Source organism: Flagellimonas hymeniacidonis (assembly GCF_008040165.1).
Taxonomy (GTDB): Bacteria; Bacteroidota; Bacteroidia; order Flavobacteriales; family Flavobacteriaceae; genus Flagellimonas; species Flagellimonas hymeniacidonis.
In genome coordinates, this window is the sequence record NZ_VRUR01000001.1 from 438,129 (window position 1) to 495,799 (window position 57,671).

General features: G+C 38.4%; 53 protein-coding genes and 2 tRNA genes (2 of these 55 cut by a window edge). 22 read left to right on the forward strand and 33 right to left on the reverse strand.

The genetic code is table 11. The features are described from left to right. On the reverse strand, positions 1 to 554 hold the 5' end (the start) of the coding sequence (locus FVB32_RS01985) for a TAT-variant-translocated molybdopterin oxidoreductase (protein ID WP_147740915.1). Its footprint begins 2,581 nt before the window's first position; only the first 554 of its 3,135 coding nucleotides appear in the window; its start codon is at positions 552 to 554; the stop codon falls past the left edge of the window. 32 nt (positions 555 to 586) lie between these two features. Continuing rightward, the gene (locus FVB32_RS01990) at positions 587 to 1,948 is read right to left on the reverse strand and encodes a c-type cytochrome (RefSeq protein WP_147740916.1); all 1,362 of its coding nucleotides are present in this window, start codon (positions 1,946 to 1,948) and stop codon (positions 587 to 589) included. 235 nt (positions 1,949 to 2,183) lie between these two features. Between FVB32_RS01990 and FVB32_RS01995 the strand changes: the two genes are divergently transcribed. Then, on the forward strand, positions 2,184 to 2,555 hold the full coding sequence (locus FVB32_RS01995) for an SPOR domain-containing protein (RefSeq protein WP_147740917.1): 372 nt from the start codon (positions 2,184 to 2,186) through the stop codon (positions 2,553 to 2,555). Positions 2,556 to 2,607: 52 nt separating this feature from the next. On the opposite strand, the gene infB is transcribed toward FVB32_RS01995, so the two are convergent. The 5 genes from infB to FVB32_RS02020 form a co-directional block, all read right to left on the reverse strand. After that, on the reverse strand, positions 2,608 to 5,358 hold the full coding sequence (infB, locus tag FVB32_RS02000) for a translation initiation factor IF-2 (protein WP_147740918.1): 2,751 nt from the start codon (positions 5,356 to 5,358) through the stop codon (positions 2,608 to 2,610). Between the two features lie 44 nt (positions 5,359 to 5,402). Next, complete coding sequence (gene nusA, locus FVB32_RS02005) at positions 5,403 to 6,635, reverse strand: transcription termination factor NusA (RefSeq protein WP_147740919.1); 1,233 nt, start codon at positions 6,633 to 6,635, stop codon at positions 5,403 to 5,405. 13 nt (positions 6,636 to 6,648) lie between these two features. Then, entirely contained in the window at positions 6,649 to 7,110 is a 462-nt protein-coding gene (gene rimP / locus FVB32_RS02010; protein WP_147740920.1) for a ribosome assembly cofactor RimP, read from the reverse strand. 130 nt (positions 7,111 to 7,240) lie between these two features. Further along, complete coding sequence (locus FVB32_RS02015) at positions 7,241 to 7,915, reverse strand: hypothetical protein (RefSeq protein WP_147740921.1); 675 nt, start codon at positions 7,913 to 7,915, stop codon at positions 7,241 to 7,243. Positions 7,916 to 8,049: 134 nt separating this feature from the next. Continuing rightward, positions 8,050 to 8,121 (reverse strand) — tRNA-Gln (locus FVB32_RS02020). A gap of 170 nt (positions 8,122 to 8,291) precedes the next feature. Here FVB32_RS02020 and FVB32_RS02025 point away from each other — a divergent pair. After that, positions 8,292 to 11,630, forward strand: coding sequence for a glycosyltransferase family 117 protein (locus FVB32_RS02025; RefSeq protein WP_147740922.1), 3,339 nt, complete (start codon positions 8,292 to 8,294; stop codon positions 11,628 to 11,630). Positions 11,631 to 11,652: 22 nt separating this feature from the next. On the opposite strand, the gene FVB32_RS02030 is transcribed toward FVB32_RS02025, so the two are convergent. The 3 genes from FVB32_RS02030 to FVB32_RS02040 form a co-directional block, all read right to left on the reverse strand. After that, positions 11,653 to 11,949 (reverse strand): thioredoxin family protein, encoded by a 297-nt coding sequence (locus FVB32_RS02030; RefSeq protein ID WP_097046517.1) that lies wholly within the window; start codon positions 11,947 to 11,949, stop codon positions 11,653 to 11,655. Positions 11,950 to 12,039: 90 nt separating this feature from the next. Then, positions 12,040 to 13,275, reverse strand: coding sequence for a metallophosphoesterase (locus FVB32_RS02035; RefSeq protein ID WP_147740923.1), 1,236 nt, complete (start codon positions 13,273 to 13,275; stop codon positions 12,040 to 12,042). Positions 13,276 to 13,329: 54 nt separating this feature from the next. Beyond that, positions 13,330 to 14,052, reverse strand: coding sequence for a copper homeostasis protein CutC (locus tag FVB32_RS02040; RefSeq protein ID WP_147740924.1), 723 nt, complete (start codon positions 14,050 to 14,052; stop codon positions 13,330 to 13,332). Between the two features lie 39 nt (positions 14,053 to 14,091). On the opposite strand from FVB32_RS02040, the gene FVB32_RS02045 reads away from it, so the two are divergent. The 3 genes from FVB32_RS02045 to FVB32_RS02055 all read left to right on the forward strand — a co-directional run bounded on the left by FVB32_RS02045 (position 14,092) and on the right by FVB32_RS02055 (position 18,858). Beyond that, positions 14,092 to 15,090 (forward strand): isoaspartyl peptidase/L-asparaginase family protein, encoded by a 999-nt coding sequence (locus FVB32_RS02045; protein WP_147740925.1) that lies wholly within the window; start codon positions 14,092 to 14,094, stop codon positions 15,088 to 15,090. Positions 15,091 to 15,173: 83 nt separating this feature from the next. After that, on the forward strand, positions 15,174 to 18,008 hold the full coding sequence (gene polA / locus FVB32_RS02050; protein WP_147740926.1) for a DNA polymerase I: 2,835 nt from the start codon (positions 15,174 to 15,176) through the stop codon (positions 18,006 to 18,008). Positions 18,009 to 18,138: 130 nt separating this feature from the next. Next, the gene (locus tag FVB32_RS02055) at positions 18,139 to 18,858 is read left to right on the forward strand and encodes an alpha/beta hydrolase (protein ID WP_246139813.1); all 720 of its coding nucleotides are present in this window, start codon (positions 18,139 to 18,141) and stop codon (positions 18,856 to 18,858) included. Between the two features lie 83 nt (positions 18,859 to 18,941). Here FVB32_RS02055 and FVB32_RS17660 read toward each other — a convergent pair whose 3' ends face one another. Together FVB32_RS17660 and FVB32_RS02060 are read right to left on the reverse strand one after the other, a co-directional pair. Continuing rightward, positions 18,942 to 19,112 (reverse strand): hypothetical protein, encoded by a 171-nt coding sequence (locus FVB32_RS17660; protein ID WP_187269476.1) that lies wholly within the window; start codon positions 19,110 to 19,112, stop codon positions 18,942 to 18,944. 166 nt (positions 19,113 to 19,278) lie between these two features. Next, positions 19,279 to 19,728 (reverse strand): MarR family winged helix-turn-helix transcriptional regulator, encoded by a 450-nt coding sequence (locus tag FVB32_RS02060; RefSeq protein WP_147740928.1) that lies wholly within the window; start codon positions 19,726 to 19,728, stop codon positions 19,279 to 19,281. Between the two features lie 152 nt (positions 19,729 to 19,880). On the opposite strand from FVB32_RS02060, the gene hppD reads away from it, so the two are divergent. The 5 genes from hppD to hisC all read left to right on the forward strand — a co-directional run bounded on the left by hppD (position 19,881) and on the right by hisC (position 25,709). Continuing rightward, positions 19,881 to 21,014 (forward strand): 4-hydroxyphenylpyruvate dioxygenase, encoded by a 1,134-nt coding sequence (gene hppD, locus FVB32_RS02065; RefSeq protein WP_147740929.1) that lies wholly within the window; start codon positions 19,881 to 19,883, stop codon positions 21,012 to 21,014. Positions 21,015 to 21,183: 169 nt separating this feature from the next. Then, on the forward strand, positions 21,184 to 22,341 hold the full coding sequence (locus FVB32_RS02070) for a homogentisate 1,2-dioxygenase (RefSeq protein ID WP_147740930.1): 1,158 nt from the start codon (positions 21,184 to 21,186) through the stop codon (positions 22,339 to 22,341). A gap of 96 nt (positions 22,342 to 22,437) precedes the next feature. Beyond that, positions 22,438 to 23,658: a fumarylacetoacetase gene (gene fahA, locus FVB32_RS02075; RefSeq protein ID WP_147740931.1), complete on the forward strand. Its 1,221-nt coding sequence runs from the start codon at positions 22,438 to 22,440 to the stop codon at positions 23,656 to 23,658. Between the two features lie 33 nt (positions 23,659 to 23,691). Further along, a complete protein-coding gene (locus FVB32_RS02080; RefSeq protein WP_147740932.1) occupies positions 23,692 to 24,603 on the forward strand; it encodes a flavin reductase family protein in 912 nt (303 codons plus the stop codon). Continuing rightward, complete coding sequence (hisC, locus tag FVB32_RS02085) at positions 24,603 to 25,709, forward strand: histidinol-phosphate transaminase (RefSeq protein WP_147740933.1); 1,107 nt, start codon at positions 24,603 to 24,605, stop codon at positions 25,707 to 25,709. The genes FVB32_RS02080 and hisC overlap by 1 nt, the downstream gene beginning before the upstream one ends. Positions 25,710 to 25,741: 32 nt before the next feature. Here hisC and FVB32_RS02090 read toward each other — a convergent pair whose 3' ends face one another. Continuing rightward, entirely contained in the window at positions 25,742 to 26,248 is a 507-nt protein-coding gene (locus FVB32_RS02090) for a lipocalin family protein (RefSeq protein ID WP_147740934.1), read from the reverse strand. A gap of 73 nt (positions 26,249 to 26,321) precedes the next feature. After that, positions 26,322 to 28,973: a DUF5916 domain-containing protein gene (locus FVB32_RS02095; RefSeq protein WP_222707940.1), complete on the reverse strand. Its 2,652-nt coding sequence runs from the start codon at positions 28,971 to 28,973 to the stop codon at positions 26,322 to 26,324. A 248-nt stretch (positions 28,974 to 29,221) separates the two neighbouring features. Between FVB32_RS02095 and rplM the strand changes: the two genes are divergently transcribed. The 4 genes from rplM to tsf all read left to right on the forward strand — a co-directional run bounded on the left by rplM (position 29,222) and on the right by tsf (position 32,320). After that, positions 29,222 to 29,677 (forward strand): 50S ribosomal protein L13, encoded by a 456-nt coding sequence (gene rplM / locus FVB32_RS02100; protein ID WP_147740935.1) that lies wholly within the window; start codon positions 29,222 to 29,224, stop codon positions 29,675 to 29,677. Continuing rightward, positions 29,677 to 30,063, forward strand: coding sequence for a 30S ribosomal protein S9 (rpsI, locus tag FVB32_RS02105; RefSeq protein ID WP_147740936.1), 387 nt, complete (start codon positions 29,677 to 29,679; stop codon positions 30,061 to 30,063). Before rplM ends, rpsI begins: the two co-directional genes overlap by 1 nt. Before the next feature lie 211 nt (positions 30,064 to 30,274). Further along, positions 30,275 to 31,417, forward strand: coding sequence for a 30S ribosomal protein S2 (rpsB, locus tag FVB32_RS02110; RefSeq protein WP_147740937.1), 1,143 nt, complete (start codon positions 30,275 to 30,277; stop codon positions 31,415 to 31,417). A 78-nt stretch (positions 31,418 to 31,495) separates the two neighbouring features. After that, the gene (gene tsf / locus FVB32_RS02115; RefSeq protein ID WP_147740938.1) at positions 31,496 to 32,320 is read left to right on the forward strand and encodes a translation elongation factor Ts; all 825 of its coding nucleotides are present in this window, start codon (positions 31,496 to 31,498) and stop codon (positions 32,318 to 32,320) included. Between the two features lie 74 nt (positions 32,321 to 32,394). On the opposite strand, the gene FVB32_RS02120 is transcribed toward tsf, so the two are convergent. From FVB32_RS02120 to FVB32_RS02135, 4 genes are read right to left on the reverse strand one after another with little or no spacing between them, the layout of a single operon-like run. Continuing rightward, the gene (locus FVB32_RS02120) at positions 32,395 to 33,210 is read right to left on the reverse strand and encodes a DUF4097 family beta strand repeat-containing protein (RefSeq protein ID WP_187269477.1); all 816 of its coding nucleotides are present in this window, start codon (positions 33,208 to 33,210) and stop codon (positions 32,395 to 32,397) included. Between the two features lie 4 nt (positions 33,211 to 33,214). Further along, a complete protein-coding gene (locus tag FVB32_RS02125; RefSeq protein ID WP_147740940.1) occupies positions 33,215 to 34,078 on the reverse strand; it encodes a DUF4097 family beta strand repeat-containing protein in 864 nt (287 codons plus the stop codon). Between the two features lie 59 nt (positions 34,079 to 34,137). Further along, positions 34,138 to 34,932 carry a HEAT repeat domain-containing protein gene (locus FVB32_RS02130; RefSeq protein WP_147740941.1) on the reverse strand — a complete coding sequence of 265 codons (795 nt, stop codon included), beginning with the start codon at positions 34,930 to 34,932 and terminating at the stop codon, positions 34,138 to 34,140. A gap of 4 nt (positions 34,933 to 34,936) precedes the next feature. Further along, a complete protein-coding gene (locus tag FVB32_RS02135) occupies positions 34,937 to 35,464 on the reverse strand; it encodes an RNA polymerase sigma factor (protein WP_222707941.1) in 528 nt (175 codons plus the stop codon). Between the two features lie 191 nt (positions 35,465 to 35,655). On the opposite strand from FVB32_RS02135, the gene pyrH reads away from it, so the two are divergent. The 6 genes from pyrH to FVB32_RS02165 all read left to right on the forward strand — a co-directional run bounded on the left by pyrH (position 35,656) and on the right by FVB32_RS02165 (position 43,059). Next, the gene (gene pyrH / locus FVB32_RS02140) at positions 35,656 to 36,363 is read left to right on the forward strand and encodes a UMP kinase (RefSeq protein WP_147740943.1); all 708 of its coding nucleotides are present in this window, start codon (positions 35,656 to 35,658) and stop codon (positions 36,361 to 36,363) included. A gap of 41 nt (positions 36,364 to 36,404) precedes the next feature. After that, positions 36,405 to 36,959 carry a ribosome recycling factor gene (frr, locus tag FVB32_RS02145; protein WP_147740944.1) on the forward strand — a complete coding sequence of 185 codons (555 nt, stop codon included), beginning with the start codon at positions 36,405 to 36,407 and terminating at the stop codon, positions 36,957 to 36,959. Positions 36,960 to 37,035: 76 nt separating this feature from the next. After that, positions 37,036 to 39,432, forward strand: coding sequence for an efflux RND transporter permease subunit (locus FVB32_RS02150; RefSeq protein WP_147740945.1), 2,397 nt, complete (start codon positions 37,036 to 37,038; stop codon positions 39,430 to 39,432). A 90-nt stretch (positions 39,433 to 39,522) separates the two neighbouring features. Then, the gene (gene asnS, locus FVB32_RS02155) at positions 39,523 to 40,956 is read left to right on the forward strand and encodes an asparagine--tRNA ligase (RefSeq protein ID WP_147740946.1); all 1,434 of its coding nucleotides are present in this window, start codon (positions 39,523 to 39,525) and stop codon (positions 40,954 to 40,956) included. 43 nt (positions 40,957 to 40,999) lie between these two features. Beyond that, on the forward strand, positions 41,000 to 42,454 hold the full coding sequence (gene rpoN, locus FVB32_RS02160; RefSeq protein WP_147740947.1) for an RNA polymerase factor sigma-54: 1,455 nt from the start codon (positions 41,000 to 41,002) through the stop codon (positions 42,452 to 42,454). Then, positions 42,454 to 43,059: a hypothetical protein gene (locus FVB32_RS02165; RefSeq protein WP_147740948.1), complete on the forward strand. Its 606-nt coding sequence runs from the start codon at positions 42,454 to 42,456 to the stop codon at positions 43,057 to 43,059. Before rpoN ends, FVB32_RS02165 begins: the two co-directional genes overlap by 1 nt. Here FVB32_RS02165 and FVB32_RS02170 read toward each other — a convergent pair. The 8 genes from FVB32_RS02170 to FVB32_RS02205 form a co-directional block, all read right to left on the reverse strand. Next, complete coding sequence (locus FVB32_RS02170) at positions 43,054 to 43,758, reverse strand: porin family protein (protein WP_147740949.1); 705 nt, start codon at positions 43,756 to 43,758, stop codon at positions 43,054 to 43,056. The genes FVB32_RS02165 and FVB32_RS02170 overlap by 6 nt on opposite strands. A gap of 73 nt (positions 43,759 to 43,831) precedes the next feature. After that, positions 43,832 to 44,314, reverse strand: a complete 483-nt coding sequence (locus FVB32_RS02175) for an ExbD/TolR family protein (RefSeq protein WP_147740950.1) — start codon at positions 44,312 to 44,314, stop codon at positions 43,832 to 43,834. Between the two features lie 11 nt (positions 44,315 to 44,325). After that, positions 44,326 to 44,931 carry an ExbD/TolR family protein gene (locus FVB32_RS02180; RefSeq protein WP_147740951.1) on the reverse strand — a complete coding sequence of 202 codons (606 nt, stop codon included), beginning with the start codon at positions 44,929 to 44,931 and terminating at the stop codon, positions 44,326 to 44,328. A gap of 12 nt (positions 44,932 to 44,943) precedes the next feature. Then, the gene (locus FVB32_RS02185; RefSeq protein ID WP_147740952.1) at positions 44,944 to 45,381 is read right to left on the reverse strand and encodes a hypothetical protein; all 438 of its coding nucleotides are present in this window, start codon (positions 45,379 to 45,381) and stop codon (positions 44,944 to 44,946) included. Between the two features lie 26 nt (positions 45,382 to 45,407). Next, positions 45,408 to 46,142 carry a MotA/TolQ/ExbB proton channel family protein gene (locus FVB32_RS02190; protein ID WP_147743385.1) on the reverse strand — a complete coding sequence of 245 codons (735 nt, stop codon included), beginning with the start codon at positions 46,140 to 46,142 and terminating at the stop codon, positions 45,408 to 45,410. Between the two features lie 78 nt (positions 46,143 to 46,220). Continuing rightward, positions 46,221 to 46,308: transfer RNA gene (locus FVB32_RS02195), tRNA-Ser, on the reverse strand. A 67-nt stretch (positions 46,309 to 46,375) separates the two neighbouring features. Beyond that, the gene (locus tag FVB32_RS02200; protein ID WP_147740953.1) at positions 46,376 to 47,407 is read right to left on the reverse strand and encodes an asparaginase; all 1,032 of its coding nucleotides are present in this window, start codon (positions 47,405 to 47,407) and stop codon (positions 46,376 to 46,378) included. Between the two features lie 7 nt (positions 47,408 to 47,414). Beyond that, positions 47,415 to 48,182, reverse strand: a complete 768-nt coding sequence (locus FVB32_RS02205) for a TatD family hydrolase (protein WP_147740954.1) — start codon at positions 48,180 to 48,182, stop codon at positions 47,415 to 47,417. Between the two features lie 37 nt (positions 48,183 to 48,219). Here FVB32_RS02205 and FVB32_RS02210 point away from each other — a divergent pair, with 37 nt between their 5' ends. After that, on the forward strand, positions 48,220 to 48,660 hold the full coding sequence (locus FVB32_RS02210) for a retropepsin-like aspartic protease (RefSeq protein WP_147740955.1): 441 nt from the start codon (positions 48,220 to 48,222) through the stop codon (positions 48,658 to 48,660). 83 nt (positions 48,661 to 48,743) lie between these two features. Here FVB32_RS02210 and FVB32_RS02215 read toward each other — a convergent pair whose 3' ends face one another. The 7 genes from FVB32_RS02215 to FVB32_RS02245 all read right to left on the reverse strand — a co-directional run bounded on the left by FVB32_RS02215 (position 48,744) and on the right by FVB32_RS02245 (position 57,073). After that, a complete protein-coding gene (locus FVB32_RS02215) occupies positions 48,744 to 48,974 on the reverse strand; it encodes a hypothetical protein (RefSeq protein ID WP_147740956.1) in 231 nt (76 codons plus the stop codon). Positions 48,975 to 48,988: 14 nt separating this feature from the next. Continuing rightward, on the reverse strand, positions 48,989 to 50,206 hold the full coding sequence (gene odhB / locus FVB32_RS02220; RefSeq protein ID WP_147740957.1) for a 2-oxoglutarate dehydrogenase complex dihydrolipoyllysine-residue succinyltransferase: 1,218 nt from the start codon (positions 50,204 to 50,206) through the stop codon (positions 48,989 to 48,991). A gap of 27 nt (positions 50,207 to 50,233) precedes the next feature. Next, positions 50,234 to 53,029, reverse strand: a complete 2,796-nt coding sequence (locus FVB32_RS02225) for a 2-oxoglutarate dehydrogenase E1 component (protein ID WP_147740958.1) — start codon at positions 53,027 to 53,029, stop codon at positions 50,234 to 50,236. 98 nt (positions 53,030 to 53,127) lie between these two features. Beyond that, positions 53,128 to 53,484, reverse strand: a complete 357-nt coding sequence (locus FVB32_RS02230) for a hypothetical protein (protein ID WP_147740959.1) — start codon at positions 53,482 to 53,484, stop codon at positions 53,128 to 53,130. 32 nt (positions 53,485 to 53,516) lie between these two features. Continuing rightward, positions 53,517 to 54,794 carry a metal-dependent hydrolase family protein gene (locus FVB32_RS02235; protein WP_147740960.1) on the reverse strand — a complete coding sequence of 426 codons (1,278 nt, stop codon included), beginning with the start codon at positions 54,792 to 54,794 and terminating at the stop codon, positions 53,517 to 53,519. Between the two features lie 105 nt (positions 54,795 to 54,899). After that, positions 54,900 to 55,916, reverse strand: a complete 1,017-nt coding sequence (galE, locus tag FVB32_RS02240; RefSeq protein ID WP_147740961.1) for a UDP-glucose 4-epimerase GalE — start codon at positions 55,914 to 55,916, stop codon at positions 54,900 to 54,902. A 2-nt stretch (positions 55,917 to 55,918) separates the two neighbouring features. Continuing rightward, on the reverse strand, positions 55,919 to 57,073 hold the full coding sequence (locus FVB32_RS02245) for a DegT/DnrJ/EryC1/StrS family aminotransferase (RefSeq protein ID WP_147740962.1): 1,155 nt from the start codon (positions 57,071 to 57,073) through the stop codon (positions 55,919 to 55,921). Between the two features lie 79 nt (positions 57,074 to 57,152). Between FVB32_RS02245 and FVB32_RS02250 the strand changes: the two genes are divergently transcribed. Continuing rightward, positions 57,153 to 57,671, forward strand: partial view of a 3-deoxy-D-manno-octulosonic acid transferase gene (locus tag FVB32_RS02250; RefSeq protein WP_147740963.1) — the 5' portion only. Its footprint extends 726 nt past the window's final position; only the first 519 of its 1,245 coding nucleotides appear in the window; its start codon is at positions 57,153 to 57,155; its stop codon lies beyond the right edge, outside the window.

Below are 57,671 nucleotides of genomic sequence, written 5' to 3' on the forward strand. Positions count from 1 at the left end.
AATGCAATCTGCCTATTTGAACCTTTAAGACTTCCTAATTTAGCTCTAACGGTAGCATCAAGTACCTTCCAATCAACAGGCTCTCCATTTGCAGATGGCCCTTGAACCCTAGTGCTATCATATAAGGATAATACGGAAGCTTGAACACGTGCATTTGCACCTCCGTTCACCTTGGCATCTGTATTGTTTTCAATCTTAATCGGTCTTCCTTCTCTAGTTTTCACCAAAATACTGGCAAAGTCATATCCATCAGCTATTGTGGTGGCATAGTAGTTGGCAACTCCAGGAACGATACTGTCCGGTTGCACTACATAAGGAATAGATTTACGAACAGGGCCTTCACAGGCAGCAACAGTTGCTGCAGCTGTACTAAAGCCGACATATTTTAAGAAGTCCCTTCTATTGGTGTTAGAGGCAGACAAATTTTCCTTGTCGCCTAAAAACTCATCAACGGGAATCTGTTCTGTAAATTCGTTTTGTCTTAGCGCCTCAACAATGGAATCGTTCGGATTTAACTCCGCTTCGCTTTTCCAATATTTTTTGTTTGATGCCATACGATATATCTGAGATTATCTTCTTTTAATTCTTAATAGTGACACTTACCACATTCCAAACCACCCATCATAGCTGCCGTTAACTTCTCAACTCCATATTTCTTGGAAAGTTCTTCGTGAATGGATGCATAGTACTCATTACCCTCGACATTCACATTTGTTTCTCTGTGACAGTTGATACACCAACCCATAGTTAATGGAGCAAATTGATACATCACTTCCATTTCTTCAACGGGACCGTGACATGTTTGACATTCAATTCCGGCTACAGAAACGTGCTGCGAGTGATTGAAATAGGCAAAGTCTGGAAGGTTATGGATTCTAACCCACTCTACAGGCTGACTTTCTCCTGTATATCTTTGATTTTCTTCATCCCATCCAACGGCCTTATATAATTTCTTGATCTCTCCAGTATAGAACTCGTTGGTGTGTCCGTTTGCAATATCCTCTGCGCTTGGTCCTTCTGGATTTCCTTTGTACTCATAAATGGATTTATGACAATTCATACAAACATTTAAAGCTGGTATTCCTGAAGTTTTGGAAACTCTTGCAGATGAGTGACAATATTTACATTCAATCTTATTGTCTCCTGCATGTATTTTGTGTGAATAATGAATGGGCTGTACCGGAGCATATCCCTGATCAATACCTACTTGCATCATCCAACCATAAGCAAAATAAGCACTGGCCAATAACAAGAAGATAGCGCTTACCAAAACCAAAAATTGGTTCTGAACAAAAGCTTTCCAAATCGGCGTACGCTTTTCGGCTTTTTCTTTTTCCAATAGTACACCATTGGCCTCGGCAATGCGTCTTAGGGTACTGTTCACCAAAATCAACATAATTACCAACAGCCCAAAAACAAGTGCTAAAGCTCCTAGAATAATCTCGTTTGATATACCTCCCCCAGAACCTGCATTACCTCCTTCAGATGCAGCAACCGCAGTTGCAACAGGTGCAGGTGGTGGAGCTGCCGTGTAGGCCAATATATCATCAATGTCTGCATTTGACAGGGTAGGAAAGGCAGTCATAGCCGCTTGATTATACTCCGCATAAATTTTATTGGCGTATGCATCTCCTGACTTAATCATCCCTGGACTATTCTTTATCCAAGCATAAAGCCATTCCTTATCCAAGCCTTCATCCTCAGCTAACCTGGTTTCCACATTTGCCAATGCAGGACCTGTCATCTTTCGGTCTAAGGAGTGACACGCAGCACAGTTTTGGTTGAATAACTGTTTCCCTTTTGCAACATCTCCCCCAGCAGCAGCTGTTTCTTCAGCCACAACCTCGGTAGGCGCAGCTTCTTCTTGTGCATAAAATGAAGTCGAAAAAAGTAGGAAAGAGAAACCTAAAACTTTAGAAAATAGATGGCGGTATAAAACCTTTTTCATATTAACGAAATTTCTATCGAAATCTTTGGCACGATTGTTACTATTGATATTGAGAACAATAGCTTTTTGTCGCACTAAAATCGGTGACAAAAATACAACATAGACTTATTTCTTAAAATGTTAAGGTATTGATAATATCTAATTTATAAACGTTCTAAATAAAAGAGCCCTGAGTTGTTTAAATCATAAAAAATTACATTTGTATATAGACAAAAAGAAAAAACATCAATATACCATGAAAACCCCTCTTTTTATAGCATTTCTGATAGGTTCACTATTTCAGATTTCCGCACAGGAAGGTAGTATTACTATTGATCAAGACCCGAGAATTGATGAACTGGTAACGCTATATGCTTCCGTTAATTCCAAGGCCGATTTTTATCAAATTCAAGTAGGTTTTGGTAGCTATCAGAAGGCACAAAACTTAAAGACAAAAGTAGATATCGATTTCCCAGGATGGTATTCCAAAATCGAATTTGAATCTCCTACATATCGTGTAAGATTAGGTAAGTTCAAAACAAAATTGGAAGCGGAACGCAAGTATATTGAAGTGCGCAAGAAATATCCAGATGCGATGCTTCTAAAACCGGAAAACTCTTCCAGATAAAAAATAAAAAATCCCGCTTAAGCGGGATTTTTTATTTTAGAATTATTTGTTGTTATAGCTTTTTCTTAACAGCTACTTCCTGGAAGGCTTCTACAATATCTCCTTCTCTAATATCATTGTAGTTTTTAACCTGCAGACCACAATCATATCCTTTGGATACTTCTTTCACATCATCCTTGAATCGTTTCAGCGATGCCAATTCACCGGTGTAAATTACAACACCATCACGAATCAAACGAATCTGGGAATTTCTAAAGACTTTACCACTAGTAACCATACATCCTGCAATGGTTCCAATTTTTGAAATCTTGAAGGTCTCTCTTATCTCAGCATTACCCGTAATCTCTTCCTTCATTTCTGGAGAAAGCATACCTTCCATGGCATCCTTCAAATCATTAATGGCATCATAGATAATAGAGTACATTCTAATATCGATTTCCTCCTTGTCAGCCACCATTCTGGCATTACCCATTGGCCTCACATTAAATCCAATAATGATCGCATCAGAAGCACTGGCCAACAGCACATCAGATTCCGTGATGGCTCCTACTCCTTTATGAATAATATTTACCTGAATTTCATCCGTAGATAATTTCTGGAACGAATCTGTCAATGCTTCTACTGAACCATCCACATCACCTTTTAGAATGATGTTTAATTCCTGGAAGTCACCTAACGCAATTCGTCTACCAATTTCATCTAAAGTGATATGACGCTGTGTTCTTACAGATTGCTCACGTTGTAATTGTGAACGTTTAGTTGCAATTTGTTTTGCTTCGCGCTCATCTTCCAACACATTAAATTTATCTCCAGCTTGTGGTGCTCCATCCAATCCTAAAATTGAAATTGGCGTAGCAGGTCCTGCTTTCTTAATATCTTTTCCACGTTCATCCTGCATGGCTTTTACCTTACCGCTGCAAGTTCCCGCTAACACATAGTCTCCTATTTCCAAGGTTCCCGTTTGTACCAAAATGGTAGAAACATACCCTCGACCTTTATCTAAGAAGGCTTCTACAACAGTTCCCGTGGCCAATCGGTCAGGGTTCGCAGTCAACTCCAATAATTCAGCCTCCAACAGTACCTTTTCCAATAGTTCTTTAATCCCTTCACCTGTTTTAGCAGAAATATCATGGGACTGAATCTTACCTCCCCAATCTTCTACCAATAGATTCATGGATGCAAGACCTTCCTTAATTTTATCAGGATTGGCAGTTGGCCTATCTATTTTGTTAATCGCAAAAACAATTGGAACTCCAGCTGCCTGCGCATGACTTATTGCTTCTTTGGTTTGCGGCATAATATCATCATCCGCAGCCACAACAATAATGGCAATATCGGTTACTTGAGCACCACGAGCACGCATAGCGGTAAAGGCTTCGTGACCTGGTGTATCCAAGAATGTTATTTTTTGTCCATCTTCCAAGGTGACGCCATAAGCACCGATATGCTGGGTAATTCCCCCACTTTCACCTGCGATAACATTTTCCTCTCTAATATAATCCAGCAATGACGTTTTACCATGATCGACATGACCCATAACGGTAACAATAGGTGCTCTGGGTTTTAAATCTTCCGGAGCATCTACTTCTTCCTCAATAGATTCTTCAATTTCTGCAGTAACAAACTCAACTTCATACCCAAATTCTTCTGTTACAATAGAGAGTGTTTCTGCATCTAAGCGTTGGTTCATGGTTACCATGATACCCAAAGACATACATGCCGAAATAATCTGTGTTGTGGAAACGTCCATCATGGTAGCAACCTCATTTACCGTAACAAACTCGGTTACTTTAATGATTTTGCTTTCCAACTCCTGTTGTTCAAGATCTTTCTCCGTTTGTTGACGGTGCTGATCTCTTTTCTCTCTACGGTATTTGGCTCCTTTACCCTTGCTGGATTTACCCTGAAGTTTTTCAAGGGTCTCCCTAACTTGTTTTTGTACTTCTTCTTCGGTAGGCTCAACCTTTGGTGCAGAAGAACGTTGGCTCCCTCTTCTTCCGGGTCCAGATCCACTGTTAGCACCTCTGTTACCAGGACGATTGCCCCCTTGTTGCGAAGGATTTTTGCTGATAATGCGCTTTCTACGTTTCCTTCTATCAGCACTGCTTTCGGAAGTAGCCCCTTCTGTCTTTTTAGGCTCTTCTTTCTTTTTCTTGGGTTTATTGAATTTGGTAAGGTCTATTTTATCCCCAGTAATCTTAGGCCCACTAAGTTTTTTGTATTGTGTTTGAATAGCTTCTGGCTCTCTAACCTCTTCAGTTTCTTCTTCTTTTTTGGTCTCAACCGGTTGTGGTTTTTCTGCTGGCTTGTCTTCTTTTTTAACCTCGACTTTTGGCTCGGCAACCACTGGTTTTTTCTCCTCCTTTGCTTTCTCCTCAACCTTAGGTTCCTCTACAATGGTTTCCTTTGGTTCTTCTTTTGCTTTTGGCGGTTCTGGCTTTTTATCCAAATCTATTTTACCAACAGTTTTAGGACCTGAAAGCTCCGCCTTGGCCTTAATCACTTGCTCAGCATTTCTTCGCTCCCTAGCAAGTCTTCGTTCTTCCTGTTCTTGTTCAATTTGAATTCTGAGCGCCTCCTTCTCTTTTCGCTTTTCCTCTCCAACTTCTTTGGAAGCTACTTTTTTGCTCTTATCCGTTTGAAACTCATCCAACAGCACTTGATACACTTCACCGGTAATTTTTGTGGTAGGTCTAGCCTCCACCTCATGCCCTACGGAAGAGAGGTGGTCTATAGCCCTATCCAGTGAAATGTTCAATTCTCTGAGAACTTTATTAAGTCTTATCGTTGGGTCTCCTGCCATAAATTGTATTTCCTAGCCCTAAAATTCGCTGCTAATATAATAGTTTAATCTTCAAACTCCTCTTTAAGGATACGTACCACATCTTTAACGGTTTCCTCTTCTAAATCCGTACGTTTAATTAGATCATTGACATCTTGCTCCAGAACACTTCTTGCAGTATCCAGACCAATCTTTTTAAACTCTTCAATGACCCATGCTTCTATTTCATCTGAGAATTCGGTCAATTCTACATCCTCCTCAACACCTTCTCTAAATACATCAATCTCATAACCAGTTAATTGGCCCGCCAAACGAATGTTATGGCCGCCTCTACCAATAGCCTTGGAAACTTCCTCTGGCTTTAGATATACTTGAGCCGTTTTCTTCTCGTCATTCAGCTTTACGGATGATACCCTTGCCGGACTCAAAGCACGTGTTACCATCAATTGGGAATTGTTGGTCCAATTGATCACGTCAATATTTTCATTGCCCAATTCTCTAACGATGCCATGAATACGGGATCCTTTCATCCCCACACAAGCTCCTACCGGATCAATTCTATCATCATATGAGTCTACTGCAACCTTTGCTTTTTCACCTGGAATACGAACTGCTTTTTTAATCGTAATCAATCCATCGAAAACTTCTGGAATTTCTTGGAAGAACAATTGCTCCAAGAAAGTTGGAGAAGTCCTGGACATGATAATCGCAGGCTTGTTTCCTTTCAATTCCACACTTTCAATTACACCTCTTACATTATCCCCTTTTCTAAAAAAGTCAGATGGAATCTGCTTCTCTTTTGGCAATATGATCTCATTTCCTTCATCATCCAACAAAATAATCGCTTTATGACGAATATGATGCACCTCAGCCGTATAAATTTCCCCTTCTAGGTCTTTAAACTGCTTATATATTGTAGTGTTATCGTGCTCATGAATTTTTGAAATAAGGTTTTGACGTAATGCCAAAATAGCCCTACGACCCAAATCCATTAATTTTACTTCTTCAGATACATCCTCACCTACTTCAAAATCTGGTTCAATCTTTCTAGCTTCCGAAAGTGAGATTTCCTCATTGGGTTCTTCCACTTCTCCATCTTCAACCACTATACGGTTTCTCCAAATCTCTAAATCCCCCTTATCTGGGTTGATAATGATGTCAAAATTTTCATCAGAACCAAATTTCTTTTTTAGCGCATTTCGGAACACATCTTCCAAAATTGCCATAAGGGTTACCCTATCTATAAACTTATCGTCCTTAAATTCCGAAAAGGATTCGATGAGCGCTAGGTTTTCCATTTTTGAACTACAATTAAAATTTTAAAATAACTTTTGCTTCCTGAATTTCAGAAAAAGGAATGTCCTGTTTTTTCTGAACCGTAATTTTTCCTTTACCAACGGGCTTGGGCTCTCGCGCCTTCCACTCTAAGGTAATATTATCTTCCGTGGCTTCAACCAGGTTTCCTTCCAATTCTCCTTCTCCCGTTCTAACCTTTAGTTTTCTACCTACGTTTTTTTTGTACTGACGTGGCAATTGCAAAGGAGATGCAGCTCCAGCTGAAGTCACTTCCAAGGCAAAATCTTCTTCCTCACGATCTAAATTATGCTCAATGGCCCGGCTTATGTTCATGCAATCCTGAAGATCAACACCTTCATCACCGTCCAAAACCACACGAATGGCATTATCTCCACCTACCATAAAGTCAATCAAAAACAGGGATGGATACTCTTCCAAAGCCTTGTTTAATAATGATGATACTTTCTCCTTAAACATAAAACCAAGTAATAAAAGAGGGGACTAGAAGTCCCCTCATGAATAACCTTTTATCCGTTCAGTGGTGCAAATATATAATATTTCATTTGTTTTAGCAATGGATTACCACAATGAAATCTTCAGAAAACCATTAGGATTTAGTGCAGGTATCATTATAGTACATGACCGCCTCCTTAATATTTGCTTTTTTGTATTTATGTTTTTTAAATTTTTCCACCAATTCTGGGCAATCCCGAAAGTAGTATATAGCAGCTTCCTTGAAGCTATTGGAAAAAGTAGGGTTTTTTGAAAGTAATGTTGCCATTTCTTCATTTTCTCTTTTAACACAAAGATATTTAGACTTGCTTCTGCCAAGAGGAAGATTTTCTGGAGCAGCGGGATCCATTCTCCTAGATGGGTCTGAAACAAATGGCCTTGGGCCAGATATTCCTTTTGTCTCATACTCGTAAAGGCTCATATTCCCTTTTTCCAAAAGTTTTAACACCTTGATCTCGCCTTCTCCAATGACTTTGAAGAATTCATATGTCGCCACTCTATGTTTTTCAATGATTCTTAATTTCTTCAACTTTTCAAGGCGGTAAAAAGTTGGACGCGCTTTCTTACTTTTTCTAAACTTAATGGCACCTACACTTGAAATTTTACCACCCGATGAGTTAGATTCCACTTCTATTGTTGCATACCCTTTTAAAATGGCTCCATTATTAAGATATAACTCAGCCTTGGAGTTTTGAGCCTCGCAGATTACAAATGAAAATATACATGCAACTAGAGTGAAGTATACCGGTTTTATCAAATTTCTCTTCATTTAGTTGTTAAATCAAACAATTGTTCATCGAATATATTCCTTTCAATATTGAAAAAGAAAGGTTTGGAAAAAAATGGAATTCCTAAATGAAAAATCCCAACCCTGAAAAGGAGTTGGGATTTTATCAAATTTTGTTGGCCTACAAGGACTCGAACCTTGAACGACTGGACCAAAACCAGCTGTGTTACCAATTACACCATAGGCCAGTACCACAATTGAGGGTGCAAATTTATAACAAACTTTTGTTTCGGCAAACAATTTCAAAAGATTCGCATCTATTTTTTCCTTTATACTACCTGTTAAAGCTTTTCCAAAATTCAATAGTCGTCTCTACTATATTTACTAAATTCGCCCCAACTTGGTAAACGCCATCTTTATGTTTGCAAAAGACTTCAAAAAATGGGATACCATCTTAGGATGGATTTCCTTTGCCATTGCATTTATTGTCTATGCTCTAACTGTAGAACCTACAGGGAGTTTTTGGGATGCAGGTGAATATATTACCACTTCAGCAAAACTGCAGGTAGGTCATCCTCCAGGAGCACCGCTCCTACAAATGATTGGTGCATTCTTTTCGTTGTTTGCCTTTGGGGACACTTCAAAAATTGCTCTAATGGTCAATGCGGTATCCGTAGTATCAAGTGCTTTTGCAGTGCTCTTTACATTTTGGACCATTACCAATTTAACCCGTAAAATGGTTCAAAAAAAGAAGCCTATCACCAATAGTAAGGCCATTGCCATTTTTGGAAGCGGTATGGTTGGCGCATTGGCTTTTACCTTTTCAGACAGTTTTTGGTTTAACGCAGTTGAAACAGAGGTATATGCCATGGCAAGTTTTATGATGGCACTTTTGCTTTGGTTAGGCCTAAAATGGACGGATAACCTAGAGGATCCTAGGGGTAATAGATGGCTAATACTAATCTGTTTCTTAATAGGACTGACCTTTGGAATTCAGTTTATGGGTTTCTTGGCTATCCCATCAATAGGGTTATTGTATTATTTTAAAAAGTATAAAGAGACCAACATAAAAAACTTCTTGCTGGCCAACATTATAGTAGTCGCAATCTTAATGTTAGTATATAAATTCTCGTTGACCTATGTGCTAAAATTATTTGGTTGGAGTGAAGTATTCTTTATTAACAATATCGGCTTACCATTCAATTCGGGTACCATTATCATGGGACTCCTTTTTATTGCTGCTTTCTATTTTACCTTGCGATATACCAGAAAAAATAATTTTTATAGCGGAAACCTCATTGTGTTATGTTTGATGTTTTTAATCTTAGGATTCTCATCATGGCTCATGCTTCCTATTCGTGCCAATGCAAAAACGGTAGTGAATGAAAACGACCCTTCAGATGCACGTTCCTTGTTGGCCTATTATAACAGAGAGCAATATCCTGGGGTAGAAAGCCCATTTTATGGCGCCTATTATTCAGACAGATTTGCACCTGCCGGCGATGATAAGGATGATCGACCCAAATATGAAAAAGACACAAAACTGTGCAAATACATTATTGTAAATAATTACAAAAATGCCATACAAGGACCCAATGAAAAACATGTTGGTGTGCTACCTAGGTTATGGAGTGATCAACATGCAGAAAACTATATGCGCTATTTTGGCGTATTGGAGTTTCGCATTAAATCGGAATACATCTCCAACAATGACCTTAGAGAGGCAGTTGGCCAATTTAAAAGTGCTTATGCTCAAGGAGAATTGGATTCTGAGCAGTACATGCGGTTTTTAAGTGAGTTTGGGGAATATATTGAAGTAGAACCCCCGACCTTGGGACAAAACATTCGCTATCTAGTTGAATTCCAATTTGGCTATATGTACATGCGCTATTTTATGTGGAATTTTGTTGGAAGACAAAATGATCTTCAAGGCAGATATGATGAGAATGGAAATTGGCTAAGCGGAATAGGGTTTATCGATAGTCTTCGCTTGGGCAGTCAAGATAATCTCCCTAGCGATTGGGAAAACAACAAAGGCCGCAATACCTATTTCTTTTTACCTCTATTGCTGGGTATTATTGGTTTGGTGTTTCAAATTTCAAAAAATCCAAAACACTTTTGGGTGCTCTTTGTCTTTTTTATGTTTACAGGCTTGGCCATTCAATTCTATACCAATCCTTATATTTTTCAACCCCGGGAACGAGATTATTCATTGGTCGGCTCCTTCTATATTTTTTGTATCTGGATTGGCATTGGAGTATATGGTCTTTTTGACGAATTCAGAAAATTTCTCTCTCCTAAAATTGCGGCACCACTAATTACAACTCTATGCCTTTTAGCAGTTCCTTTGTTGATGGCCTTCCAAAACTGGGATGACCATGATCGTTCCAATAGATATACAGCAAACTCCACGGCAAAAGCTTATTTGGATTCCTGTAAGGAAGACGCTGGGGCCATATTATTCACTATTGGAGATAACGACACCTTCCCATTGTGGTATGCACAAGAGATTGAAGGCTACAGAACAGATGTACGGATTGTAAATACCAGTCTTTTTGCTACAGATTGGTACATTGATCAAATGAAACGTCAAGCGTACGAAAGTGAACCCATTCCTTCGCAATTAACACATGATAAATACCGCTATGGCTCTAGAGATGCGGTTTATTTTCAAGGCATAACAGAAAGCCGTTGGAACATTAAAGATTTTGTAAATTGGGTAGGTAGTGACAAACCTCAAACCAAGTACAAATACCTACTAGAAAAACAAGGTGGCGATATAAGTGACGTTCCTCAAAGCACTTTGGATATTGTATACTATCCCACCAACAAAATTAGAATCCCCGTAAACAAACAGAATGTTCTGGAAAGTGGATTGGTAAAAGAAGAAGATGCCGATTTGATTGAGGACTACATTGATATTGACCTGCCACAGAGTGCTTTACCTAAAAATAGGATTTTAATGTTGGATTTAATCGCCAACAATGATTGGAAAAGACCGATCTATTTTTCAGGTGGAAGTTTTGATAGTGCCGAATACATTTGGATGAAAGATTACCTTCAACTGGATGGTCTCATCTATAAATTGGTTCCCATTAAAACCAAAAATCAAAGTTCTTTTGAAATGGGCCGTATAGACAGTGACTTAATGTACGACATTGTAAAAAAATGGGATTGGGGAAATTCTGGAAGTGATGATATTTATCACGATCCACAAACTCGCTCTCAGGGACTGTCTTTTAGAAGCAATTTAGCTCGTCTTACGGAAACCTTGGTAGCAGAAAATAAAATTGAAAAGGCCAAGGAAATCATTAATATAGCAATGACGAATGTTCCATTTGAACATTTTGGTTTTTATGCCTTTGTTGAGCCTTTTTTAGATGGATACTACAAGGTGGGCGAAACCGAAAAAGCAAGAGCGTTATTCGAAAAGTTGAAAAAAGTATATCAAGAGCGATTGGAGTATTATGCCGCAGTTCCTTTAGATGAACAATATGAAAAGATTGATGATATTTTGGCAGACATGCAAGCTTATCGTAGAAATATTGACATTCTAATAGAGAATGAGGACAGGGAACTGGCAGAATCCGAAACAATAATCTTCAACGAATACATAGATAAGTTTTCTCAATTTGTGGGAGAGGAAGAGGAAATTTTTGAAGAGCCCTCACCAAATCCAGATGTAGAGGATTCTATTCCATTAGATACTATTGAAGCAGTGCTGGATTCTGCACTACTAGAGCAGGAAGAACAATAAAAAAACGAGGGGAACCCTCGCTTTAAATATATTCGTTAAGAATACCAATAAGTGTATTGGCATCCTGTTCTCCACTCTGTCGCCAGACCATTTCACCTTTTTTGTAAATCATCAAGGTTGGCAATCCTTTAATACGAAGGGCCTGAGACAACTCTTTATTTTTATCTACGTCAATCTTAATGACCTTGCCTTTATCACCAAGTGCCGCGGCAACATCGCGCAATACAGGGTGCATAGAGGTTGATTGATCATTCCATTCTGCATAAAAGTCCAGCAACACTGGTACTTTTAAATCGATAAGCTCACCAAATTTAGACATGGGCATTCACTGGTTTACTAGCCAAAAGTAAGAAAATTTGTTAAAATTTTAATCTGACAGTAATTTAGCGAGTAGCGAATTGCGTTAAATTCACGTTAAACCTTTCTTTTTAAGGGTAATCACAGAGATTTCTGGCCAAATACCTACGCGGCCTGGATAGCCTATAAAACCAAATCCGCGGTTTACATTTATAAACTGCCCTAGCTCTTCATAAATACCGGCCCAATATTTATAGCGCCATTTCACCGGACTCCATTTTACCCATCCAGGTATTTCAACCCCGAACTGCATGCCATGTGTATGGCCACTCAAAGTCAAATGAAAGTGGTAGTCATCGTTAATGACCACATCTTCCCAATGGGAAGGATCATGGCTCATCAAAATTTTAAAATCTTCTTTGTCAATCCCGGTTTTAGCCTTTTCCAGATCACCAGCTTTTTTAAATCCGCCCCGACCCCAATTTTCTACACCAATAAGTGCAATCTTCTGACCATCCTTTTTCAAATAACGATGTGTGTCCAACAGCAAGTCGAAACCCATTTCTTTTTGAAGATTTTTTAAATCCACTAGATTTTGTGCCTTGGCTTCTTCAGATTCCCATTGGGTATAATCCCCATAATCGTGATTTCCCAAAATGGAAAATTTACCATCCTTTGCTTCAAGGCTGGCGAACAAATCTGACCAAGGTTCCATTTCTTTGGTCTTGTCATTGACCATATCACCAGTGAACAGAATGACATCGCTTTTTTGTTCATTGATCAAATCAATTCCGTAAGCAACCTTTTTCCTATTATCAAAACTGCCGCTGTGCACATCTGAAATCTGTGTGATTTGGTATCCATCAAAAGCATCTGGAAGATCAGCAAACTCCAGTTGATATTTCAACACCTTATAATTGTATTTTCCTTTGTACATACCGTACAATAAAGCTCCAAACGGCAAAGCGGCAATACCCATGGCAATACCACTAATAAATTTACGACGAGAGGGGAAAAATTTGTTCTGTGTCTCAGAAAGGCCCGCAATTTTATTGTAACCAAACACAAACAATCGTACAATATCCTCAAGCAGCATAAAGATTCCGAACACCAATCCCAATAGCAAGAAAGCAAAGAAAATACCCCCAGCATTTGCAATCTGCCCCCTAACACCATCTCCTGGGGTATAATTTAGCACTCGAATGATAAAATTAGCCAATGCGGCCAAAAACATTAATCCATACACCAAGTGCACCCAAGAACTCTTAAAAAGAGTTTTGAAACCTTGAAAACCATAAATGGCCGAAATAATATAAATGATGGATAAAATGATTAAAAATCGGGTCATGCAAAAATTTTTGTAAAGATATTTCTTTAGTTCTGGAACTGAATTATTTAGCGATTATTTAACGCTCTGTACGATTTGACGAATGGTCTCTGCGTTTGTTACAGCCACTTGATTCTCCCTTAAATGTTTTTCGGAATTCATTGAAATTTTATGCGCTACGGATATTTGATTTTTAAAGGAAGTTCCTGATAAATGAATCGCTTTAAAACCTGCATCCCTGAATTTCTCAATATTTTTTGTTTCAACTCCTCCCCCGGGCATAATAATACAAGTTTTGGAAGTGGAATTCAACTCTAAAAGAAGATCTAATCCGTTCTCCGCAGTTGTTTGCTGACCTGAGGTCAAAATACAATCAACCTCAAGCTCCTGGAGCTGGGACTGAGCTTTTTCTGGATTCGGAATCCAATCAAAAGCACGATGGAAAGTGAACTTCATAGGTCTTGAAATCTCAACCAACTGTTTCGTCCGTTTAAAATCTAAGGTGAAATCAGATTGCAACAGTCCAGACACGATTCCATCAACTCCAGCCTCGTTGCATAAGGCAATATCATTTTTCATCACCTCAAATTCCAATTCAGAGTAGGTAAAGTGACCACTTCTAGGCCTGATGAGCACATGAACCGGAATATTCAATTGTTCTTTCACCATTTTAATCAAACCATATGAAGGGGTAATCCCCCCTACTCCAAGCTCTGAACAGAGTTCAATTCTATCCGCCCCAGCGAGTTGGGCATTTAAGGCAGATTCCAAAGAATTCGCACAAACTTCTATAAGCATATTGCTATATTTAACGGGACTAAAAATAACATCCAAATCATGAAAAGACGTAAGTTTCTTAAAAAATCAGGTCTTACCACTGCGGGATTACTTTCAGCCCCTGCTGTTGTTGCTTCCTGTAAAACCGAAACCAAACAAGAAATTGCTTCGCCCCCTGTTTCAGTTAGAAAACCTATAGCTATTTGCACGTGGAACTTTATGAACGCTACCGCAAAAGCATGGGAAGTTCTTGAAAAAGGAGGAAATGCTTTGGATGCAGTGGAGCAAGGGGTTATGATAGAAGAGGCTGATGTAACCAATGAGACCGTAGGTGTGGGAGGTAGACCAGATAGAGATGGTAATGTAACACTCGATGCCTGTATTATGGATAAGGATGGTAATTGTGGTTCGGTTGTCTACTTGCAGAATATCGCTCATCCAGTATCTGTGGCACGTAAGGTTATGGAAGAAACCCCACACATTATTTTAGCTGGAAAAGGTGCAGAACAATTTGCATACGAACAAGGATTTAAAAAAGAAGATTTGCTGACAGAAAGCACACGAAAGCAATATGAAGAGTGGAAAAAAGAATCCAAATACGAAACGGTCATTAACATAGAGAACCATGACACCATTGGCATGCTTGCCATAGATAAAAATGGTGATATTGCCGGTGCATGTACCACAAGCGGAATGGCGTACAAGGTGGCTGGGCGTGTTGGCGATTCTCCAATTATTGGAGCAGGACTTTATGTGGATAACGAAGTGGGGGGCGCTACTGCCACCGGCGTTGGCGAAGAAGTGATTAGAACTGTGGGCAGCTTTTTAATTGTTGAATTGATGCGCCAAGGAAAAAGTCCCCAAGAGGCCTGCGAGGAAGGTGTAAAACGTATTATGAAAAAAAATGAAGGCCGTAAGGACTTTCAAATTGGCTTTTTGGCCATAAACAAACAAGGTGAAACTGGCGGTTACTGCGTGCATCCAGGGTTTACCTATAGGGAATACACAGAAGAAGGGCATGAGAATAGACATGTGAGCAGTTTTTATCAAAATGAATAAGCTTCTTTGCTCATTTCTTAGCGCTTTTTTCTACTTTTAAAATTCGTCGATCAATCATTGCTAACTGACAATCATTTTTACTCATGTCCGACCAAAAACGTCTTTTTCTCCTTGATGCCTACGCCCTAATATTTAGGGGATATTACGCTTTGATCAAAAATCCAAGAATCAATTCCAAAGGGATGGACACTTCAGCCATCATGGGCTTTGTAAATTCTCTTTTCGATGTAATCAAGCGTGAAAAGCCGGACCATCTTGCCGTATGCTTTGATAAAGGAGGTAGTGTAGAACGCACAGAGCTTTTTGAAGATTATAAAGCCAATCGCGATGAAACCCCCGATGCCATCCGTATTGCAGTTCCATACATCCAGGATATTTTAAAAGCAATGCAGATTCCAGTAGTGGAATTGGAGGGCTTTGAAGCAGATGACATTATAGGAACTTTGGCCAAGCAGGCCGAAAAAGAAGAGTATAAAGTCTTTATGGTGACTCCAGATAAGGATTTTGGGCAATTGGTTTCCGAAAACATATTCATGTACCGTCCAGCTCGAATGGGTAATGGCATCGAGATTTGGGGCATTCCAGAAGTACAAAAACGCTTTGGTGTGGAACGGCCAGAACAGGTCATAGATTATTTAGGGATGATGGGAGATGCCAGCGACAATATTCCTGGTCTACCTGGTGTTGGCGACAAAACCGCTAAAAAGTTTATCGCCGATTTTGGAGACATGGAAGGACTTTTAGCAAATACAGACCAGCTAAAGGGTAAAATGAAGGAGAAGGTTGAAGACAATGCCGAATTGGGTAGATTATCTCGGAAATTGGCAGAAATAAATATCAATTGTGATGTCACCTTCAATGCAGATGATTATGAAATGTCTGAACCGGATAGCGTTAAAGTACAGCAGATTTTTGAAGAGCTGGAATTTAGAAGATTGAAAGAGCAGTTCATCAAAATTTTCTCAGAAGAAGCTGTTGAAGCTAAAAAAACTCCTAGCACGCCAAAGGTTGCAGAACAGCCTCAGGTTGCTGGAAGTGGTCAGTTTAGTTTGTTCGGAGGAAATCCAACAGATGCTCCGGCTACCATCAAAGATGAAAGTAGTAGAAATACAGTATCCGATGTTTCCCACTTGTATCAGAGCATTGCTCCAGGTTTGGGATTACAACTGTTTGTGGAAAAATTAATGAAGCAAACCTCGGTTTGTTTCGATACCGAAACGACCTCTATCAACCCATTGGAGGCGGAACTGGTTGGCATAGCTTTTAGCTGGGAGGCAAAAAAAGGCTTTTATGTTCCTATTCCTGAAGAAAAAGAAGCGTGTATGGAAATTTTGGAGCAGCTTCGGCCATTCTTTGAATCCGAATCCATTGAAAAAATAGGACAAAACCTCAAATACGACATCAAAGTGATGAAAAACTATGGTGTTGAAGTAAAAGGAAAGTTGTTCGATACCATGTTGGCACATTACCTCATCAATCCAGATATGCGCCATAATATGGACGTATTGGCTGAAACCTATTTGAACTACACTCCTGTTTCCATTACGGAACTTATCGGGAAAAAAGGGAAAAACCAATTGAGCATGCGGCAAGTTCCTGTTGAAAAACAAACGGAATATGCTTCTGAAGATGCTGATATTACCCTACAATTAGCTCAACATTTTAGGCCAGAGTTGGCTGCTGCGAAAACAGCAGAACTTTTTGAAACTATTGAAGTTCCTCTGCTGCGTGTTTTGGCTGATATGGAAACAGAAGGTATCAATTTGAACAAGGATTTTTTGAATTCCCTTTCTGAGGATTTGAACAATGACATAAAAAATCTGGAAACCAAAATATATAAGGAAGCAGGCCAGGAATTCAACATTGCATCACCAAAGCAATTGGGCGAAATTCTGTTTGATAAATTAAAGCTGGTCGACAAACCAAAAAAAACCAAGACAGGTCAATATTCCACTGCAGAAGATGTACTTTCCTATTTGGCGAAAGATCATGAAATCATCCAAAACGTATTGGATTTTAGAGGACTTAGCAAGCTAAAAAGCACCTATGTAGATGCCCTTCCCAACGAAGTACAGGAGCACAGTGGTCGCATACACACCGACTATATGCAGACGGTAGCGGCAACCGGACGTTTGAGCAGTAACAATCCCAATTTGCAAAATATCCCCATTCGCACAGAGCGTGGTCGACAAGTGCGTAAGGCCTTTATTCCAAGGGATGAAAACTATACGCTCTTAGCAGCTGATTATTCGCAAATAGAGCTCAGGATTATTGCAGCTTTAAGTGAGGAAGATACTATGATAGAAGCTTTTAAAAACGGGGAGGATATTCATGCTTCTACTGCTTCCAGGGTTTTTAATGTCCCTATTGAAGAAGTAACCCGTGAACAAAGAGGTAATGCTAAAACGGTCAACTTTGGAATTATCTATGGGGTTTCTGCTTTTGGATTGAGCAACCAGACGGATTTGTCCAGAGCAGAATCCAAAGAATTAATCGAAACCTACTATAAAACTTACCCTAAACTGCGCAATTATATGGGGGAACAGGTAGATTTTGCTCGTGATAATGGTTACGTGCAGACCGTGTTAGGTAGGCGTAGGTATTTAAAGGACATTAACGCTGGTAATGCAGTAGTGAGAGGTGCTGCAGAACGAAATGCCGTAAATGCCCCAATACAAGGAAGCGCAGCAGATATCATTAAAATTGCCATGATCAATATCCATAAGAAATTAACCGAAGGCAACTATAAAACCAAAATGTTGCTACAGGTACATGATGAATTGGTTTTTGACGCATACAAACCAGAACTGGAAGAGGTAAAAAGCCTAATTAAAACCGAAATGGAGAATGCTTACATCCTTTCCGTTCCTTTAGATGTGGAAGTGGGCATTGGTGATAATTGGTTAGAGGCGCATTAATACTTTCATAGCGAACACGAATACAGACATGTCAAAATTCAACTATTTCATAGCATTTTTATTAGTTAATTGCTTTAGTATAAACCTTATTGTATCACAAGTAGATACAATAATGGTTTTTAGCGAATCCATGAATAAAACTATTCCTAACATAGTTATTACTCCAAATAATCATACAAATCAAAATAAGAAATTTCCAGTTTTGTATTTATTGCATGGCGCAGGAGGGGATTATGCAGGTTGGGCGTCTTATGTGCCAGAAGTAAAAGCATACGCGGATAAATTTAATATGATCATTGTATGCCCGGATGGAGGCAGTACAAGTTGGTATTTTGACAGCCCAATTGATTCTAAAATGAAATACGAGACTTATGTTTCTAAGGAATTAGTATCAGCCATCGATAAAAAATACCCCACTATCCCTGAAAACAAAGGTCGAGCCATAACGGGGCTAAGCATGGGCGGGCATGGTGCGCTGTATCTTGCTTTTAAACACCAAAATGTCTGGGGGGCTGCAGGCAGTATGAGCGGAGGAGTTGACATCAGGCCATTCCCAAATGGTTGGGACATATCCCAACGATTGGGAACATATGCTGAAAACAAACAAAACTGGGAGGACAATACCGTGATGAATATGGTTCATCTACTAAATGGAAATTTGGAAATTATAATTGATTGTGGTTATGATGATTTCTTTTTTGAAGTCAACAGAAGATTGCATGAAAAACTTGTCCTAAGAAATATACCCCATGATTATATTGAAAGACCTGGCGGGCACAATTATGAGTACTGGGCAAATTCTTTGAAGTATCAGCTGGTTTTCTTCGACGATTTTTTTAGAAGAAAATAATCCATAAGAGCTGGTTAGAGACAAACTAAAATCTGAAAAGGCACCCATTGGGTGCCTTTTCTTATAATACTGTTCGTTTTTGATTACCAGCCAAAAGCCAGTTTAAACTTTGATTTACTTTCTTTTTTGACTTTTTGCTGTTCTATTTCTACTTCATGATTCCTAAGACGCGCGTCCTGCTCAAAATGTGCAAACATCTCCATTGAAAATGGTGAAGCTTGCCAAACATTCGGATAATGCTTTAACTTTTTCATATTGAAATATTTTTCAATTAACAATCAACAAAATTCTGTCAACTGAATGCCTTGTAAAACACCATATTTGTCCATATTATATGCTATTTTAACCTAAATGTTCTTTTTTAAGAAAGGATTATGATAATTGCCTTTAGAAAAGCCAAAAGACTTAACAAATCAAAGGTTATTGGAACTCTTCATAATTTTCACCAATCCGGTCTAATATCTTTAAAAAAGTTTCAAACTCAACTGTATCCAAACCCTTTATGGCCTGTTTACGTAAGAGGTTGGCATGAGGTTCCATTTTAGAGATAATATCTTGTCCCTGAGGAGTCAATTCCAACTTAAAACGTTTTAAATCACCTTTAAAACGGGTCTTGGCAATCCAACCTTTCCTTTCTAGACCCCCAATGACTCTGGATGTGGTGGCTCTGTTTCTAAAATTGGACTTTACAATATCAGATTGAGATACATCTTCTCCTAACTGATAAATACGATAGAGGATTACCCATTGCTCAATAGTGAGTTCAACACCCAATTCCTTGAACTTTCTAAGATAGGCATCCTGCACTTTGCGTAATACTAAATCCAAATGCAATCCAATACCTGATATTTCGTCTATTTGATGAAGCATATATCACCTTCTTTGTCATTTCCCCACTCCATTCGAAATGATCGTTGTTTTTAACAATTATTTGACCTGAATAACACTAAAGTAATTTCAAAATTACTATTTTTGTTGCATCAACAACAATAATTTCAATTACATCTTAAAATATATTTGTTATGTCCACTTCCACTTTACCAAAATTGCATGATACGGCAAAAGATTTTATGCCTATAAATGGCACCGATTATTTAGAACTTTATGTAAGCAATTCAAAGCAGGCGGCGCACTTTTATAAGACTGCTTTTGGGTTTCAATCTTTAGCTTATGCAGGATTGGAAACTGGCTTAAAAGATAGGGAGAGTTATGTGGTCGTTCAAGACAAAATAAGACTTGTACTGACCTCTCCATTAAAAAGTGGTACGGACATTGGTCGCCATATTGATCAACATGGTGATGGTGTTAAAGTAGTGGCACTGTGGGTAGATGATGCCACTTATGCATACAACACGGCTATGGAGCGAGGTGCAAAATCCTACATGGAGCCTAAAGTAGAAGAAGATAAAACAGGAAAAATTGTTCGCTCTGGCATTTATACCTATGGCGAGACCGTACATATTTTTGTAGAAAGAAAAGATTATAACGGCACTTTTATGCCCGGGTTCAGAAAATGGGAAACTCCAGATTACAATCCATCTCCTGTTGGATTAAAGTTTGTAGATCACATGGTAGGCAATGTTGGATGGAATAGAATGAATGAATGGGTGAATTTCTATGAAAATGTTATGGGTTTCACACAAATATTATCTTTTGATGATAAAGACATTTCCACCGATTTCACCGCACTCATGAGCAAAGTGATGAGTAATGGGAATGGGCGCATAAAATTCCCAATCAATGAACCAGCCGAAGGCAAGAAAAAATCCCAGGTAGAAGAATACCTTGATTTCTATGAAGGTGAAGGTGTGCAACATATAGCAGTTGCTACCGATGATGTAATCGCTACAGTAAGACAACTTAAAAGTAGAGGTGTTGAGTTTCTAAAAGTACCTGACACTTATTATGATGCCGTCCTGGACCGTGTAGGTGAAATTGATGAAGATATTGCTCCTTTAAAAGAACTGGGTATTCTGGTTGATCGTGATGACGAAGGCTATTTATTGCAAATCTTTACCCGTCCTGTAGAGCCAAGACCAACCATGTTTTTTGAAATCATTCAAAGAAAAGGTGCACAATCATTTGGAAAAGGTAACTTTAAAGCACTGTTTGAAGCTATTGAGAGAGAACAGGAACTTAGAGGAACTTTACATTAACTAGTTTTGAGTTATAAGTTAAGAGTTATATAGTTATTGGTTATGATATCCTGAACTCTGAACTCTGAACTCTGAACTCTGAACTCTGAACTCTGAACTCTGAACTCTGAACTCTGAACTCTGAACTCTGAACTCTGAACTCTGAACTCTGAATTTTAAAAACTAAAAAATGCCAATCTATCATAAACTCGGAAAGATTCCGCAGAAAAGACACACCCAATTTACGAAACCAGATGGGAGTCTGTACTATGAACAATTATTTGGCACAATCGGTTTTGACGGCATGTCTTCCCTCCTTTATCATGTGCACAGGCCTACTCAGGTTTCTGCAATTGGCAAAGCAGTTGATCTAAGTCCAAAAATTGCAGTTGAAAAGAACATTGCCTCTCGTAAACTCATAGGTTTTGATGTTGCTCCCAAAGATGATTTTTTGGAGTCACGCGAACCCATGCTGGTCAATAGCGATGTGCATGTTGGGTTGGCAGCTCCCAAAAAATCAATGACCGAGTACTTTTACAAAAACTCGGATGCTGATGAGATGCTTTTTATTCATAAAGGAACTGGCACATTAAAAACTTTTTTGGGTAATATTCCTTTTGAGTATGGTGATTATCTAATTATTCCGCGAGGTATGATTTATCAAATTGAATTTGATACTGAAGACAATCGCATACTATTTGCAGAATCCTTTCATCCCATCTATACACCAAAACGGTATAGAAACTGGTTTGGGCAATTGTTAGAACATTCTCCATTCTGCGAACGTGACTACAAATTACCTCAAGATTTGCAAACCCATTATGAGAAAGGCGAGTTTGTAATGAAAATAAAGAAACAGGGTATGTTACATACCCTTGTGTATGCATCGCACCCGTTTGACGTCGTGGGTTGGGATGGATACAATTTTCCCTACGGATTTTCCATTCATAATTTTGAGTCCATTACCGGTCGTGTGCACCAGCCACCACCAGTGCACCAAACCTTTGAGACCAGTGCTTTCGTAATTTGCTCTTTTTGCCCAAGATTGTACGATTACCATCCAAAGGCAATTCCAGCACCATATAATCACTCCAATATAGATTCTGATGAAGTATTGTACTATGTGGATGGGGATTTTATGAGCAGAACAGGCATTGCCCCTGGTTACATCTCCTTGCATCCCGCAGGGATTCCACACGGGCCACACCCAGGAACATATGAGGCTAGTATAGGCAAAACCAAAACTGAAGAATTAGCCGTTATGATCGATACGTTCAAACCACTTCAGGTCACAGAAAATGCGTTGAAGATTGATGACGGTACGTATTACAAATCTTGGGTGGAATAAATAGATGGCCTTATGTCAGTTCGAGCGCAGTCGAGAACACATAAGGCATAAATAATTCTCGACTGCGCTCGAACTGACAATTCAATTTTAATTTTCATGATTATAAATATTCCAGAAAACTCCGATTTCTCAATCCATAACATTCCATTTGGGATTTTTTCAACAGCAGATAGAAGCCCTAGAGCTGGCGTTGCCATTGGAGAACATATTTTGGATTTAGCCGCTGTTGCAGAATTAGACGTTTTTGATTTTAATACTGCTGTTCTTGAAAAAGATACGCTCAATGATTTTATCTCCTTAGGGAAATCAATTACTAAAAGAGTTAGAACCAACATTCAGCATTGGCTGCAAGAGGAAGATTCAGTTTTAGCGGACAAACCAGAACTATTTGTTTTACAATCTGAAGCAAGCATGCATATGCCCGTATCCATTGGGGACTATACGGATTTTTATTCCAGTATAGAACACGCCACCAATGTAGGAACTATGTTCCGCGACCCAAAAAATGCACTGATGCCCAATTGGAAACATATTCCGGTGGGCTATCACGGTAGGGCCTCATCTATCATTGTAAGTGGAGAGTCCATCCATAGGCCAAAGGGACAGGTTTTACCAAAAGATGCTACAACTCCTGTCTTTCAAGCTTCAGCACGTTTGGATTTTGAATTGGAAATGGGATTTATCACTGGAAAAAGCACAGCTGTAGGGGAATCTATTTCAACCCAAGATGCTGAGGATTATATCTTTGGAATGGTCCTGCTCAATGATTGGTCTGCACGTGACATTCAAAAATGGGAATATGTACCACTTGGCCCATTCTTGGCAAAAAACTTCGCATCCCATATTTCTCCTTGGATTGTCACCTTAGAAGCATTGGAGCCTTTTAGAGTATCAGGTCCAGAACAGGACCCAAAAGTGCTTCCGTATTTAGAATACGAAGGCATGAAGAATTATGATATTAAACTTGAGGTGGGCATCTCACCAGAGGGCAGCGAAGAGCAGACCGTTTGCCATTCCAATTTTAAATATATGTATTGGAATATGGCGCAGCAACTAGCGCACCATACCGTTAATGGGTGTAATATTAATGTTGGTGATCTGTATGGTTCAGGCACCATTTCTGGGAAGGATGAAAACTCATATGGTTCTATGTTAGAACTTGCATGGATGGGTACAAAACCTTTAAAAATGAAAGATGGGTCGGACCGTAAGTTTATAAATGATGGCGATACCGTTATCATGAGAGGGTCCTCAGAAAAAGATGGTATTAGAGTTGGTTTTGGAGAAGTAGCCGCAAAGGTGCTTCCAGCAAAATAGATCGTTATCTTAGCGCAAACAAAAGAAACATCAATGTCCATTATAAAAACTATAGACCCAACCGCTATTCCACAACCAGAATTGCATGCTTACCTGCTCTCTGCCGTGGCGCCAAGACCCATTTGCTTTGCAAGTACTATTGATAAGGAAGGGAATGTAAATTTAAGTCCGTTTAGTTTTTTTAATGTGTTTAGTTCTAATCCTCCGGTGATGATTTTCTCTCCTTCACGAAGTGGAAGGGACAACTCTTTAAAGCATTCACACCAAAACATAAAGGAGGTGCCGGAGGTGGTCATTAATATTGTGGACTACCCCATAGTTGAACAGATGTCACTGTCCAGCACAGCTTATGAAAAAGGGGTAAACGAGTTTATCAAATCCGGACTAACGGAGGTTCCTAGCGAAAAAGTAAAGCCACCTCGCGTTGCTGAGGCTCCAATTTCATTCGAATGTACAGTTGACCAAGTTATTGAACTTGCTGATACACCTGGTGCAGGAAACTTAATTTTAGCTAAGGTTGAACTCATCCATATCAATGAAAAATATATGGACGAAGAAGGAAAGTTAGATCCACTAAAATTAGATTTGGTAGGACGAATGGGCGGAAGCTGGTATACAAGAGCTAGTGGGACATCACTTTTTGAAATTCCAAAACCAATCCGAAGCAAAGGTATCGGTGTAGACCAACTACCCGAGGATATTAGAAACAGTACCGTTTTAACCGGAAATAATTTAGGGCGCTTGGGCAATCTTGAAAAGCTTCCAACTATTGAAGAGATCGACCAGCTTGCGAATGATGATGAAATACAGATGCTTTCTAAAAAACTAGACGGAAATCCTGGAAAACTTAAGCAAGAGCTGCACTGGTTGGCACAACAGGTTTTGAAGGACAACAACACAGAAAAAGCATTGGCCATACTCATGTATGCTAAAAACCTAGGTTAATGAGCAGTGGAATAGAATCTATTTTTAAATCTTATTTACAGCCCAAAAAAGCCTATGAAGGTGGAAAAGGCATTCCCGTAGATAGCAGTAAAAAAATCTACAAGCTTTCTTCCAATGAAAACCCTTTAGGGCAGTCGCCAAAGGCAACAAAAGCTTTGTTAGAAGCTGCACATCATGTTCATATTTATCCTGACCAAACGGACATTAGATTGCGAGAGGCTTTGGTTCAAGATTTTAATAATGAATTGACCAAAGATCAGTTTATTTGTGGCAATAGTGGTTCTGAGCTAATTGACATGATTCTGCGTGCTTTCATAAATGAAGGTGATGAAGTCATCTATTCCAACCCTTGTTTTTTGCCCTATTCGGTTTTTTCAAGATGGTATGGCGCTAAGCAAATTGATGTGCCATTACTAGACCCTGACTATTCTTTAGACATGGAAGGGATTTTAAACGCTATCACAGAAAAAACGAAGGTTATCTTTTTAACCAGCCCCAACAATCCAACGGGAACTTATATCCCAAAGGCTATTTTAGATAATTTCTTATCCAGAATCCCAAAAAACATTATCATTGTTTTTGATGAGGTCTATAGGCATTTTGCAGATGCCCAAGATTATGTTTCTGGTTTACCTTATGTAAAAGAAGGACATAACCTTATTGCTATTAATAGTTTTTCCAAAACCTATGGATTGGCAGGACTGAGGATTGGATATTGTTACACCACGGAGAAGATTGCCCAATACATTAGGCAAATCCACAAACCCTTTTTATTGCCACATACTTCCACAGAAGCAGCCATTGGGGCATTGAATGATTCAGAATTTATATCCGCCACAGTAAAAACCGTTCTGGTAGGTCGTAAGTTTCTCTCACAAGCTTTTGAAAGGCTTGGAATAAAGCACTGGCCAACCCAGGCCAACTTCTTTTTGATAGATCCTCCCCTACCCGAAGTTGAATTTGCAGATTTCTTGATGGGTCATGGGGTTATGGTAAGGCCCGTTTCACAATTTGGAGCTCCTGGAAAAGTGCGAATTACTATTGGCGACCAAGAATCGAATGAGGCTTTGGTGAACGTCTTGGAAAAAATAAAACCCCGTCTATAAGACGAGGTTTTTGCCATGGTGTTTTTTGTTTTTTACTGTCTGGTGAAAACTGCATCTGCTCCAGCATAATTGTTTTCATCTATATTTTCACCTGGAATTATAAGAGTAGTATTGTTTTCGATTATAATAGTGATGGTTTCTTCTTCCATATCACCATTTACAATGGTCAATTGATCTCCATCCAAAGACCAAGTTGAAGATTCCATATCACTTTCTGTAGGGCATGGTACGTCTAAACCTCCAGCACCTAAGTTGATTGATAAAAAATTTACCTTATTATCAGATGCTAAAGTACCATCTCCATTAAAAGTAAAGGTTACCAAATTACAATTTGTTCCTTGTAGAAATGCAATAATCTGCTTGGCAAAATTAAGGTCATCATTATTAACTGTATCATCTGTTCGAAGATCCGTTAGTACCCAAGTACCTACCAATTCACTTGTTTCACCATCCATTTCATCGTTATCATCGGTATTGTCTGTAGAACAGGAATAAATAAAGACTGTAGCCAAAAAAAGCAGTAGTATATTCTTCTTCATCACGTTGAGTTTGAGGGGTTTTGTTAGGAATAACGAAAAAACCTATCAAATAGTACCATTATCACGCGGTTTCCTAAAGAACGAATCTATACGTAGCTTTCAATAAGAAAATGTTTTGAGGCTTTTGTCCGAAGATATTGTCCCCTAGACTAGATAATAGCCCAGCTGATGGATCCCCATCTTGCGAAACATCTTGAGACCATACCAGAAAAATCTCTGACCCGGGAATATACTCCCACCGAATCACCAGATTGGAACGAAACTGCACGAACGAAAAATCAGGGTCATCAAAGCTAAAATCCTCTGTTCCATTTAAGCTTTCATCTATGGAATAGGTGTCATCTGCCAGAGAAACCTGATTGGCATTATACGTTATAAATCTATCATCGAAGCGCTCTGCGGTGGCGTCTGTTACATGTTTAAAACTAGAATACCTCCCTCTCGAGATAAAAGGTTGACCCCAATACTGAATGGTAAGGTTGGGGTTTATTGTATAGTTCAATCTAAATGACATACTTAAGGTGCGCTGCTTGATTTCTCCATTGAGATATCTAGGTGAACCGTTTACATCATCAAAATTATCAATGAATTGCAACTTATCATTATTAATCCTTACCGAGGGAAATGCAGAAATACGTATTGCGTTTATGGGTTGGTAAGTTACTCCAGCTTCCACAAAATAGGATCTGTACGAATTATCGACCGCCTTTTCTCCCCTGTGAAATACATTAAAACGAACCTTTTTACGGCTATCTGTTCTAATACTGTTCCAAAAACTGATTTCTGGTGACTGCCTCAATCTTGGTCCTCCTCTTAGCGCAAAATTGGAATATTGAATGGGTGCGTAGTTAAATCCAAAGTTTGAAAACCAATTGTTTTTCCAGTTTTGCCAGCTATTGGTGTTAAATCGCAAGCTATTATGGTTGCCATTAAAATCCCACGCACTCCAATGATTATAGTTTATCCCGACTCTTCTAAACGTACTATCAGGTTTTAAGGTCTGGTATCCAATCCATGTATAGTGGCGAATATCATCTGCTTGTCTTTGAAAACCAAGATCATTCAGTTCCAATTCCGGGGATCTCCATGTACCTCCTGATTCAAATTTCCAGTGGCCATTACCCACTTTCCCAATTTGAATGTTCCCTCCACTACCAGTTAAAGACGTTCTTGTAGAATCCAGTTCTACATGATCGGCATCTACCCTTTGAAATAAGTGGGCAATAGATTCTTGGGTGTTCTTTATGGCCTCTTCACTTCCATTTACACGACTTAAAATGAGATTTCCTTCAACATACCAATCTCTATTATTCCATTGATGTTTAAAATCAATCCCTCCCGTATAGGCAGATTTATGCAAAAAATCTAACTGTTCAGTTAAATTATCTCTATTGGACGCGGTAAAAATGGCTCCCAGATAAGAATTTCTGTCATTAAAGTCTTTTTGAACCCTCCCCACAAAATAATTGGTCAATGGTTCCACCATTTCTCTTCGTCTGTCACCATTCTCTCCGCTAATAGTAGCATATCGTTTTGCGGTAACACTTTCCAGTACACCCAGGGCCCAACCATCTTTTGTTTTACCACTAAATTTGGCCGCACCAATTATAGGTGTATTATCTGGTTGGTTCACAAACTCTTCATCTTCGGTATCTGGAGATCCTTGTGGGCTACGACCAATACGTCTGGAATAGAAAACATTATCAAAACCAAATGTATTTCCAGCTTCGGATTGTGAAACCCTGAAATCGAAAATGTTCTTGTTTTCGACAAAGAATGGTCGTTGCTCCCTAAAGAAAATCTGAAAACCGTCTAGAGCAATCGCTGATGGATCTGCTTCTACTTGACCAAAATCTGGATTTACGGTTAAATCCAGGGTCAAATCATTGGTAACCCCAATCTTGGCATCAAGTCCTACTGTGATATCACTTTCGCTGCCATCCCTAAAAGGGTTGCCTTCCTCTGCCTCATAGGTTTCTCCGCTGGTTACAGTATAGGGTTGAATTTCCAGTTGTTTTTGAGGTTCTATATTCTTAAGTCCGTGAAGTTCCCCAAACTCGCTTACCCACCCTGGTGTATCAACAGGTTTTCGCTGCCAAAGTGAACGTTCTTCTGCTCTAAAAAACCTTCGTGTCGATTGCAACCCCCAAACTTGATTCTCCTCACCTCCAAATTTTAATTGGCTTAATGGAATTTTCAATTCAGCTGTCCAACCTTCTTCGTCTACATTGGTTTTGGTGTACCAAATAGGGTTCCAACTACCATCCCAGTTATTCCCATTGTTAGAAACGAACTCATCCCCTTTCACACCTGCCACTGTTGCGGTAAAGGAAAATGCCGTTCGTTTGTCGTGGTAGCTGTCTATATTAAATTCGACCCAATCCCCTTCAAAGCCATCTCTACGGGATAGTCTTTTTACAATTTTATCAGGTTCAGCATCATAGCATCGTACTCCTATATATAGGTTCTTGCTATCGTAAACTATTTTGAATTTGGTCTGATAACTTGGTGGCGTGTTTTCATCTGGTTGGAACTCCACATAATCCCCAGCCCAATCTACAAGATTCCATGCTTCATCATTCAACAAGCCATCCACCACAGGTGGTGCATCTTGTTCTACGGGTTTGGTAACATAAATCTTTTTTGGAACGACTAAGGTAGAATCCTGGGCTTGTACATAAATAGAAATGAAAGGCAGCGTGAAGAGAATGATGAATTTTTTCACTTGATTGGTTTTTTGATTAGATGGGTTGTACTAAAGACCTAAGAAAAGTATAACAGTTACAGTCTTGCAGCGTTTTATACCTTTTTTAACATAAAAATGGCGTTAAAAAGGGTGCTTTCTTTTGGTAAATACTTATTGATGGAAAAACTAAAAAATATTCCCAACCAACCATTTGTTATTCAATCTAATAATTGTACATTTGCAGCCCGTTTATCGGGATAGGTTTTTAAATCAATAATATTCTAGAAGTGGATACATTAAGTTATAAGACTATTTCTGCCAATAAAGCAACCGTTGACAAACAATGGTTATTGGTTGATGCTGAAGGAGAAACATTAGGTAGATTGGCGTCAAAAGTAGCCAAATTGCTTAGAGGAAAACATAAGACCAATTTTACCCCTCATGTAGATTGTGGTGATAACGTAATCGTTATTAACGCAGAGAAAATTACCCTGAGCGGGAACAAATGGGATGACAAAACATATTTAAGATATACGGGTTATCCGGGTGGACAGCGTTCTACCACTGCTAAGGAATTATTGGACAAACACCCTGAGCGAATCATTGAAAAATCCGTAAAAGGAATGCTTCCTAAGAATAAATTAGGAGCTGAATTGTTCAGAAACCTGAAAGTATATGTTGGCGCAGAGCATGGTCAAGAAGCTCAAAAACCAAAAGCAATAAACTTAAACGACTACAAATAATGGAAGTGGTTCATAAGATTGGTAGAAGAAAAACTGCCGTAGCAAGAGTTTATGTTTCTGAAGGAAAAGGAAACATTACTGTAAACAAAAAAGACTTAAAGGATTATTTTACAACTGCTACATTACAATACAAGGTAAAGCAACCTTTTGCATTAACCAATACAGAAGATACATATGATGTAAAGGTGAATGTATATGGAGGTGGAATTACAGGTCAGGCAGAAGCTGTTCGTTTGGCATTGTCAAGGGTAATGTGCGAAATTGATGAAGAGAACAGACTAGCGCTTAAACCTGAAGGATTGTTGACCAGAGACCCAAGAATGGTGGAGCGTAAGAAATTTGGTCAGAAAAAAGCCCGTAAGAAATTCCAGTTCTCTAAACGTTAATTATTTAAGTGCTTTTGCACTAGATTATATAAGTTCATTGAAAACCCTGAAGCATTTCAGGGTTATATTTTTAACCAAGTTGTCGTTGTTCCAAAGAGCAAAAAATCGACTTTTTGGAATTTAGTTTAGCATCTAAATGGATAGGGCGAACATTTTTTGTGACCACCAATTCATTGCTAATACAACGGAACGTAAACTAATTACAAAAAAAATGGCAAGTAAAATTGAAGTCAAAGACTTACTAGAAGCAGGTGTGCATTTTGGACACCTAACAAGAAAGTGGAACCCAAACATGTCTCCTTATATCTACATGGAGCGTAACGGAATCCACGTTATCAATCTCTACAAAACTGTAGCAAAAATTGAGGAAGCCAATGAGGCCCTTAAAAAAATTGCTGCATCCGGTAGAAAAATTCTTTTTGTAGCTACAAAAAAACAAGCAAAGGATATTGTTGCAGAAAAAGTATCCAATGTAAACATGCCCTATATCACAGAAAGATGGCCAGGTGGTATGTTGACCAACTTTGTTACCATTCGTAAGGCAGTTAAGAAAATGGCTGCTATTGACAGAATGAAAAAAGACGGTACATTCAACACCCTTTCTAAAAAAGAAAGACTACAGGTTGACCGTTTAAGAGCAAAATTGGAAAAGAACTTGGGTTCTATCTCTGAGATGACTCGTTTACCAGGTGCAATCTTTATAGTTGACACCATGCGTGAGCACATCGCGGTAAAAGAAGCTCAAAAATTGAACATTCCAATTTTTGCAATGGTCGATACCAATTCTGATCCAAGACCAATAGATTTTGTGATTCCTGCAAACGATGATGCTGGAAAATCTATTGAAGCTATTATGACTGAGGTTACCAAAGCGGTTGCTGAAGGTTTAGCAGAACGCAAAAACGATAAGCAGCAGGATGAAAAACCAGCTGCAACAAAGGAAAAAACTGTAGCTGAAGAAAAAGCTCCAGTAGAAGCGAAGAAAGAAGAAGTTAAGGAAGAAAAAGCACCTGTGGCAAAAGAAAAAGCCGAACCAGTTGCTGAGAAAAAAGCTGAAGCCAAAGAGGAGTCTAAAGCTAAGAAAACCGCTGCTAAAGCAAAAGCTGATGACCTTACCAAAATTGAAGGTGCTGGACCAAAAGCCGCAGAAGCTTTAGTGAATAGTGGTATAGATACCTTTGCAAAACTTGCAAAAGCTGACCCGGAGAAAATCAAGGAAATTTTGACCGAAGCTAGTTCAAGAATGGCTCATTTAGACCCAGCAACTTGGCCAAAACAGGCAAAAATGGCCGCTGATGGTAAATGGGATGAGTTAAAAGAATGGCAAGACAACGCCAAAGGTGGCGTTGAATAGGCAAACCTAATTTAACATTGACTAAAACAAAACACCTAAGTAGTGTTTTACTTTACATAATTTTTAAATAGAGAAAAAATGGCAAAGATTACCGCCGCAGAAGTAAATAAATTAAGAAAGACCACCGGAGCTGGAATGATGGATTGCAAAAATGCTTTGGTTGAAGCTGATGGTGATTTTGAAAAAGCGATAGAAATCCTTAGAAAAAAAGGACAGAAAGTAGCTGCAAAAAGAGCTGATAGGGATTCTTCTGAAGGTGCTGCTATTGCAAAAGTAAATACAGCCAATTCAAGCGGAGTGATTATTTCTTTAAATTGCGAAACTGATTTTGTTGCTAAAAACGAGACCTTTGTAACACTTGCCAATGATTTGGCCGACCTTGCTTTAGGTTTTGACAATAAAGACGCTTTCATGGACGCATCGTTCAATGGAATGACTGTTGCCGAAAAGCTGACAGAGCAAACTGGTGTAATTGGTGAGAAAATAGAAATAGGAAGTTTTGAGAAATTGAACGCTCCTTTTGTAGGCTCTTACATCCATGCAGGTAACAAAATAGCAACTTTGGTTGGTTTATCCGCAGCTGTTGATGGCGCTGCAGGCGCTGCCAAAGATGTCGCTATGCAAGCCGCTGCCATGAATCCGGTTGCATTGAATGAGGAAGGTGTAGATCAATCCATAATAGATAAGGAAATTGAAATTGCCAAAGATCAATTGCGTCAAGAAGGAAAGCCAGAAGCAATGTTGGAAAATATTGCAAAAGGGAAATTGAAAAGATTCTTCAAGGACAATACTCTGGTAAATCAAACCTTTATAAAAGATAACAAACAAAGTGTTGCTCAATATGTAAAATCTGTAGACTCCAGCTTGGAAGTAACTGGATTTTCAAGAGTAGCATTAGGATAGTTACCTTAATATATTATCAAACAAAAAGCCCGCTTCTTTAAAGAAGCGGGCTTTTTGTTTATAGGCTATTTTTGCTATTTAGATTTTATAAGAATATCTCCATTAAACGTTTTGAAAAGCATTTCCGGACCTCCTCCATTAATAGTGCCCCTTACCCACTGCTCTATCTTTACTTTATAAGTTCCAGAGCCATTATTCTTATTCACTTCAGGCTTATTACTGGAAACTTGCATATCAAAATCCGTAAAAATATCCCCCATGTCCGATTTTGCCTTAATATTGGCTTTAAGAGAGCTAGGGAAAGTAATATCCACATTTCCATTTAAACTGCTAAAAGCCATATTTGCATCTTTTGTAATACTGTCAAAGTAAACCTTGATATCTCCATTTACCGTATCCGTGGATGCCGAACCACTTACAGATTCCAAAGTAATTTTACCATTGACATTACTTATCTCCATTTCTCCATTAACACCTTTTACAGAGATGTTACCATCATTTACGGTAGACAATTTGAGCGAAAAATTCTTGGGAACCTTCACATCAAGATTGGTTACTTTGTTCCATTGTTCATTTATTACATGGACTACATTGTTTTTTTCCTCTGCCCCAATATTCAATGAAGAACTTTTAACTCTCTTAAGGCCATCTCTTTGATCATCATCCTTAAAATGAACTTTATTACTTCCAAAAGAAGCTTTAATCACTACTTCAGCGCCTTCGTAGCCCTCAACATGTATTGATCCAGAAATTTGGTCAATCACCAATTTTCCAGGATTTCCAGGATTACTTAATGGCACCGAAAATAAATTGATACTCTTCTCTTGCCCTGTTAAGCTTACTGTAACAAAGGCAATAATTGCCATACTGATTAGTCTAATATTCTTCATGACTTTATATTTTTTTGATGAATACATTCCCGTTTAGCGTCTCAAAATCAAAATCCACTTGGCCATTTCCTATTTGGACCACCGGCTTAGCTTCGTATCTATATTTTGTCTGATTCTCATCTGTCGTTTTTTTGTTGGTCTTCATATACTGCTTGTTGATATCAAAATCTGTAAATAGTTCCCCATTCATACTTTTAAAAGAAATATTTGCAGATAATGCCTTTTGATATGAAATATTGATGTCTCCATTTAAAGAGTAATATTCAGATGCACTGGTGGGGTTATTGGCATAGGTGATCGTTACAGGTCCATTTATACAATTCACATTCGTTTTTCCTGTAATATTGGAAAGTGTAATTCCTCCGTTTATGTTTTCTGCTTTTACTGAATTACCCGAAGTATTCTCAACAAGAATCTCCCCGTCGTTCACCGTACCAACCACAATTTGAAAAGTATTGGGAACTTTTACCTTAATATTTAATTTATGACCATAGGATGGTTCATCGTAATTATTACACCAATTGTATCTCAAATTCGTTTTATCAAATTGAATATAAGGTGCATCTGGATGTATAATCACCCTGTTTCCCTCTTGAAAAATCTTAACCTTAAGTTCTTCTTTACCCAACTCCAAGTTCTCATTGGTATCTGCAGTTATGGTCTTTTCCACTTCTATAAACACCTTATCTCCATTGTACCCCTGCACAGATACAGAACCGAAAACATTTTTTACAACCAAACCGTTTTCCGCTGTATTAGAAAGTTGGATTTCTTTTTTAATCTGTTCGGTAAATTTCTTTTGCTGTGCTTTTGTCGTTTGTATCCCTATGATCAAGGAAAGACATGCTACTAAAACTAATTGCTTCATTGTTTTAAATTTAACTGTTCGTGATTTGATTTATCCTTAAAGGATGATTGATAAATAAACTAGATTATTGATTCTATAGAGTTTTTAATCTTCTTCTGCACCGTGGTATCCAATTCTTTTTCCTTTAGCAATTGCTTGAAGGGTTCAATCGATGCTTTTTCTTGTAATGCTACCATTAAATTGGCCAGGGTTACCTGTAAAATTGGAGACTCTTGATTTGGAATGGACTGAACCAAACCTTGCCTTACAAGAGGGTCATTTACATAATTGGTCAAAGACTCAATAGCGGCTAGGCGTACATTCACATTAGAATCATTATTCAATGTTTGCAACAACGCCTTAATGACCATTTCGTCCACATTTTCAAATTTATTCGCCTCGCTTACACCTTGTAATCGCTGATTTGCAGATGGTTGCTCTAAAAGTGTCAGCACTAATCTTTGTCTCACCTCTGCCGTAGCTTCGTTAGAGACCACAACACCTTCTCCATCTATAGAGGTGTCAGAATTTACATAATATCCTATGGCCAGCCCTATTCCCAATAATAAAATTCCATAGGCAAACTGGGGCTTAAAAAGTCTGGTGAGCTTTTCCAAAAAAGTACCTTCAACCGTTTCTTTATTTGTTTTATCGATTTCATTGGAAAGCATCTCAAAAAAAGCCTCATCCATTTTTGATGAAGGCTCTGGAGAATTCATAGCGCCTATCTTTTTCCAAGTATCCCCCAATTCGTTATATTTCTTTTGGTATTCATCGTTCTCTTCAAGAAACTTCTTAAAACCGCTCTGTTCATCCTCAGACATACCTCCTGACATAAAATCCATTGCCTGTGACTCAAACATCTCTTTATCCATCCTGCTATCTAATTTCTAATTGTGAAAAAATTGTCCTTAACTCCTTTATCGCTCGGTGTACCCTCACCTTAGCTGCTCCCTCGGTGCATCCAAAAATTTCGGCAATTTCCGCAAACTTCATCTCTCTGTACTTGCTCAGCACCAATAGTTCTCTTTTCTCGTCTGATAGCATCGCAAGTGCCTTTTTCAACAAATCCCTATTGCCTTCCATTTCCTCATCTTCGTTTAACAGATCCTCGGTTTCAGACTTTACATCTTCAGGTGAAACACCATGGGAAATCTGTTGTTTCGCAACCTTTTTGTGGTAATCGTAATTTACATTTCTTGCCATTCTATACATCCATGCGGCAAACAAACCATCACCCACATATGATTGTCTATACTTTAAAATCCGAACGAACACATTTTGAACCAAATCTTCACTCACCGATGGGTTATTTCCCAAATTATAAAAGAACCCAAACAATCTTTTCTTATGTCGCTCATACAGCAATCCCAACTTATCCAAGTCTCCATTTTTTACTTTGAGCATTAGGCTATTATCGGTTAGGTCTTGCAATCTGGATTCGTTTTTATGGCTTGTTGAAGGGTATACTTTGGTTTTTTAAAAAGGTTACAGAATGTATAACTTTTTTGTTCATTTTATTGTTGAATGATCTATTTTTCCTGTGGTAAGTCATAAATAATTTTGATTATTTTTGTCCGGACTTCAACATATCCTAAATGCAATACAAAAGAATTCTTTTAAAATTAAGTGGTGAAGCCTTAATGGGCGAACAACAGTATGGTATAGACCCTCAGCGTTTATCAGAATATGCCGAGGATATAAAAGCGGTAATTGCCAAAGGAGTTGAAGTTGCCATTGTTATTGGAGGTGGTAATATTTTTAGAGGGCTTTCTGGTGCTAGCCAAGGAATGGATCGTGTTCAAGGAGACCATATGGGAATGCTTGCAACGGTGATTAATGGTCTTGCGCTACAAAGCGCTTTGGAACTTCAAGGTGTGGAAACACGACTTCAATCTGCCATCAAAATTAATGAGGTAGCCGAACCTTTTATTAGAAGACGAGCTATACGCCATTTAGAAAAAGGCAGGGTGGTCATTTTTGGCGGGGGTACCGGAAATCCATATTTTACCACAGATTCAGCTGCTGTTTTAAGAGCAATTGAAATAAAAGCGGATGTTATTCTAAAAGGCACTAGAGTAGACGGTATATATACTTCAGACCCTGAAAAAGATAAAACCGCTACCAAATTTGATAGTATCTCTTTTAACGATGTACTTTCAAAAGGATTAAAAGTGATGGATACCACCGCTTTTACCCTTAGTCAAGAAAACGAATTGCCTATTGTGGTTTTTGATATGAACACACGAGGTAATCTAATGAAATTAGTTTGTGGTGAAAATATTGGAACAGTGGTCAACATTTAAATTGGCATGCACTTTGATTCCAAGTATTAAAATTTAATCTTATGAACGAAGAAGTAACATTTATTCTGGATAGTACAAAAGAAAGTATGGATGGCAGCATTTCCCATTTGGAAAAAGCTTTGGTCAAAATTCGTGCTGGAAAAGCAAGTCCTGTAATGTTATCAACGGTTATGGTAGAGTATTACGGCTCGGTTACTCCGCTATCACAGGTATCCAATATAAACACTCCAGATGCCAGAACCATTTCCGTTCAACCTTGGGAAAAAAGCATTCTTCCAGATATAGAAACTGCTATTACAAATTCCAATTTAGGTTTTAATCCTATGAATAATGGGGAAATGATTATCATTAACGTTCCACCATTAACAGAAGAAAGAAGGATACAACTGGTTAAACAAGCAAAATCTGAAGCTGAAGATGCGAAGGTGAGCATAAGAAGTGCCAGACAAGAGGCCAATAAGGAACTAAAAGCACTGGACATTTCCGAAGATCTACAAAAGAATGCTGAACTAGATGTGCAGGAACTTACTGATACTTACAGTAAGAAAGTAGATGCGATTCTTGACGTTAAGGAAACTGAAATAATGAAGGTTTAATTCTTATCGATTTACCCTTTGCATTCTTTAGGAACACAACCAATCATTTTCTACCTTTGCGCCCAATAAAACCCATATGGTAGCTAAGCTTACTAAAGGATTTTGGCCAAAAACAGCTCGTATAATCCTTAGAAACAGGATTCTTATTCTTATTGGAGTTGCGGCCTTCACCGTATTTTTGGCTCTTCAGTGGAAAAACATGCAGTTTTCCAATACCGAAGCGAACATTCTCCCAGACGATCACCCCGCTACCGTTCAATACAATGCCTTTAAAAACATTTTTGGAGAAGAAGGAAACGCGATAGTATTTGCTATCCGGGATTCTTCGCTTTTTACTCCTAGCAAGTTCAACAGATGGAACAAATTAAGCAAGCAACTTGAAGCTTTTCCAGAGATTGACTTTGTAGTATCTACAGACAACCTAAAAGTTTTGGTCAAGGATAATGACAAACAAGAGTTTGTTATGGAAACCTTTATCAAAAGTCCTGCAAAAACAAAGGCAGAAGTGGATGAGCTCAAAAATCATCTGTTTGAAAAATTACCGTTTTACGATAATTTGATTTACAATTCGGAAAGTGGGACCATCCAAACCATAGCGTATTTGGACAAGGATATTATGAACACTGCGGTTCGTAACGAATTTATCCTTAATGACCTTGCAGATCTTATTAAGAACTTCGAAGAAGAGACCAATCTAGATGTTCGGGTGTCGGGCATGCCATACATTCGTACGTGGAATACAAAGTCCATTGTAGATGAAATCGGAATCTTTATTGCAGCTGCTTTATTGGTGACTTCCATCATTTTCTTTTTCTTCTTTAGAAGCTTTAGGGCTACCCTTATTTCAATGTGCGTGGTAATCATTGGAGTAATGTGGGCTTTTGGAATTTTAGGCCTTTTCAAATATGAAATTACCATCCTAACAGCCCTCATTCCCCCGTTGATTATTGTAATTGGGATTCCCAACTGTATTTTCTTGATCAACAAATATCAACAAGAAGTCAAAAAGCACGGAAATCAGGCTTTATCCTTACAACGTGTTATTTCCAAAATTGGAAATGCCACCCTAATGACCAATATTACCACAGCTTCGGGGTTTGCTACTTTCATTATTCTCGATAGTGATTTGCTTAAGGAATTTGGCATCGTGGCTTCCATCAATATCATTGGGATTTTTATTCTATCACTGTTGATAATCCCTATCCTTTACAGTTTTATGCCGCTTCCCAAAGACAAACATCTAAAACATCTTAATAAGAAGTGGATAGACTTTTTTGTTGATTGGATGGAACGGATGGTAAGGCACCATAGAATAGGCGTGTATATCACTTCAGTAATTGTCCTAATTTTAAGTATCATAGGTATTTATCAAATACAAATCACTGGTAGTAGAATTGAAGATTTACCCAAAAACACACACTATTTTAAGGACATTCGGTTTTTTGAAGAGGAATTCGATGGGATTATGCCCATGGAAATTGTAGTAGACACCAAACGCAAAAATGGAGCCATAAAACCAGCTACTTTAAAGCGAATGGACCAGCTAGGAACCGTGATAGAAGAGACTTCAGAACTCTCAAAGCCAGTCTCATTAGTAAATTTGATAAAGTATTCCAAACAGGCCTTTTATAATGGGATACCAAAATATTATCAACTGCCTACATCCCAAGAAAACACCTTTATCATGGATGTGGCAAGAAAATCATCCAGCGATGGAAATCTTTTAGAGAGCTTTGTTGACAGCACAGGACAGACAGCGCGCATAACAACCTTTATGCGTGATGTAAAAATTGACCGAATGGAGGAAATTGAGCAAGATATGCTACAATCCATATCTAAATTCTTCCCTTCTGAACGATACAATGTCTTCATGACAGGAAAAGCATTGCTATTTCTAAAAGGTACCAAATATTTGGTCAAAAACCTTTTGCTATCCCTAGCATTGGCTATCGGTTTGATTTCCTTGTTTATGGCTTATTTGTTCCGGTCTTTTAGGATGATTATCATTTCTCTGGTACCAAACTTGTTACCCTTGGTCATTACCGCAGGGTTAATGGGATACCTCGGTGTTCCCATAAAACCATCTACAATTCTTGTTTTTAGTATTGCTTTTGGAATATCAGTGGACGATACCATCCACTTTTTGGCAAAATACCGGCAGGAACTAGCAGCCAATCGTTGGCAAATAAAGAAATCCGTTTATGCGGCACTACGTGAAACTGGCGTAAGCATGTTCTACACTTCCATAGTGCTCTTCTTTGGTTTTTCCGTTTTTATCATTTCAAGTTTTGGCGGTACTAAAGCTTTGGGAGGATTGGTCTCCGCTACCTTACTATTTGCTATGCTGGCAAATCTGATTTTATTACCCTCACTACTTTTATCTTTAGAAAGAAGTATTGCCAACAAAGAAGTACTTAAAAAGCCACAAATCGATATTTTACCCAAAGACGAGGTTAATCTCAATGATAAATAAGGGGTTGAAATCCCTATAAATATACCCGTTCCATTGCTATCGTTTTTGACCAAAAACCTATCTTTACCGCTTAATTTACGATAGCCTGAAATGAATTCTTATTCTATTAAAGAACTGCTCAGTACGCAGCCGATTGGAGATGCCGTTGAAATAAACGGATGGGTAAAAACATTTAGAAGCAACAGATTTATCGCTTTAAATGATGGGTCAACCATTCATAACCTGCAATGCGTTGTCGATTTTGAAAATTTTGACGAAACCTTACTCAAACAAATTTCTACTGGAGCAGCATTAAAAATCTCAGGAACTCTTGTTGAAAGCCAAGGAAGGGGACAAAGTGTAGAGATTCAGGCAAATGCTGTTTTTGTGCATGGAACAGCAGATCCAGAAACCTATCCCATCCAACCCAAAAAACATTCTTTGGAGTTTTTACGGGAGAAGGCGCATCTTAGGGTGCGTACAAATACTTTTTCAGCAGTAATGAGAGTTCGTTCTGCGCTTTCATTTGCAATCCATAGTTATTTTCAGCAGAATGGCTTCTACTATATGCATGCTCCCATTGTTACTGGTTCCGATGCCGAAGGAGCGGGTGAAATGTTTCGGGTAAGTACTTTAGACCCAAAAAATCCTCCACTAAATGAGCAGGGAGAAGTAGATTACACACAAGATTTTTTTGGTAAAGAGACCAATCTTACCGTATCTGGTCAGTTAGAAGCAGAAACTTATGCCATGGGCTTGGGCAAGGTATACACTTTTGGCCCAACTTTTAGAGCTGAAAACTCCAATACTTCCAGACATTTGGCAGAATTTTGGATGATTGAGCCCGAAATGGCTTTTTATGACTTGGATGCCAATATGGATCTATCCGAAGACTTTATCAAATGGATTTTGAAGTATGTATTGGACAACTGCCAGGATGATCTGGAGTTTTTAGAAAAACGCCTTTTGGATGAAGAAAAATCCAAACCTCAAAATGAACGCTCAGAAATGCCGTTGATTGAAAAACTCAAGTTTGTAGTAGAAAACAATTTTAAAAGAGTATCCTATACCGAAGCAATCGATATTTTAAAAAATAGTAAGCCCAATAAAAAGAAAAAGTTTCAATTCCCAATAGATGAATGGGGTGCAGATTTGCAAAGTGAGCATGAACGCTTCTTGGTAGAAAAACATTTTAAATGCCCAGTTATTCTTTTTGATTACCCAGCAAATATCAAAGCATTTTATATGCGATTGAACGAGGACGAAAAGACCGTTCGTGCCATGGACGTTTTATTCCCCGGAATTGGAGAAATTGTTGGAGGTTCCCAACGTGAAGAGCGTTTAGATGTGCTTCAGCAAAAAATAAAAGAACTAAATATTGACGAAAAAGAACTTTGGTGGTATTTAGACTTAAGAAGATTTGGTACCGCAGTGCACAGTGGATTTGGGCTTGGTTTTGAGCGTATGGTACAGTTTGCAACGGGAATGGGCAATATCAGAGATGTAATTCCTTATCCACGCACACCTCAGAATGCAGAGTTTTAATTTGAATTCTTAAATTTATAAAGCAGGTCGATTATAAATCCTTATGCTAAAACAACATTTACAGTTTAAGCTTTCCCAGAAACTGTCTCCGCAGCAGATACAGCTCATGAAGCTAATTCAATTGCCCACCCAGGCTTTTGAACAACGCTTAAAACAAGAACTTGAGGAAAATCCTGCATTGGAAAGTGGCAAAGAAGAAAGCAATACGCTAGATGATGCCTATGAGGATTCATATGAGGATACGGATAGTGAAACCATTACTGCGGATGAAATCAATATTGATGATTACCTAAGTGATGATGAAGTTCCCGATTATAGAACACAGACCAGCAACTATAGTGTTGATGATGATGAAAAAAGTGTTCCATATGCTTCAGGAACCTCTTTTAACCAACATCTGATCAATCAACTCAATACCGCTTATTTGGATGATGAAGAATGGGCAATAGCCGAATTTTTGGTAGGCAGTGTGGATGAGAGTGGCTATATCCGTAGACCTTTGCCAGACATTATGGATGATTTGGCCTTTACGCAAAACATTTATGTAGAAGAGGACAAAATTGAAAGCGTTCTTAAAACCGTTCAGGAACTGGACCCCCCAGGTGTTGGCGCAAGATCTTTAAGCGAGTGCCTAACGTTGCAATTAAAACGAAAGGAGAAAACTCCTTCGATAGATTTAGCTATTTCAATATTGGATAAATCATTTGATCAGTTTTCTAAAAAACACTATTCCAAGTTGCTCCAAAAACATCACATTAGTGAAGATGAGCTTAAAAGTGCAATTTCGGAGATAGAAAAACTAAATCCTAAACCGGGTGGGTCATATGCGGGCAATACTAGGATTATTGAACACATTGTTCCTGATTTCTCCATCAAAATTGTTGAAGGACAACTGGAACTTACCTTGAATGGGAGAAATGCACCCGAACTCCACGTTTCCCGTGATTACAGCAATATGCTTGAGGGGTATAAAAACGCCAAAGAAAAATCAAAATCCCAAAAAGACACTGTGCTCTTTATCAAACAAAAACTTGATGCTGCTAAATGGTTTATTGATGCTATAAAACAACGTCAACAAACCTTGTATGTTACCATGAGCACCATAATGAATTACCAACGGGATTATTTTTTAAGTGGGGATGAAAGAAAGCTCCGCCCCATGATCTTAAAAGATATTGCTGACCAAATTAACATGGATGTATCAACCGTTTCAAGGGTTGCAAACAGCAAATATGTAGATACACCCTATGGCACCAAACTGATTAAGGAATATTTTTCCGAATCCATGAAAAATGAGCAAGGAGAAGATGTTTCTACTAAGGAAATAAAAAAGATACTGGAAACTGTAATTGGCGAAGAGGAAAAGAAAAAGCCATTGACAGATGATAAGTTGGCGAAAATCCTGAAAGAACGCGGATACCCCATAGCAAGAAGAACTGTTGCTAAATACAGAGAGCAGTTGGGCATTCCCGTAGCTAGGTTAAGAAAGCAAATTTAATGTGCCATCTCCTTAATATTGTCTCCTATATTTTTCATCCACTATTTGTGCCCATTGGAGGCACTGTTATTTATTTTTTGGTAACTCCAAAATATAGCTCACTTGAGGTGCAAAGCGGAAACATTCTGCCAATTTTCATTCTTACCGTAATCATCCCGATTATCTTCTTCCTGATTCTTAAAAACCTTGGTGTCATCAATTCAATTTTTCTACCAACGGTTAAGGAGCGCAAATATCCACTGTACATTAGCTGTATTTTGCTGTTGATGATTCTGTACAAAGTAATTCCCAACAACTATATACATGAGTTGTTTTATTTTTTCACGGGCCTTTTAACGGCAACGGGAGCCGCATTGATTCTCCTTTTCTTAAGATTTAAAACCAGTATTCATTTATTGGGTATGGGTAGCCTTTTAATGTTCATGATAGGATTGAGCATCCATTTTGAGACAAACATTACCTTGGCCATTAGTGTTTTCACTTTGTTGACAGGACTTGTTGCTACATCTAGATTATATCTTAAAGCGCATAGCAAATCGGAACTATTAATTGGGTTTCTTATTGGGTTATGCTCCCAATTAATAATTTTAAAATATTGGTTATAGAATATAAAAGATAACTCCAATTCGAAGCACACGAATATCAATAGGAGTCCCGTTTTCTAAAGTAAGTCGGTCTTCCAGCAAAGGGTTTAAACTATAATACGCGTGAATATTCCAGGTATTGTAACCAAAATTTAAGAGTAGGCCATATTGGAATTTTTGGATATCACCGTTTGAAAATCCTGTTGTTTCTGAATCAGTTACCAATTTTGACCTTCCTGAAAACACATATCCCAGTTTAGCACCCGCATAAATTCGCCAAAATTTATACTCTTCAAGTGTAGAAGTTCGCCACCTTAGCTCAATGGGCATTTCTATGGCGTGTGTTTCAAACTTGCTTCTTTTAAACTCATCAGAGGTTGAAATTTCATAAATAACATTATCTCCAACTTCACTTGCTTCAATGTTGTGATAATAAGAATTTGTAGCATATCCCAAACCTATTCCTAAACCAAAATTTCTCCTCTTATTAAATGGAATATCCTTAATAAAACCGCCCTGCAGATTATAAGACAGACTCCTTTGACTTACATCCATGGGTCTATCCACTAAAAAATTAAATCCTAAGCCAATGTAGAATTGATCTTCCAAATATTTTGAAGTGACGCCAACATTATCCTCTACTTGGGCGTTTACAAGGTATGAGGAGACTAAAAACGTAAAAACACTTAACCCTTTAATTAGAAAACGTGTTACTTTCATACTAAGCATTACTAAACAAAAAACGCTCCAAATTATAAATTTGGAGCGTTTTTTACTAAATCTAAGTTATCGGTTACTGCAGGTTATTAAAAGCATTTCCTTCATAAGTCGTATAGTTGACCTTTAAGGCATTTACTTCTCTTAACTGTTGCTTAATATCGGCAATAAGACCCATATTAGCATTTTTATCAACCTTTAAGGCAGTAGTCAATACATTTTGTAGTTCTTGAGGCTTTTTAGCACGTTCTGCAAGAATATAAGAACCTACTTCTTCCACACTCGCAAATTTATCGTTCAATTGAATTTTTGGCTCAGTACCAAAGACCTTTGCATATTCCTGTGTAGGCTTCCCTACATAAATATAGATTACTCGATCTTTCTTCTCTAACTTCTTTATCTCAGTTGCGTTAGGAAGGGTATTCTCAACTAACAAAGAACTATCTTTCATAGTGGTCACTGTCATAAAGAAAAACAGTAACATAAAAACAATATCCGGTAACGATGCAGTTGAAACTGCAGGCAAATCACCATCTTTCTTTTTTGCAAATTTTGCCATACTATTTTTATTTAATTAGTTGATGTTTCAGCCTCTGAAAGTTTCTGTGGAAACATTTCTTGAACTCTTTTCACTTTATCCTTCAAATCATCTCTTACGCTAGATGGTGTTTCAGGGTTTAAGTACTCGGCCTCCATTTTGGTGAACTTTTGACCATACAGACGTTCTGCTTCTCTATCCCGTAAATCATTGTACGCTCCAACCAATTCATTTTGTACTGTTATATAGGTACTGTATTTGGTTTCGCGATCATTTTTTAAAGAGATAATTGCTTTGTCCGGATTGTCTGATGAATTTAAGTCACCTCGTCCTTTACAATAAGTACAAGATCCATCTGCACCATTTTCTAAAAACGCTTTTGCCGCTTCTCGTAAATCTTGCAAATTCATCAACTCATCTTCGACCAATAACTGGCCATTTTTGTTGATGTTCACCGTAAAAATGTTCTTCTGCTTAATAATAACATTATCTTCTGGCGGCTCCATAGGTGGCAACATACGATCCAATCCCGCATCCGTCTCAATGGTTGTGGTAACCAAGAAAAAGATAAGTAACAAGAAAGCTATGTCAGCCATAGAACCGGCATTCACTTCTGGTGCTCCATTTCTTCTAGCCATAACTTTTATTTTTTACTTAACGAACATTTTTTTCAACCCTGGAAAAACCATAAGTACAACGGCAACAGCGGTAAGGATAAAGAAAACATTCAATCCCATACCAATATTCTTAACTGTACCTTCTGTAGCTCCTAAATTAGCCATAGAATCTGCAACTGCCTTTGCCTCAGCACTTGAAGAAAGACCATAGGAAATGGCTACAATAATTGCTAATCCTCCAATGGCAAACAATGCCTTTTTAAGGCTTCCAGGCGTGGATAACAATTTTTTAAGTCCAAAAAACACTGTTGAAACCACCGCAATGGCCAACAGAATATACATGATGATGAACATGAAGTTCATAGAACCACTGTTTATAGCATCTGGATCATCACTAGATGGCATACCGAACCATAGTGCTGTAGCTACCAGCCCTATAACGATAAGCGCTATTTTTATTATTTTATTCATGATTCTCGATAGTTTTAATTTCGTAATTACTTTTTATGTGCTGCCAACATATCTATTAAAGATATAGAGGAGTCTTCCATGTCATTTACGATACTATCGATTTTTGCAATAATATAGTTATAGAAAATTTGAAGAATAATCGCAGTGATCAAACCAAATACTGTGGTTAATAATGCCACCTGAATATCTCCTGCAATAAGAGAAGCACTCAAGTTACCAACCGCAGCAATTTTCTGGAAGGCCGCAATCATACCTATTACTGTACCCATGAACCCAAGCATTGGTGCAATAGCGATAAATAAGGATAACCAAGAAACATTCTTTTCTAATTGTCCCATTTGAACACCACCATAAGCAACAACAGCTTTTTCAGCAGACTCTAGTCCTTCTCCAGCTCTATCCAATCCTTGGTAGAAAATAGAGGCAACAGGGCCTTTTGTGTTTCTGCACACTTCTTTTGCGGCTTCAACGCCACCAGAAGCTAATGCATCTTCAACTTGTTGCTTGAGCTTAGCAGAGTTGGTGCTCGCCAAATTCAAATAAATAATTCTTTCGATCGCAACTGCCAATCCCAAAATCAAACATAAAAGCACAATTCCCATGAAAGCAGGACCTCCCTGAATAAATTGTTCTTTTAATACTTGAGTGAAACCTTTGCTGGCTTCAGCCGCAGCTTCTTCTTGTAACATCGCCGCGGATGCAGTTGTAGTTCCCAAAACAAACATTCCGGCAGCAGCCAGAGTAAAGGATATTTTTTTCATTTCTTTCAAACTTAAATTTAGTTAGTTAATAATGTTAAAGATATAAAAATTTTATAATTGTAAAATTAAAATACCTAGCAGAGAGGAAGGGATTCGAACCCTCGATACACTTTTGGTGTATACACACTTTCCAGGCGTGCGCCTTCGACCACTCGGCCACCTCTCTCTGTAATAGAGTTAGGCCGACCAATAAACAAAAAAATAATTAGTTAATGAAATTTAAGCCGTTAATTTTAGAGCATCTCACCACGGAGGGGTGTTTCAAAAATTGTCTTAAAGAGTTTCCCAGATATCTCAGTCCCCAACAAGTACATTGCTTTGGTTATAGCAGCTTCCGTCGTAATGTCCTTTCCGTTAATCAATTGCATCTCCATAAGCTTTTCACTTGTCTCGTAATGGCCCATGGAAACTCCCCCGCCAGAACACTGCGTTACATTTATGATATGCAAGCCATTTTTGATACCGGTATCAATAGCATTTAAAAACCATTCATCCAATGGAGCATTGCCCGCCCCATAGGTTTCTAAAATAAGTGCTTTAAGGCCTGGTGCGCTTAATATCGATTTTAATACGGATTCATTAAGCCCGGGAAATAGCTTGAGCACTGCAATGTTATCGTCCATTTTTTTGTGCGCCTTAAAGGCTCTAGATTTGCTTGACGCTTTCAGGAGGTTAGGATAATGAACATTTAAATGGACTCCTGATTCAACCAGCGGCGGATGGTTTAAGGATGCAAAAGCCTCGAAATGTTCTGCATTGATTTTAGTAGTTCTATTGGCTCGATACAATTTATATTCAAAATACAGGCCCACTTCTTGTATGACTGGCTTCCCCTTTTTTGTAAGTGCCGCTATTTGTATTGATGTGATTAAATTCTCTTTTGCATCGGTTCGAAGATCACCAATAGGCAATTGAGAACCCGTAAAAATGACCGGTTTTGAAAGATTCTCCAATATAAAACTTAAAGCCGAGGCGGAGTAACTCATGGTATCACTCCCGTGAAGTACCACAAAACCATCATAGGTTTTGTAATTATCTTCAATTATTGATGCGATTGTGGCCCAATGACCGGGATTCATATTGGAAGAGTCAATAGGCTCCTCAAACGATATACCTCTAATATTACAGTCCAATTGATTCAACTCTGGGATGTTCCCCATCAGCTCGTCAAAATTAAAAGCCTTAAGCGCCCCAGTTTTGTAATCCTTTATCATACCGATAGTACCTCCGGTATAAATGAGCAGAATGTTTGTTTTGTTTTGCATGTGAATTCTATATACCAAAAACGCTTTTGGAATTGTTGGTTGTTATTGACGCTATCTCTTCGGGGGCCTTATCGTATATCATAGCTAATTTTTCCAATACCTTAATTATATAGGAACTTTCGTTTCGCTTTCCTCGATATGGAACTGGTGCTAAATAAGGAGAATCCGTTTCAAGTACAATATGTTCCAAATCCACCTCCTTTAAAAAGGTGTCGATTTTTCCATTTTTGAAAGTGACCACTCCTCCTATACCTAACTTCATATTATACGATATCGCTTTATGGGCCTGCTCCAAAGTTCCTGTAAAACAATGAAAAATTCCGTAAAGATCTTCTCCTTTTTCCTGTTCCAAAATCTCGAAAATTTCATCAAAAGACTCTCTACAGTGGATTACTATGGGAAGTTGATGTTTTTTTGCCAATCGTATCTGATGTACAAAAGCATCTTGCTGTTGTTTTAAAAAAGTCTTGTCCCAATACAAATCAATCCCAATTTCTCCAACAGCGCAAAAATTCCTTTCTGAAAGTAGGTTCTCCACATGGGCCAACTCCTCCTTATAGTTTTCTTTGACCGAGGTAGGGTGAAGTCCCATCATTAAATGTATATTTTTGGGATAGTTAGCTTCCAGAGCTAGCATAGCTTGAGTATACGAGGAATCTATAGCAGGAATAAAAAAACGCTCCACGCCTGCCTTAATAGCTGTTTCTATCATTTTATCACGATCTTCATCAAAAGCTTCGCTGTACAAATGTGTGTGCGTATCTGTTATAACCATAAAGCAAAAATAGGTTTATCTTTAGGAAAAATAGTTGATGAAATCCCTCAAAAAGTTTCTGTCTTCCAAAAATTACGTGCGTATTCCTTTGGTGCTAACAGAAACCAATCATTTTGAAATAGTGGCTAAAATTAATGGTGTTTCTGGTCGATTTATTCTTGATACCGGAGCTTCAAACACATGCGTTGGCATGGATAAAATTGATTTTTTTAAAATGGTTTCTGAAGTTTCTGACGTTAAGGCTGCAGGAGCCGGGGCTACCGAGATGGAAACTTTGGTCTCTTCCAAAAACAAGATTCAAATTGGTGACTGGAAAAAGAAGAAACAAAAAATTGTCTTGTTTGATTTAGTCCATGTTAATGAAGCACTTACTTCCCATAATGCATTACCTGTTGATGGAATTATAGGTGGCGATGTCCTTAAAAAAGGTAAAGCGGTAATTGATTATGATAAAAAGTTCTTATTCTTAAGAATGTGATAGAGAAAACTGTCTGTTCTGGTTAGACTGAGAACTAAGTACCATCCATTTAATCTATGAACAGTTTGGTAGTTTTTTACTTCCTATTCTTTTCTTAGAGACAAATATTTTGTTCTTACTTGTTTTTCAAATTCCAGTTTATCCTCTTCGGATGCGCTAAAGTTATCAGGCCAATCAAACATTTCATATAGCTCTTGTGAGTCCACAATTTTTGCTAATTTTCTAATCATTTCATCGCATTCCGCAGTATAGACATCAAATCCATGTGTCAATATATCAGATAATGGATGATCACAAGGTCCTCCAGCGGCCATGTATTATAATTTGATTATAGTTCCAACGCTTTTTTCACATTGCCTTCCATCAACAATTTCTCTGGACTTTCCAAGGCTTCTTTTACTGCAACCAAGAACCCTACGGATTCTTTGCCATCAATGATTCTGTGATCGTAAGAAAGTGCTACATACATGATAGGTGCAATGACCACTTGCCCATCCTTAGCAATTGGGCGTTCCACAATATTGTGCATTCCTAAAATAGCACTTTGTGGTGGGTTTATGATAGGTGTGGACAACATGGAGCCAAAAACACCTCCGTTGGTGATGGTAAACGTACCACCAGTCATTTCATCTACAGTAATCTCCCCTTCTCTAGCTCTAATCGCTAAACGTTTCACCTCAGCTTCAACGCCTCTAAAAGTTAAGTTCTCCGCGTTTCGGATAACAGGTACCATAAGCCCTTTTGGGCCTGAAACCGCTATACTGATATCACAAAAATCATAGGATAGCATTTCTTTACCATCTATCATAGAATTTACCGCAGGATATAGTTCCAAGGCGCGAACTACCGCTTTTGTAAAGAAGGACATAAAGCCTAAGCTTACGCCATGTTTTTCCTTAAATGTCTCTTTATATTCTTTACGCAATGCAAAGATGGGCGACATATCAACTTCGTTGAAGGTGGTTAGCATGGCGGTCTCATTCTTGGCAGCAACCAATCGTTCAGCAACTTTTCTTCTTAGCATGGAAAGTTTAGAACGGGATTCTCCTCTACTTCCTCCCGTTGGCGACCCCATAGATGGAACTGCTTTTACCGCATCTTCCTTGGTAATACGGCCATCTCTTCCTGAGCCGGAAACTACGGCTGAATCAATTCCTTTTTCATCTAGAATTTTCTTTGCAGCTGGCGATGGAGTACCTGAAGCATACGTCTCCTTTTTAGCTTCAACTGGTTTTGATGCTTCAGCCTTTGCCGGCTCTTCCTTAGATTCTTCTTTAGCAACTGGTGCTACATCTCCTGCCGGTTTTGCCGCACTGGTATCTATCAAACAAACTACTTCACCTACCCCCACTGCATCTCCTTCTTCTGCTTTAAGGGTAATTATTCCGCTTTCCTCCGCTGGAAGTTCCAAGGTTGCTTTATCTGAATCCACCTCGGCTATTGCCTGATCTTTTTCTACATAGTCTCCATCTTGCACCAACCATTCTGCAATTTCTACTTCTGTAATGGATTCCCCTGGCGAGGGAACTTTCATTTCTAAAACCATCTTATTCTAGTTTTACGCTTTTGTAAATTAACTTCTAACCATGTTGTCTTTGGTCTTATCAAAGACATATTCTATTACTTGGGCATGCCTTCTTTGCGAGCGAACTGCACTACCCGCAGCTGGAGCTCCGTAAAATCTTCTGGATGCCACCCTAAATTGTTTTGCTTCATCTAAATGCATCAACAGATGTCCCCAAGCTCCCATATTTCTTGGCTCTTCTTGGGCCCAAACCACATCATCTGCATTTTTATATTTTTTGATGATGCTTCGAATCTCTTTTGCTGGTAGTGGAAATAATTGTTCCAATCTAACCAAAGCCACATCATCTCTTTTCAACTCTTCTTTTTTACTCAATAAATCATAGTAGAACTTCCCTGTACAGAAGACCAATGTTTTTGTTTTGGCAGCTGTAGCCTTATCATCGTCAATAAGTTCCTGGAAACTTCCGTTTGCCATTTCTTCTTTGGTCGATAGCACTTTTGGATGCCTCAATAAACTCTTTGGCGTAAAAACAATAAGCGGTTTTCTAAAACCGGCTTTCATTTGTCTCCGTAATAAGTGAAACATGTTCGCTGGTGTGGTTACATCTGCCACATACATATTGTCTTTTGCACATAATTGCAGATATCTTTCCATTCTTGCTGATGAATGTTCCGCTCCTTGCCCTTCATACCCGTGCGGCAATAAAAGTACCAATCCATTTTGCAATTTCCACTTGTCTTCTGCGGAAGAAAGGTACTGATCTATCACTATTTGGGCACCATTGCTGAAGTCCCCAAATTGTGCTTCCCAAATGGTCAATGTTTTTGGACTTGCCATAGCATATCCATAATCAAATCCCATAACGGCATATTCTGAAAGCAGGGAATTGTAGATATGGAATTTTCCATTTTGATTTTTCCCTAGCCTATTCAACAACACCACCTCTTCTTCATGCATTTCAGTTTTAATGACTGCATGACGATGCGAAAAAGTTCCCCGCTCCACATCTTGCCCTGTCATACGAACATCATAACCTTCCTCAATCAAAGAACCGTAAGCCAATAGTTCTCCCATGGCCCAATCCAACTGATTGTCCTCAAAATACATTTTATTCCTGGCTTGAACTAGGCGTTCTAACTTTCTTAAAAATTTCTTTCCTTCTGGAAGGACAGTTATATTCTCTGCAATTTGATCCAACTTCTTGAGTTCATATGATGTATCAATTGAACCCAACATGGCATCTTCTGCCTTTTGACTAAATCCTTCCCATTCATCTTGCATGAAAGGTGTGATTCTTGTTTTTTCAACCTTACGTGAATCCAGCAAGTCCTCTTCTAGACTTTTCTTATATTCTACCTCAAGATTCTTAACATAGTCTTTATCAATAACGCCTTCAGCAATCAACTTTTCTGCATAGATATCTCTTGGATTGGGATGCTTGGATATGGATTTATATAATAAGGGCTGGGTAAACTTGGGTTCATCACCTTCGTTGTGCCCGTATTTTCGGTAGCCTAACAAATCTAAAAAAACATCTCTCTTGTAGCGCATTCTATACTCCAAAGCAAATGTTGCTGCATGCACCACTGCTTCTGCATCATCTGCATTCACGTGTAACACTGGAGATAGGGTCACTTTCCCAACATCTGTGCAGTATGTGGAAGACCTGGCATCTAAATAATTGGTGGTAAAACCAATTTGGTTGTTCACCACAATATGGATGGTGCCTCCTGTGTGGTATCCATCCAATCGAGCCATTTGTATAATTTCATATACAATACCTTGCCCAGCAAAAGCCGCGTCTCCATGTACCAAAATTGGAAGTACCTCAGAAACATTTTCTTGGTGGTCCCGATCTTGCTTTGCTCTGGTTATTCCTTCAACAATTGAATTGACAGTTTCTAGATGGGAGGGATTTGGGGCAATGTTCATGTTGACCACTTTTCCTGAATCTGTTTCTCTTCTAGAAGTCCATCCTAGATGATATTTTACATCTCCATCAAAGATGGTTTCCTCATAATCCTTGCCATCAAACTCGCTAAAAATATCTTTTGGTGATTTACCAAAAACATTGGTCAAAACACTTAAACGCCCTCGGTGGGCCATACCCATTACAAACTGTTTTACACCAGCATCGGCTGCTTTTTCAATAATAGCATCCAAGGCAGGAATTAACGACTCCCCTCCTTCTAAAGAAAATCGTTTTTGACCAACATATTTAGTATGCAAAAAGCTTTCAAACGAAACTGCTTCATTGAGTTTTCTAAGTATGTTTTTCTTTTCATCAGCAGAAAAAATAGGTCGATTGTCATTTACGTTAAGCCAATCCTGAATCCATTGAATCCGCTCTGGTGTTCGAATATACATGTATTCCACACCTATGGCATCACAATAAATACGCTCTAAATGGGCTACAATATTTTTAAGGGAACTTGATCCAATACCAATAATTTTACCGGCATCGAAAACAGCATCCATGTCCTCTTCTGATAATCCAAAATTGGATATGTCCAGGGATGGTTCGTACTTTCTTCTTTCTCTTACCGGATTGGTTTGTGTAAATAAATGTCCACGAGAGCGGTATCCATCAATCAAACGAATGACCTGAAATTCTTTTTGTAAGGATTGGGGAATTTCAACTGCTTGACCGTTGGCCATTGTTACCGACCCATTTTCGGAAGCAAAATCCAGCTCGTCCAACGAGCTTTCCAATCCAAAATCAAATCCTTGAAAGAAAGCCCTCCAACTGGGTTCAAGACTATCTGGGCTTGTTAGATATTTATCATACTGCTCCGCAAAAAATGAAGTATGCGCAGCATTTAAAAAAGAATATTTATCCATAGACAGTTTGTAGCTAAAACCTATCTGAAAAATTTAACCAAAAATACAACAATTACCATAGGTAGGTTAACAAACCAACGCATATTTCACAAAATCAATTAAGAGGCATATTTATTCTTAAACCAGACTTTTTGCCACTCTCTTTTTAAAAGTAAAAAACATACTTCTGCGGATACGTCCACCACATCCGTAGCCTGTATTTCTTTTACAGCACTTTCTGGAATATCCACAACATACAGCAGATTTAGATACTCTTGAAACTTTTCTAGCATCAAAAAATAGATTTTTTCGTGTAGAATGCTCTTAAGTTTATCTGGCTCTATATCCATGTTGAACTTTAATCCAGCATTAGCCAGTTCAAAATCTTTTTTTATTTGCAAAAGCAATTTTTCATACAGTAACTCTTTTTGAGCCACCTCCAATATTTCCTGACTGTTATTGAAATTGGATAGCATACTGTATTTACGTTCTATTTTGATATAAAGGCTTACTCAGATTTAAATATTTGTCCTTCCTTCATTACGAAAACCACATTTTTTAAGGTCTCTACATTATCCTTGGGGTTTTCGTCCACTGCTACAATATCTGCCAAAAAACCTTCTTTTAGCTGCCCCAGATTATCGCCCATTCCCAAAAGCGTAGCGTTTGTGATGGTAGCTGATTTTAGAGCTGCCATAATAGGCATTCCTGCTTCCACCATATAGCTGAATTCCCTTGCGTTTTCACCATGTGGAAAAACACCTGCATCGGTGCCAAAAGCAATTGGCACTCCTTTTTTGTACGCTCTCTGGAACATCCCTTGTATTTTTGGTCCAATATCACTTGCCTTTTTGGCAACTACCGCTGGGAAATACCCAGGAATTTTAGCCTTTTCCGTTACTTGTTTCCCTGCGGTTATTGTCGGCACCAAGAACGAATTGTATTGAATCATTAAATCCATGGTTTCTTCACTCATCAATGTTCCATGCTCTATGGTTTTGATTCCTCCTTTTACAGCGCGTTGCATGCCCTCGTCACCATGAGCATGGGCGGCAGTAAGCATATTGTAATCCTTGGCTGTTTCAGTAATTGCTTTTATTTCTTCCATAGTAAACTGAGGATTTTGACCACTCTTGGCTACACTTAACACCCCACCAGTTGCTGTAATTTTGATGACATCAGCTCCATCTTTGTAACGTTGTCTCACCGCCTTTTTTCCATCTTCGGGTGAATTGACCACCCCTTCTTTTGGGCCTGGATCACCCATTAGGGATTTTTTCATTCCGTTGGTTGGGTCTGCATGTCCGCCTGTAGTTCCAATAGCTTTGCCAGCGGTGAAAATTCTAGGTCCAACGACGCTACCTCTGTTAATTGCTTTTCTAAGGGCAATATTTACCCCACTTCCTCCTAAATCGCGCACAGTGGTAAATCCGGCCATTAAAGTTTTTTTGGCATAAACGGTAGATTGAAGTGCAACATCAGCTTCATTATCTGTAAATCGTTGGATATAGGAACGTGGACTTGATTGCCCTTCTATATGCACATGCAAGTCTATAAATCCTGGAAGTACCGTTTTGCTTTTTAAGTCAATTACTTTGTCTTCTGCACCACCTGTTTGATATCCATTTTCAATGGATTTAATACTAGTGCCCGATACAATAATGGTCTTTTCGGAAAGAACTTTACCCGATTGCATATCAACTATTTTTCCACATTGAAGATAGGTTTCTTGTGCAAAAAGCATTGAAGTGCATAATGAGATTGATACTAGGAGAATGTTTTTCATAATATTTGAGTTAGCTAATTTCTGTTTTAAAAGTAAGCATACATTCCATTTCTGCAATAAAAAAGCCCATCTAAAAGATGGGCGTATACATATGGTTTGGAATACCTAACTTCTAATCTTTTGCTCCCAATCCCAAGCAGACTTCATGGAATCATCTAAGGTTGATTCTGCTTTCCAACCAAGCACTTGGTTTGCTTTTTTTGTATCGGCATATGCCTGAATAACATCCCCGGGTCTTCTATCCACTATTTTATAATTCAATTTCTCTCCTGATACGCGTTCAAAACTATGAATCACCTCTAACACAGAACTACCTTTTCCTGTCCCTAAATTGAACACCTCATAATTGCTTTCATTTTTCCCATTTAGCAATCGTTGCAAGGCAACTACATGTGCTTTTGCCACATCAACCACATGAATGTAATCTCGGATACAAGTACCATCTTGGGTAGGGTAATCATCGCCAAAAACAGAAAGCTGTTCTCTCATTCCTACACCCGTTTGTGTAATAAAAGGAACCAAATTTTGTGGCACTCCTATTGGCAATTCCCCTATCTCAACCGTTGGATGGGCCCCAACTGGATTAAAATATCTAAGCGCTATTGCCGATAACCCTGGATTGACCTTGCTGGTATCTTTAATAATTTCTTCCCCTACTTGTTTTGTATTTCCATATGGAGATTCGGCGGGCTTTACCGGAGCATCTTCTGTAATGGGCAACTTATCTGCCTGCCCATACACTGTGCATGAAGAACTGAAAATAAAGTTCGCCTTGTGCATTTTAGTGAGCTCTTGAAGCATATATACCAAAACACCTAGGTTATTTTCATAATACAATAATGGATTTTCAACACTTTCACCTACCGCTTTGGAAGCTGCAAAATGAATTACTCCATCAATATTGTTATGTTTTGTAAAGAATTTCTGAACATCTGACTTGTTGCGGAGGTCCATTTTTTCAAAAATGGGTTTCTTTCCAGAAATTGCTTCAATCCCTACCAAAACATCTTCTGATGAGTTTGACAGGTTATCAATAATTACAACCTCAAAACCTTCGTTTTGAAGCTCAACAACAGTATGGGAACCTATAAATCCCAATCCTCCGGTAACAAGTATTTTCATGCTTATTTGTTTACAAAGTCAATGACTAAGTTGGTTATAAATTGAATTTGCTCATCATCCAGTTCTGTATGCATTGGCAGTGAAATCACTTCTTTCACCAACTGATTGGTTATCGGAAAATCAGCCTCATTGTACCGCTCATCCACGTAAGCTTTTTGATTGTGCAACGGAATTGGATAATACACTCCACAGGGAACGCCATTATCATTTAAATGTTGTACCAATTCGTCTCTTTTTTCGTTCAAAATTCGAAGAGTATACTGATGGAAAACATGACAATCACAAGAATCGCATATTCCATCACAACCATTTACCGTTTTGGGCACCATGATATGATCTTGCCCTTCAAATGCTTTAGAGTATTTTTTTGCTGCGGCTCTCCGTTTTTCATTATAGGTGTCCAAATTTGGAAGTTTTGCCATCAAAACAGCAGCTTGAATTGAATCTAAACGAGAATTCACCCCAATAACATCGTGATGGTATCTTTTGTACATACCATGATTTACCATTCCACGAATAGTATGCGCCAAATCATCATCATTGGTGAAAATTGCACCACCATCCCCGTAACAGCCCAAGTTTTTAGATGGAAAAAAAGATGTTGATGCTACATGTCCAATAGTTCCCGCTTTTTGCTTGGTTCCATTTTCAAAAGTGTAGGTAGCACCAATAGCTTGGGCATTGTCTTCAATTACATACAAATCATGTTCATTAGCCAATTTCATTATGGCATCCATATTGGCACATTGTCCAAACAAATGTACCGGGACTATGGCTTTCGTTTTTGGCGTTATTGCTTTCTCAATAGCCTTTATGTCAATATTAAAAGTATCTGGTTCCACATCGACCAACACCGGAGTAAGGTTTAAAAGGGCAATTACCTCTACCGTTGCAGCAAACGTGAAGTCCGCCGTAATCACCTCATCACCAGGCTCCAAACCCAATCCCATCATGCAAATCTGCAAAGCATCAGTTCCATTCGCGCAGGGAATCACATGTCTAACCTGTAAGTAGTCTTCCAGCTCTTTTTGAAAAGCGTGTACTTGCGGCCCATTAATAAATGCCGAAGAATCCAATACCTCATTGATACCAGTATTTACTTCGCTTTTTATACCTTCATATTGACCTTTAAGGTCAACCATCTGTATTTTCTTCATCCAAATAGTTTAAACCGTAAAATTAAGAAATTAAGATACCATATCGCCCTATTGATTAAAGAATGTATTTTAGCGAAATATGGCACTCTTGCAAATATTCTATAACCTCTTTATTGCCCTTACTTGGAATGTTTTAAAAGTTGTAGCACTTTTTAGTCCCAAGATAAAATTGTTTGTTTCTGGAAGAAAAAACACATTTCAGCATTTAGGTACTGCTATTCAAAAAGAGGATAGATTCATCTGGATGCATGTTGCCTCATTAGGTGAATATGAGCAAGGCCTTCCCATTCTGGAAAAAATTAGAAATCAATATCCAAACCATAAAATAGCGCTCACTTTTTTCTCTCCATCTGGTTATGAGGTAAAAAAAGATTCAGCATTGGCAGATGTGGTAATTTATTTACCCATGGATTTGCATTCCAATGCCAAACGTTTTATTGATTTACTTAATCCCGAGCTTGCTATTTTTGTGAAGTACGAAATATGGCCTAATTATCTGCGTCAACTTAAACAACGAAGCATTCCTACAATTTTAGTATCTGCCATCTTTTCAAAAAGGCAAATCTTTTTTAAATCGTATGGTGGTTTTATGCGCAAA

Excerpts from the sequence above, each read along its gene's own strand:
- FVB32_RS01990 (WP_147740916.1), bottom strand. The coding sequence starts at position 1,948 with ATGAAAAAGGTTTTATACCGCCATCTATTTTCTAAAGTTTTAGGTTTC.
- FVB32_RS01995 (WP_147740917.1), top strand. The coding sequence starts at position 2,184 with ATGAAAACCCCTCTTTTTATAGCATTTCTGATAGGTTCACTATTTCAG.
- infB (WP_147740918.1), bottom strand. The coding sequence starts at position 5,358 with ATGGCAGGAGACCCAACGATAAGACTTAATAAAGTTCTCAGAGAATTG.
- nusA (WP_147740919.1), bottom strand. The coding sequence starts at position 6,635 with ATGGAAAACCTAGCGCTCATCGAATCCTTTTCGGAATTTAAGGACGAT.
- rimP (WP_147740920.1), bottom strand. The coding sequence starts at position 7,110 with ATGTTTAAGGAGAAAGTATCATCATTATTAAACAAGGCTTTGGAAGAG.
- FVB32_RS02015 (WP_147740921.1), bottom strand. The coding sequence starts at position 7,915 with ATGAAGAGAAATTTGATAAAACCGGTATACTTCACTCTAGTTGCATGT.
- FVB32_RS02025 (WP_147740922.1), top strand. The coding sequence starts at position 8,292 with ATGTTTGCAAAAGACTTCAAAAAATGGGATACCATCTTAGGATGGATT.
- FVB32_RS02030 (WP_097046517.1), bottom strand. The coding sequence starts at position 11,949 with ATGTCTAAATTTGGTGAGCTTATCGATTTAAAAGTACCAGTGTTGCTG.
- FVB32_RS02035 (WP_147740923.1), bottom strand. The coding sequence starts at position 13,275 with ATGACCCGATTTTTAATCATTTTATCCATCATTTATATTATTTCGGCC.
- FVB32_RS02040 (WP_147740924.1), bottom strand. The coding sequence starts at position 14,052 with ATGCTTATAGAAGTTTGTGCGAATTCTTTGGAATCTGCCTTAAATGCC.
- FVB32_RS02045 (WP_147740925.1), top strand. The coding sequence starts at position 14,092 with ATGAAAAGACGTAAGTTTCTTAAAAAATCAGGTCTTACCACTGCGGGA.
- polA (WP_147740926.1), top strand. The coding sequence starts at position 15,174 with ATGTCCGACCAAAAACGTCTTTTTCTCCTTGATGCCTACGCCCTAATA.
- FVB32_RS02055 (WP_246139813.1), top strand. The coding sequence starts at position 18,139 with ATGAATAAAACTATTCCTAACATAGTTATTACTCCAAATAATCATACA.
- FVB32_RS17660 (WP_187269476.1), bottom strand. The coding sequence starts at position 19,112 with ATGAAAAAGTTAAAGCATTATCCGAATGTTTGGCAAGCTTCACCATTT.
- FVB32_RS02060 (WP_147740928.1), bottom strand. The coding sequence starts at position 19,728 with ATGCTTCATCAAATAGACGAAATATCAGGTATTGGATTGCATTTGGAT.
- hppD (WP_147740929.1), top strand. The coding sequence starts at position 19,881 with ATGTCCACTTCCACTTTACCAAAATTGCATGATACGGCAAAAGATTTT.
- FVB32_RS02070 (WP_147740930.1), top strand. The coding sequence starts at position 21,184 with ATGCCAATCTATCATAAACTCGGAAAGATTCCGCAGAAAAGACACACC.
- fahA (WP_147740931.1), top strand. The coding sequence starts at position 22,438 with ATGATTATAAATATTCCAGAAAACTCCGATTTCTCAATCCATAACATT.
- FVB32_RS02080 (WP_147740932.1), top strand. The coding sequence starts at position 23,692 with ATGTCCATTATAAAAACTATAGACCCAACCGCTATTCCACAACCAGAA.
- hisC (WP_147740933.1), top strand. The coding sequence starts at position 24,603 with ATGAGCAGTGGAATAGAATCTATTTTTAAATCTTATTTACAGCCCAAA.
- FVB32_RS02090 (WP_147740934.1), bottom strand. The coding sequence starts at position 26,248 with ATGAAGAAGAATATACTACTGCTTTTTTTGGCTACAGTCTTTATTTAT.
- rpsI (WP_147740936.1), top strand. The coding sequence starts at position 29,677 with ATGGAAGTGGTTCATAAGATTGGTAGAAGAAAAACTGCCGTAGCAAGA.
- rpsB (WP_147740937.1), top strand. The coding sequence starts at position 30,275 with ATGGCAAGTAAAATTGAAGTCAAAGACTTACTAGAAGCAGGTGTGCAT.
- tsf (WP_147740938.1), top strand. The coding sequence starts at position 31,496 with ATGGCAAAGATTACCGCCGCAGAAGTAAATAAATTAAGAAAGACCACC.
- FVB32_RS02120 (WP_187269477.1), bottom strand. The coding sequence starts at position 33,210 with ATGAAGAATATTAGACTAATCAGTATGGCAATTATTGCCTTTGTTACA.
- FVB32_RS02125 (WP_147740940.1), bottom strand. The coding sequence starts at position 34,078 with ATGAAGCAATTAGTTTTAGTAGCATGTCTTTCCTTGATCATAGGGATA.
- FVB32_RS02130 (WP_147740941.1), bottom strand. The coding sequence starts at position 34,932 with ATGGATAAAGAGATGTTTGAGTCACAGGCAATGGATTTTATGTCAGGA.
- FVB32_RS02135 (WP_222707941.1), bottom strand. The coding sequence starts at position 35,464 with ATGCTCAAAGTAAAAAATGGAGACTTGGATAAGTTGGGATTGCTGTAT.
- pyrH (WP_147740943.1), top strand. The coding sequence starts at position 35,656 with ATGCAATACAAAAGAATTCTTTTAAAATTAAGTGGTGAAGCCTTAATG.
- frr (WP_147740944.1), top strand. The coding sequence starts at position 36,405 with ATGAACGAAGAAGTAACATTTATTCTGGATAGTACAAAAGAAAGTATG.
- FVB32_RS02150 (WP_147740945.1), top strand. The coding sequence starts at position 37,036 with ATGGTAGCTAAGCTTACTAAAGGATTTTGGCCAAAAACAGCTCGTATA.
- asnS (WP_147740946.1), top strand. The coding sequence starts at position 39,523 with ATGAATTCTTATTCTATTAAAGAACTGCTCAGTACGCAGCCGATTGGA.
- rpoN (WP_147740947.1), top strand. The coding sequence starts at position 41,000 with ATGCTAAAACAACATTTACAGTTTAAGCTTTCCCAGAAACTGTCTCCG.
- FVB32_RS02165 (WP_147740948.1), top strand. The coding sequence starts at position 42,454 with ATGTGCCATCTCCTTAATATTGTCTCCTATATTTTTCATCCACTATTT.
- FVB32_RS02170 (WP_147740949.1), bottom strand. The coding sequence starts at position 43,758 with ATGAAAGTAACACGTTTTCTAATTAAAGGGTTAAGTGTTTTTACGTTT.
- FVB32_RS02175 (WP_147740950.1), bottom strand. The coding sequence starts at position 44,314 with ATGGCAAAATTTGCAAAAAAGAAAGATGGTGATTTGCCTGCAGTTTCA.
- FVB32_RS02180 (WP_147740951.1), bottom strand. The coding sequence starts at position 44,931 with ATGGCTAGAAGAAATGGAGCACCAGAAGTGAATGCCGGTTCTATGGCT.
- FVB32_RS02185 (WP_147740952.1), bottom strand. The coding sequence starts at position 45,381 with ATGAATAAAATAATAAAAATAGCGCTTATCGTTATAGGGCTGGTAGCT.
- FVB32_RS02190 (WP_147743385.1), bottom strand. The coding sequence starts at position 46,142 with ATGAAAAAAATATCCTTTACTCTGGCTGCTGCCGGAATGTTTGTTTTG.
- FVB32_RS02200 (WP_147740953.1), bottom strand. The coding sequence starts at position 47,407 with ATGCAAAACAAAACAAACATTCTGCTCATTTATACCGGAGGTACTATC.
- FVB32_RS02205 (WP_147740954.1), bottom strand. The coding sequence starts at position 48,182 with ATGGTTATAACAGATACGCACACACATTTGTACAGCGAAGCTTTTGAT.
- FVB32_RS02210 (WP_147740955.1), top strand. The coding sequence starts at position 48,220 with ATGAAATCCCTCAAAAAGTTTCTGTCTTCCAAAAATTACGTGCGTATT.
- FVB32_RS02215 (WP_147740956.1), bottom strand. The coding sequence starts at position 48,974 with ATGGCCGCTGGAGGACCTTGTGATCATCCATTATCTGATATATTGACA.
- odhB (WP_147740957.1), bottom strand. The coding sequence starts at position 50,206 with ATGGTTTTAGAAATGAAAGTTCCCTCGCCAGGGGAATCCATTACAGAA.
- FVB32_RS02225 (WP_147740958.1), bottom strand. The coding sequence starts at position 53,029 with ATGGATAAATATTCTTTTTTAAATGCTGCGCATACTTCATTTTTTGCG.
- FVB32_RS02230 (WP_147740959.1), bottom strand. The coding sequence starts at position 53,484 with ATGCTATCCAATTTCAATAACAGTCAGGAAATATTGGAGGTGGCTCAA.
- FVB32_RS02235 (WP_147740960.1), bottom strand. The coding sequence starts at position 54,794 with ATGAAAAACATTCTCCTAGTATCAATCTCATTATGCACTTCAATGCTT.
- galE (WP_147740961.1), bottom strand. The coding sequence starts at position 55,916 with ATGAAAATACTTGTTACCGGAGGATTGGGATTTATAGGTTCCCATACT.
- FVB32_RS02245 (WP_147740962.1), bottom strand. The coding sequence starts at position 57,073 with ATGAAGAAAATACAGATGGTTGACCTTAAAGGTCAATATGAAGGTATA.